Consider the following 54,659-nt stretch of genomic DNA (forward strand, 5'->3'; position numbering starts at 1 on the left):
CGGCTGGCTTGCCCGCGTCGTCGTACAGCATTTCGATAATGCCGAAGCCTTCGTCGATCGATGCGAACAGGCTGCGGAAGCGCGCATCGCGATCGTGCATCTCGGCCTCCGCGCGAACCTGTTCGGTCAGGTTGACGGTGGAGGTGATGATGCCTTCGACTTCGCCGTTCACGCCGAACAGCGGGTACCACGAGATGCTGAAAATACCATCTTCAGCGGTACCGCCGGTGTTCATCGCGAAACGAACCAGCTGGCGGTCGGCGACGTACGGCTCGCCGGTGGCGTAGATGCGGTCGAGGACAGGCAGCAAGGTCGGCGCGGCGTCAGGAAAGGCCTCGCGGTATGGTTTGCCGATGATGTCGCGGTGCTGGCTCATGGCCCGGTGCGCGTCATTCTCCAGCACGAAGCGATGTTCCGGCCCGAGCATCACCGAAATCGGCACCGGCACCGCCATCAGCAGCGACTGGAAGTATTCACGCTCCTTGCGCAGTTCCTCGGTGCGCGCAACCACGCGCACGTCAAGTTCTTCGTTGGCCTCGCGAAGGCGGTGATTGGCCTGTTCTATTTCGCGCGACTGGCGGTCGAGGCGCGACTCCATGCTCTCCTCGCGCGCCAGCCAGTTGCGGAACTGGGTGACGTCCTCGGCACGGTGAAGGATATGGGTCAGCGTCCCGTCCGCATCCAGCACCGGGATGTTGATCACGCTCCAGTGGCGTTCCTCGAACGAGGCGCCTGCGCGCACGTCATACTTTTGCACCGCCATCGTGTCCCGCTCGCGGGTACGCAGCACACGTTCCAGCGATGCGCGCAGCATGGCAGAGCCGGTCGGCTGCGGATCGCCCGGGTTGTCCGGGAACACCTCGAACACGCCGCGTCCGATGATTGCCGCGCGCTCCGTGAGCGATGCCTTGACGAACGCATCGTTGACAGCGGCGATCGTGAAGTCGGGCGCCAGCACCATCAGCGGCGCGGGTATCGCCGCAAACAGCGCGCGGTAGTCGGGTTCGGGAGCAGTGCGTAATGCCGAATCGGATTCCATGCGGCCCTCAGCTATTGCACGCGCGGCAAAGCCCAGCGCCGCCTCCTCGCCGGGTTGGGGTGGTTCGGAAGCGGATCCGGCCACGGTGGCCGCGCTAGTTGCGGAAGCGGTTGATGTCGTCGCGCGTCTGCCGCGCCACGCGCCGCGCGGCGGCGGCGAAATCTTCACCGTCCTGCGGCACCGCGTACAGGATCGCGCGCGAGGAATTGATCATCATGCCGGCGCCGTTGGCGGTCTTGCCCGCGCCGACTGTCGCGGCGACGTCGCCGCCCTGGGCGCCGACACCAGGCACCAGCAGCGGCATGTCGCCGACGATCGCGCGCACCTGGGCCAGTTCTTCCGGGAAGGTGGCGCCGACCACCAGCGCGCACTGGCCGTTGCGGTTCCACTGGTCGGCCACCAGGCGCGCCACGTGCTGGTACAGCGGGATGCCGCCGACGTCGAGGAACTGCAGGTCGGAGCCGCCCGCGTTGGAGGTGCGGCACAGGACGATCACGCCGCGGTCCGGCCAGGCCATGTAGGGTTCGACCGAATCGAAGCCCATGTACGGGTTGACGGTGACGGCGTCGGCGCCATAGCGGTCGAACGCTTCGCGCGCGTACTGGTGCGCGGTGGCGCCGATGTCGCCGCGCTTGGCGTCGAGCACCAGCGGGATATGCGGATAGTGTTCGCGCAGGTAGCGGCAGATTTCTTCCAGCTGGCCTTCGGCGCCGAGCGCGGCGAAATAGGCGATCTGCGGCTTGAAGGCGCAGGCCAGGTCGGCGGTGGCGTCGATGATGGCCTTGCAAAACGTCACGATAGCGTCCGGCTGGTCCTTCAGGTGCGCCGGGAATCGGTCCCGGTCGGGATCGAGCCCGACACACAGCAGCGAGTTATTGGTGGTCCAGGCGGCGGACAGCTTTTCGATGAATTTCACGGGAACCTTCGTATTCAAATGCAAACGCGGCATTGTACCGCGAGCGCGGCGCGCATTTGTACGCACACAATTGATGGTTTAGGGTATATTTTTATATATTCGACAACTACCCGGGATTGATACCATCATGACACTTAACGGATTCGCGCGCACCGCCCAGATGCTGCTGGCGTTCGCCATGGCCGCCCTGCTGTCCGGCTGCGGCTATAACCAGTTCCAGACCAGGGACGAAGCGGTCAAGGCGGCCTGGGGCGAAGTGGTCAACCAGTACCAGCGCCGCGCCGACCTGATTCCGAACCTGGTGAATACCGTCAAGGGCTACGCCTCGCACGAAAAGGAAACCCTGGAATCGGTCACGCGCGCCCGCGCCGCCGCCACCAGTTTCCAGATCACGCCTGAAGTGCTGAACAATCCGGAAGCGTTCCAGAAATTCCAGCAGGTACAAGGCGAGCTGTCCGGCGCACTGTCGCGCCTGATGGTGGTCGTGGAAAAATATCCCGACCTGAAGGCCGATGCCAGCTTCCGCGACCTGCAGTCGCAACTGGAAGGCACTGAAAACCGCATCACCGTTGCGCGCCAGCGCTACATCGTGTCGGTGCAGGAATACAACGTGCATGTGCGCAGTTTCCCGACCAACCTGACCGCGATGTTGTTCGGCTACGACGTCAAGCCATCGTTCACCGTCGAAAACGAGAAGGCTATCTCGACCGCCCCGACCGTCAATTTCGGCAAATAAGCGATGACCCTGCTGCGTTTCCTCTGGGCTGCGGTGCTGGCGCTGGCGATTGCCGGCGGCGCCCGGGCGCAGTTTGTGCCGGTGCCGGCGCTGACCGGTCACGTCACCGACCAGGCCGGCATGCTGACGCCCGACCAGCACGCGCGCCTTGAAGCCGTGCTGACCGACTACGAGGCCAAGACCGGCAGCCAGATCGCCGTACTGCTGGTCAAAACCACCGAGCCGGAAGCCATCGAGCAGTACGGCATCCGCGTGGTCGACCAGTGGAAACTGGGCCGCAAGGGCATCGACGACGGCGTGCTGCTGCTGGTGGCGCGCGATAATCCATCGGCACTGCGGCGCCTGCGCATCGAAGCCGGGCGCGGCGTCCAGGGCGTGCTGACCGACGCCCAGTCCAAGCGCATCCTGCAGGACGTGATCGCACCGCATTTCCGTCAGGAAGCCTATTACGACGGCCTGGTGGCGGGTGTCGGTTCGATCGCCACCTTGCTCAATAAAGAAATGTTCCCCGCCCCGCCGCCGCAAGCCCAGCGCCAGGCGCAGGCCGAGGACGACGGATTCCCTATCCTCCCACTGATCATCGGCGCCTTCGTGCTGATGTCGATCTTCCGGCCGCGCCGCCGTTCGCACCTGTCGCGCGGCGGCTGGGGCAGCGGCGCCACCGGTTTCATCCTCGGCAGCATCCTGAGTAACGCCGGCCGCGGCGGGTTCGGCGGCGGCGGCTTTGGCGGCGGTGGCGGTGGCGGCGGCGGGTTCGGCGGCGGCGGTGGCGGCTTTGACGGCGGCGGCGCCTCGGGAGACTGGTAATGGCTAGTTCAATCAACGCGCGCATCAAACGCGCGCTGCGCCACTGGCGCACCACGGCCGCGGTCGGACGCGAAGCATTCCCGACTGCAAGCCTGTCCGACCTCGGCGCGGCCATCACCGAAGGCGAGCTGCGCCATCGCGGCGAAGTACGCCTGATCGTCGAGAACTCGATGCCCTTCGATGCGGTCTGGAACGATGTCACCAACCGCCAGCGCGCCCTCGCGCTGTTCGCCGAATATGGCGTGTGGGACACCGAGGACAACTGCGGCGTGCTGATCTATGTAAACCTGGCCGAGCACAAGGTCGAGATCGTCTGCGACCGGCACATTGGCCGCCTGATCGACAGCGCGACCTGGGGTGCGATCTGCCAGACCATGACGCAAGGCTTCGCGCGCGGCGAGTTCCACGACAGCACACTGGCGGCGATCCGCCAGGTCAACGACCTGCTGCGCCAGCACTTCCCTGCCGAAGGCGAAGCCGTCAACGAACTGCCGGACCACCCGATCGTGCTATAGCGGCCGGCCGAGTGGTTACAATCGCGGTTTTCTAAGACACCATGGAACCCACAATGAGATTAGCCAACAAAGTAGCCATCATCACCGGAGCGACCCAGGGCATCGGGCTGGCCTGCGCCGAGCGGCTGGTGAAGGAAGGCGCGCGCGTGATGATGGTCGACGTCAAGCCCGAGGGCGCCGATGCTGCCGCCACGCTGGGCAATGCGGCGCGCTTTTTCGCGGCCGACGTCAGCCAGAAAGCCGATGTCGACGCGATGCTCGCCGCCACGCTGAAGGAATTCGGCCAGGTCGACATCCTGATCAACAATGCGGGTGTGACCCATGCGGCGGATTTCCTCGACCTGGCCGAAGAAGATTTCGACCGGGTGCTGCGGATCAACCTCAAATCGATGTTCCTGTGCGGCCAGGCGGTGGCGCGCGAGATGGTCAAGCGCCAGTCCGGCTGCATCATCAACATGTCGAGCGTGAATTCCGAACTGGCGATACCGAACCAGGTGCCGTATGTGGTGTCAAAGGGTGGCGTGAACCAGCTGACCAAGGTGATGGCGCTGAACCTGGCGCCGCACGGTATTCGCGTCAACGGCATCGGTCCCGGCACCATCCTCACTGAACTGGCTAAAAAAGCAGTCATGGCCAGTCCGGAAGCACGCCGCACGATCCTGTCGCGTACGCCGATGGGGCGCTGCGGCGAGCCGGAAGAAGTGGCGTCCGTCGCCGCCTTCCTCGCCAGCGACGACGCCTCCTACATGACCGGCCAGACCATGTACGTCGATGGCGGCCGCCTTGCCCTTAACTACACGGTGCCGGTAAAAGAATGAACAGCCTAATGAAGCAGGACGGCTCGCAGCCCGTCACCAGTTCTGCTTCGCGCTGTATTCGGCATCGCATGCGATGACCAAGACCTACAAGCCGATGCTCGACCGGCTTGGGCTGACCTACCCGCAATACCTGGTCATGCTGGTGCTGTGGGCACAGGACGGCATCCTGGTCAAGGACATCGGCACGCGCCTGTTCCTCGACTCGGGCACCCTGCCCCCGCTGCTCAAGCGGCTGGAGGCGAACGGGCTGGTGGCGCGCAACCGCGACCTGCACGACGAGCGCCAGGTGCGCATTTCGCTCAGCGCCGCGGGCCGCTCGCTGCGCATCACCGCGCAGGCGATTCCGGCGCAGGTGGTCTCGGCCAGCGGCCGTCCCGGCGACGCCCTCGGCAGCCTGCGCGGCCAGCTCGCCACCGTCCGCGACGACCTGTTCCGGTCGATGGATGGCGCCGGATCGGGCTTTTCCGAGCAGTTATAGGAAAAAAGTATGTCTGGTATCTGGAAATACAATTGGACGTATATGTGGCGACGCAACATAATCTCACCTGTCTCCACTATTCTCCTCCAAGAAAATAGTTTTAAGCCCGCTTTCATCAGCGGGCTTTTTTTTGTTTACGCGATTTGCACGCGGATGCCACAGTCCTGGGCGACCACCGCCTCTCGGCGAAGTTCTGCCGCCACCGCCGTTCGTTTGCGTCACGTCATACCACGGTCACATTGCCCCCCTATACTTGCTTCATCTGCTGTACACGCACCCGATATGCGTGACCGCAGGCAGGTGTGCCGACCTTCAAAGGCGGCACACCACTCCGAATTCACGTCTCTTGGCCCGATCTTGGGTTTTGCCCGCTGCGAAGCGGGCATTTTTTTTGACGCGGTGATTCCTGCTAAGTTTGATCTATATCTAGCTCAACGTTGATCCGGCACTTGAAGACAGGTGACTTTCTACTATGATGAATATCCTTTGCCATGTTTGCATGTACCGCCAGCTAACGTCACCGGAGTCGATCTATGAGTGAACACCTGCTTGAACCAGTCGCCGCCAAAATCCAGGCATTCCCGCCAGGCCGCCGCCACCACCACGCCGCCAACGAAGACCAGTTGCACCTGCGCGAACTGAATCCCGACGATGTTGTCGACCACCTTGGCGCTGACGGCCCTGACGCGGCCAGCTTCGGACCGGTGCGTGAAACCTGCCCGAAGTGCGAAAACACCCATCTGCGGCTGGTGTTGCGCCAGCATTCCGTCCGCGTCGCCCACCTGTTGTGCGTTAACTGCGACAGCTGCTTCGACGCCTGCTACCCCGACGGCACGCCGGCGCTGACGATCTGAACCGCCATGCGCCGGTCTCGTCCGGAGCAGCCTGGGCCGGCGTGGTATCGTTGCCGCTTTCCACGCCAACGACGCCGATGCCTGCCCTGCTTTCACGCCTTGTCCTCGACCCCGGATTCCAGCGCTTGCGCTATCGCAGCGCCTTCATCATGTACGCCGCAATCGTGGCGATGGGCGCGATTCCCGGCGTCCGTGCCGAAATCGGCAACTTCGCTTCCGGCATCGTGCTGCACACGCTGGCCTATGGCGCCATCACCTTCCTGCTTTACACCGGCACCAGCGGGACGGGGCGGGCGCGCGCCCTGAAGTCCGTGCTGACCGTGGCCGCGATGGGCGCCGTCGACGAGCTGGTCCAGAGCTTCCTTCCCTACCGGCGCGGCGCGCTAAGCGACTGGCTGGTCGATTGCAATGCCGCCATCGTGGTCGCCGGCCTGCTGTGGGCCTTCCTGCCCGGCCAGCCGCGTCATGCCGGGCCTGGCCGGTAAGGAGTTCTGGCCGGAAAATTCACCGAACTGTTCAACCGTTTGATTTGGGTCACGTAACGACCGTGTAGCCTGGAACGACGGCCGCGCCAGCGCCTCTGACCGGAGTGGCACGCGGGATTGTCACGCACTCACGGAAAACACCCAACCAAAGGAGTCGATCATGAAGCGAAAAGAACAGAGCCTGTTGTTGGCCGGGTTGCTGGCACTCGGGCTGGCCGGATGTACCACGGACAGAATGCGCAGCAGCGATACCGCCAGCACCACCTCGGACCAGTCACCCACCGGCATCAGCTACGGCACCCAATCCCCCCGCGAAACCGTCACCGGCCAGAGCACCAGCGGCACCGCAGGCACCGCCAGCACGGCGGCCGGCACCGCCGCTGCCACCATGGACCAGCAAACCGCGCCGGCGCAGGCCTCGACCGCCACCGGCATGCCGGCGGCGCCGCCAAACAGCGTGGTCACGATGATTGAAGTTGTGCCGCGTTCGGACGACGCCACCGGGGCGGGCACGATGGCCGGCGCAGCCGTGGGCGGCACCGTCGCCGGCACCGCCGAGCGCGTCTACCGCGTCACTTTGCGCATGGACGACGGCAGTACCCGCGTCGTCACGCAGGAATGGGCCCCGACCTTCCGCAGCGGCGACCGGGTCAACCTCAGCGGCGGCGAAATCCAGCGCCGCTAGGCGCGGCCTCAGTACAGGCGCTCGACCTGGTAGCCTCGCTGCGAAAGCAGTTGCGGCAAGCCGTTCGCGCCCAGCACGTGCAGCAGGCCGACGCCCACAAAGCTGACTTTTCCGTCCTTCATGATGTGCTCGATCCGTTGCGCCATTTCGGGGTTGCGCCGGTCAAGCAGGGTGCGGCGGGTGAAGTCGGATGTCACGGTGCCCGCGCCGATGGTGTCGGTCAACAGTGCGTCCAATGCGTCCGCGTCGCCCGAGCGCCAGGCGTCGATGACCGCCCTGGCCTTCTTCAGCGACATGCCGCTGGACAGGTCGTCGAGTGCCTCGCGCAGGTAGCTTTCGGCGCTGGCGTCGCCGAGCGTATCGAACAGCGACAGCTGGTAGTCGGCGCTCTCGAGTTCGACGAGCCTGGCGCCGCGCGCCTGCACCGTGTCGAGCAGGAAGGATTCGTTGCCGTGCGTGCGCTGGAAGCCGCTGCGTTCCAGTTCGATCCCGATCAGCATGTTCGCCAGCAGCCACGGCTTCATGTGGCCGACGCCGGACAGCGGAATGCCGACGGCGTGCAGGGCCGCGGTCAGGCGGCGCAAAGTATCGGGCGACACGTGATTGCGGATGTGATCGCCGGCCGGGTAGCTGGCGTGCTTGCGCACGGCCAGTTCGAAGGCGCCGTTGGCGCGCGTGTCCAGTTCGAGCACGAGCTGGCTCGAATCCGCCAGCGCGCGGCTGACCTGCGGGGCAAGCGGATAGAACGAGCGTGCACCGACGTGGATGGTGCCGAACAGATAGGCCATTTCGCCGTCGCGCGCGATGCGGAACAACGCGCCCTGCGGTCTGGCAGGCGCGGGATCGATGGGTGCGGCAGAGTTTCCAGCGGCTGCGAATCCGCTGTGTGCCACCGACCCTGCAACGGCGACACCGGACCCGGGAGCGAACTCGGCCGCTGTGGCCGGTGCGCTATCTGAAGCGCTCGCGGTTATTGAACAGGAGATGCTGAACGCAAGCCCGGCAAACAATCGGGCAAGGCAAAGCGGCAGCGGTGATTGATTCGACATCCAGGGTTCCGGCAGGCACAGAGAATACTGCCCGGATATCTTAGAACACCTGATGCCTGCCCGGAACCTTCACACAAGGAAAATTTCACTGCGTTATCGCTTTTACAAAGCAGGCCTGATTATGGTTCTCCGCACTGGTGCAGCGTGGCGGCGCGGATCTGTTCCAGCGGAACCTTGGGCCTGCGGTCCGCGTACAGCAAGCCGTTGGTTTCCTGGAAGGTGTCGGCGAACTGGGTGTAGCAGAATCCGCTGAGCATGGCGCTGCCGCCGACCACGTCCAGCAGGCGCCGGTACAGGTCGACGAAACGGGCCTGGCTGGCCACGCATTCCTCTTCCGTTCCGGTGCCGCCGAATGCGATGCCGCCGCAATGGGTCAGCATGATCGGCTGGCCGCGGTGCGGAAAACCATCCAGCGTCAGGATGCGTCCGCCCGGGCGCCGCAGGTCGACCAGCGTGCCTGGCTGGGCGTTGCTCGCATAGCGCGCCCGCAGCCGCTCGGGATCGCAGTCCGAATCGTGGATGCCGAGGATGTCGGTGGCCGAGGCCTCCCAGCCGTCGTTGCCGATGACGGGCCGGGTGGCGTCGAGCGTGCGGGTCAGGTGGTACAGCGCTTCGACCGCGTTGCGGTGGGCCTGGGTCGAGGTCAGGTTTGGCACGCCCCACGATTCGTTGAACGGCACCCATACGATCACGCACGGGTGGCTGTAGTCGCGCTGGATCGCCTCGGTCCACTCGCGCACCATGCGGCTGATCGCCCGTGCGCTGAAGCGGTAGGCCGAGGGCATTTCCTCCCACACCAGCAGGCCGAGCCTGTCGGCCCAGTACAGGTAGCGCGGGTCTTCGATCTTCTGGTGCTTGCGCACCCCGTTGAAGCCCATCGCCCTGGCCAGTTCGACGTCACGTTTCAGGGCGTCGTCGCAAGGCGGCGTCAGCAGGGTCCGCGGCCAGTAGCCCTGGTCGAGCACCATCCGCAGCGGATAGGCGCGGCCGTTCAGCATGAAGCGGTCGCGGCTGATGCTGACCGAACGCAGCGCGGTGTACGAGCTGACCCGGTCCAGCACCTTGCCGCGGTGGCGCAGCGTCACCTCCGCGTTGAGCAGGATCGGGCGCTCCGGACTCCACAGCAATTCATTGCGCGAGTCGTCGATGCCGGGATCCGAGAGCGCGATCTTGCGGCTGGCTTCGTTTTCCAGCAGCTTGTAATTGTCGTCCGCCAGCAGCTGTCCCCTGTGCCAGATGCGCGCCTCGACGAACAGGTCGTCCAGCGCCTCGCCGCACGCCAGCACCTCGCAGCCGATTTCGTAGTTCTCGAAAATCGGCGTCCAGCGCAGGCTCTTGATGTAGGTCCTGGCCACCTGCTCCAGCCAGACGGTCTGCCAGATGCCGGTGGTGCGCGGATACCAGATCGCATGCGGCTCGAGCCGCCAGTCCTGCTTGCCGCGCGGCTTGGCGAGGTCGTGCGGGTCGTCTTCGACCTGCACCGTGACGGTCTGCCTGCCCTCCGGCCGCAGCGCCGCCGTGATGTCGGCGCAGAACGGCGTGTGGCCGCCCTCATGCTCGGCCACCAGTTGCTGATTGATCCATACCCGCGCCTTGTAGTCGACCGCGCCGAAATGCAGGATGGTGCTGCCCTCGCCGCGGCGCCAGTCAAAGTCGCGCTCGTACCAGCAGTGACGGTGGAAGCCGGCGTCGCACACGCCGCTGGCGGCCGATTCCGGCGCGAACGGCACCGTGATCTGGTGCGTCCATGCGAACCCGCCGCCAGGCCAGTGGTAGCGCCGCTGGTCATCGAACAGGAAGCGCCACGGCCCGTTGAGGCTGGTCCACTGCTCGCGGACAAGCTGCGGTCGCGGGTACCCAAATTCGCCCATCGTCATCCTCCACTCGATCCACTCGATGCCTGGCCGGCGGGATTCCATGCGGACGGCCGCGGCACGCGCAAGGCGTCGCGCCAGTATTTATTGTATGCGCCGCATCTCGCCGCGCCGCATTTTTTTGCGCTGCCGTGCGCTGCGCGAGGCACCCGCTAGCCGGCCGGGCCAGCTGCCGTTGCAAAAACTGCTCGATTCCCAGGTGCCGGCCATCGTGCTGGTATCGGACAAGGGCTACAAGCACTTCGTCGTGATCAAGGGCGTGAGCGGCGCGCGCGTGCTGATCGGCGACCCGTCCAGCGGCACGCGCATGCTGACCCAGGCCGCGTTCGAAGCGATCTGGAGCAACCGCCTGCTGTTCGTCATCCACGGCAGCAACGCGGCGCCCGCGGTCAACAGCGCCGCCGACTGGCGCGCGGCGCCAGGCGCTCCGCTGGGCGAGGGCATCAACCGCAGCTCGCTGGCCGCCGTCACGGCTTGCAAGGGATGCTGGGCATTGAACGCGAAGTGTCGATCAATGGCGACGTGGTCGCGCGCACCAGCCTGCAGTTGACCGATATCACCCTGCTCAGCGCCGAGCAGGCGCAACAAGCCAGCCAGGCCCTGTCGGAGGTCCGGCTGGTGCAGAACGGCCCTGCCAATTTACGTTGCAGCCATGTCCGCGCAGACACTCGGAGGAATGGTGATCCAGAACAGCCTGGGCGACGCCCTCGCGCGGGCCGCGGGCCCGCACTGAACCGGAAGGCAGCGGTGCGCATTCCCCCCTGACGGACAAGCGTCAGCCCGCCACGCGCGCGCGCGACCGGATCAGCACATCGTTGTGCTCGCCGTTGTGGTCCTGGTCGAACATCACGATCCGGTCGCTGTCGCGCACGACAAACACGTTGTACCCAACCGGAATCAGTTCCACCCTGCGCTCGCCGTCGACCTGCGCGAAATAGCGCCGGCCGAGATCGGACACCCACATGTATTTGCCATTCGATAGCCGGTAGTTACCCTTGTAGTACTTGAAGTCGCGCGGCGGCAGCTGGTAGCGTTCTACCGGTGCGGGAACGCGGACTGTCGTGCTGGTGTCGAGGGCGGGCGTGTCGGTGCCTGACTGAGCCGATGCATATCCGGGCCCCGCCAGGGCAGCGGCGGCCGCAAGCGCGGCAATGAGTTGGAAGGTACGCATGATCATCTCCTGTCGAAACGGTCGTCAGGCCGTGCGTTGGATACAGCATGCGGTCGCATGGCGACTCTATTCAGTGTAGGCAAGGAAGACGGCCGGCGCCAGCGCGACGCTGGCCGCCCAGGCCGGTGCGGGGAACGTGCCGACCGGCATCGATGGCTGCTCGGCGCCCGCGGGGATCGGCATCGCGGTCAAGATTGCCGACGGCGCCACGCGCGCGCTGCACACGGCCACGATCAGCGTGCTCGAGCAGCTTGGGCTGCTCGAGCACGCAAGCGCGCCACCCTCGAACCGTGTCGCCAGCCCTTGATCAGGAACGTGCGCGATACGGTGGTCGGCGACATCCGCCCGGTGTTCCGCCTTCAGTCGGCGAACGCGTAGCCGGCCTGGCGGCGCGGACGCAGCACCACATCATTCATGCGGCCGTCCGCAGGCTCGTCGAACGCCACGACCGTATCGGTGACCGGTGCGACGAACACTTTGTGTCCGACCGGCACCAGGTTGGAACGGCGCTCGCCATCAATCTCGGCAACAAGGCGATTTCCGCGCGTCGCTACACGCATGTATTTGCCGTTTGACAGCTGGTAAATGCCTTTGACTTCCTCAGCCTCCTCCCTGTCCATGCGATACGGGGCAGGCGACACGCCCGAAATCTGCACGGCGGTGCTGGACTGGGGCGCGGCCTGCGCATCTTGCGCGGCGGCTTGGGAAAAGGTGACGAAAGAAGCGGCTGCCGCGAGGGCAATGGCGAAAGAGGTGCGCATGATAAATTCCAATCCAATGTGTTTGATAACACGCGCGAAACCAGTGGTGGCGCCGCGCAGCGGGGGTTGCATCGGATCGCCATGTTTTTCTTAATATGCACGGCGACTGGAATCCAGTGTAGGCAAGCGGCGCTTGCATCGCCAGCGATTTGGGACTGAAGGCATAAAGCGCGGGGCAGAAGGCGAAAACGCGCGCATGAACGGTAAAAACGGGGGGCAGAAAAAAGGGCTCAGGGCAGCGCGTCGGTCGGCAGCACCAGGGTTTCCTTGATTTCTTCCATCACCACATAGCTTTTCGACTGCGCCGCGCCGGGCAGCTGCAGCAGCATGTCGCCGAGCAGCTTGCGGTACTCGGCCATCTCATGGATGCGCGCCTTGATCAGGTAATCGAAGTCGCCCGACACCAGGTGGCATTCCTGCACCTGCGGGATACGCAGCACTTCGCGGCGGAACTGCTCGAAGGCCGAGGCCGATTTCTGGTTCAGCGTAATTTCCACGAACACCAGCAGCTTCGCGCCCAGCGCGGCGGCGTCGACCTTGGCGTGGTAGCCGCTGATGATGCCGTCGCGCTCCATGCGCTTGACCCGCTCGATGCACGGCGTCACCGACAGGCCGACCCGCTCGCCCAGGTCCTTCATCGAGATGCGGCCCTCCTGCTGCAGTATCTTCAGGATGTGACGGTCGAGCTTGTCGAGCATGCGGTTCGATTGTTTTTGGATTCTCATGAATTTCCGCTGAATTTGCGCCGCAAAACGTGAACAAACACTAGCTACAAGCAAATACTATAGCGGCAATTCTGGAAAATCCATCTAATTCTAAAAGCGGAGTGGCAAATGCGCATCGTGATCCTGGGCAGTGGCGTTATCGGCGTAACCAGCGCCTACTACCTGGCCAAGGCCGGCCATGAGGTCACGGTGATCGATCGCCAGCCCGGCCCTGCGCTCGAGACCAGCTTTGCCAATGCCGGCCAGATCTCGCCCGGCTACGCCTCGCCATGGGCCGCGCCCGGCATTCCCCTCAAGGCCATGAAATGGATGCTGCAGCGCCACGCGCCGCTGTCGATCACCCCGGACGGCACCACCTTCCAGCTCAAATGGATGTGGGAAATGCTGCGCAACTGCACGGCCGACCGCTACAGCGTCAACAAGGAACGCATGGTGCGCCTGGCCGAGTACAGCCGCGACTGCTTCCGCGAACTGCGCGAAGAAGCGGGCATCCGCTACGAAAGCCGCCAGCAGGGCACCATGCAGCTGTTCCGCACCCAGCAGCAGTTCGACAGCGCCGCCCAGGACATCGACGTGCTGAAGGAATCGGGTGTTCCGTTCCAGCTGCTGACCCGCGACCAGCTCGCACAGGGTGAGCCTGCGCTGGCCAATGCCGGCGACAAGCTGGTCGGCGCGCTGCGCCTGCCGAACGACGAAACCGGCGACTGCCAGCTGTTCACCGCGCGCCTGGCCGCGATGGCCGAAGCGCTCGGCGTCAAGTTCCGCTACAACACGCCGATCGACCGCCTGGCGATTTCCGGCAACGCGATTTCCGGCGTGCATTGCGGCGATGAGCTGGTGCAGGCCGACAGCTATGTGGTGGCACTGGGCGCCTATTCGACCGAGCTGCTCAAGCCGATCGTCGACATCCCGGTGTATCCGCTGAAGGGTTACTCGATCACCGTGCCGATCGTGGACGCCGCGCTGGCGCCGGTATCGACCATCCTCGACGAAACCTACAAGATCGCGGTGACCCGTTTCGAAGACCGTATCCGCGTGGGCGGCATGGCGGAAATCGCCGGCTTCGACCTGCGCCTGAACCCGCGCCGCCGCGAGACGCTGGAGATGGTGGTCAATGACCTGTTCCCGGGTGCGGGCGATACTGCCGAGGCCAGCTTCTGGACCGGCCTGCGTCCGATGACGCCCGATGGTACGCCGGTGGTTGGTCGTACCGGCATCAAGAACCTGTTCATCAATACCGGTCACGGCACCCTTGGATGGACCATGTCGTGCGGGTCGGCGCAGTTGCTGGCCGATCTGATGTCGGCCAAGCGCCCGGCGATTCCGTTCGAAGACCTGGGTGTGGGCCGTTACAGCAGCGGCGGACGCACTCCCCGGCTGGATCTCGCGAACGCCTGATTTCATCCGACGATACGCGTTTGCGGTGGCGTCCGAAATTTTCGAAAGGAAATGGACGGCACGTATGCAAAAGTCCATGTAGGATTCCCGATGCCAGTCTGAACCGGATGGCGCAGATGTCGGGAATACGCATGCGCAGCCTTCGAGAACCAGACCACGTACTGGTAAGCCGGGTACAGGACGGGGACCGTTGCGCCTTCGACCAGTTGGCGGCGCGCTACCAGCCACGGTTGCTACGCCTGATCTTGCGGATCGTCCACGACAGCGCCGACGCCGAGGATGTGCTGCAGGACACGCTGGTGCGCGCCTACCGCGCGATCCCTTCCTTCCGTGGCGATTCCGCCGTCTACACCTGGCTGTTCCGCATCGCCGTCAACACCGCCACCGCCTTCATCACCGGCCGCCGCCACCGGATGGACGAGCGCACCGACAGCGCCGATCCAGGCCACACCTGCGCCGAGCGCGAGACCGACGCCATCACGCCGGAAGACATTCTCAACGGCAAGCAGCTGGCCGAGATCGTCGACCGCGCCGTCGCCAGCCTCGCGCCCGAACACAGCGCCGCCATCACCATGCACGAAGTCGACGGCCTGAGCTACCAGGAAATCGCCGACGCCATGCTGTGCCCGATCGGCACCGTGCGCAGCCGCATCGCCAACGCCCGCCTGGTCATCGCCACCCGCCTCGAACCGATTTTCCGCTCGCACTAACGGACCAGTTAAATGACGTTGGATAACTTTGCCTGACGATATCAGCGCGAAGGCCAACTTTCTCAACAAAAACGTTTCAGTGCATAAATGAAAACTTTGAGAAATCGTTCACATGTTACGCTTGTTACATCTGTATTCTGTAACGGTGCTGTGAGCCATGATCGATCCCTTTTACACGCTTGAACTCGATAAACCGGATGGCCGCCGGCTCACGCTGTACAGCCGTACGGCGATCGCTCACATTGCCAGTGCGCCCAGCCCCTTTTCCGAGCCGGCCAACGCCAATCCGCACCTGCGCTGGCACCCGCTGCGCGGCGAATGGATCACCTACGCCGCGTTCCGCCAGAACCGCACCTTCCAGCCGCCACCGCAGTACAACCCGCTTGCAGTGACCACCGACCCGGCCGCACCGACAGAGCTGCCTCCGGGAAACTACGAAATTGCCGTGTTCGACAACCGCTTTCCGTCGCTCGCGCTCGATGCCCACGACCCACCCGAGCTGACCGTCGAAACCGCGCCCGCCACCGGCAAGTGCGAAGTGGTCGTGTTCACCCAGGATCCGGCCTCGGCCCTCGGCGCGCTCAGCCTTGGCCGCATCGCGCTGCTGTTCCAGGTGTGGGGCGACCGCACCGGGCGCCTGGCCAGTACCGGCAAGATCAACTATGTACTGCCGTTTGAAAACCGCGGTGTCGAGGTGGGTGTCACCCTGCATCACCCGCACGGTCAGATCTACGCTTACCCGTTCATCCCCCCGGTTCCTGCGCGCATGCTCTCGCAGGAACGGGCTTATTTTGAAAAACACGCCCGCGCCATGCTGCCGGACATGGTTCAAAGCGAACTCGATGCGGGCGTGCGCATCATCTACCGCGGCCCGCACGCCTGCGCCTTCGTGCCCGCCTGCGCCCGCTATCCGTACGAAGTGTGGGTCACGCCGATCGCGCATGTGCCCGATTTTGCGTCGCTCGACGAGGTGCAGCGCGCCGACCTGGCGCTCGCGCTCAAGACCGTGCTGGCCAAATACGAAGGCCTGTGGCAGCGCCCTTTCCCTTACCTGATGGCGTGGTACCAGGCGCCCACCGACGGCGCGCCGCATCCGTACACCCAGCTGCATGCGCAGTTCTCGCCGCCTTACCGCACCCGCGACCGCCTGAAATACCTGGCCGGCACCGAGCTGGGCGCGGGCATGTTCGCGATGGATGCGCTGCCCGAGGAAAAAGCCGCCGACCTGCAGGCCGTCGAAGTGAAGCTGGAGGACTGACAATGGCAAACCCGATTTCCGGCGTCGAGCCGCCAAACCGCGAACGCGGGATGAACGCCGCCGCGTTCTTCGGCACACAGCAGTTCGTGTCGCAAAGCGCGCCGGGCCGCGTCAACCTGCTCGGCGAGCATACCGACTACAACGACGGTTTCATGCTGCCGGTGGCAACGCCGCAATGCACCACCGTCAGTGCGGCGCGCAACGACAAGCCGGAATTCGAGTTCTATTCGTCCACCCTGGGCAGCGCGGTCACCTTCGGGCATGACCAGCCGTCGCCGGAAGGCTTCGCGCGCTACATCGAGGGCTGCATCCGGCTGCTGCAAAAACGCGGCCTCGCGATTCCGCCGCTGCGCATGCACGTCACCTCCAACCTGCCGCTCGGCACCGGCCTGTCCAGCAGCGCCGCGCTTGAAGTGGCCACCCTGCGCACCTTGCGCGCGCTGCTTGGCTTCGCGCTGGACGACCGCTCGCTGGCGCTGATCGCGCAGCAGTCCGAGATCCAGTACGCCGGCGTCAACTGCGGCATCATGGACCAGATGGCATCCAGCCTCGCCGACAGCGAACACATGCTGTTCCTCGATGCGCGCACGCTTGAAGCCCGGCTGCTGCCGATCCCGGCCGGCAGCGAACTGCTTGTCATCGACTCCGGCATGCCGCGCACCCTCGCCGCCAGCGCCTACAACGTGCGCCGCGCCGAATGCGAAGCCGCCGCCAAAGCGCTCGGCGTGGCGGCGTTGCGCGACGTCGCCGACGTGGCCGACGTCGAGCGGCTCGCGGCGCCGCTGCGCCAGCGCGCGCGCCACGTGGTCAGCGAAAACAACCGCGTGCTGGAAGCGAGCCGGGGCGTGTCGGCCGAACGCTTCGGCGAACTGATGAACGCCTCGCATTTCAGCCTGCGCGACGACTACGAAGTATCGATCCCCGAGCTCGATGAGCTGTGCGAGCTGCTGCGCGCGGCCGCCGGCGTGCATGGCGCGCGCCTGACCGGCGCCGGCTTCGGCGGCGCCGTGGTGGCCTTGTGCCGGACCGGCGGCGGCGCGCAAGCCGGCGCCAGCGTTGTCGAGCGCTTCAATGCCAGCGGGCGCAAAGCTGCGCTGTTGCTGCCAACTACAACACACCCGAGGACCCCATGACCGATTTCATGTATCCGCGACCGCAGCTGGTCCGCGACAACTGGACCTCTTTGAACGGAACCTGGAGTTTCGCCTTCGACGACGAACACCGCTACCACTTGCCGGCCGACCCGATCGAGTGGACCCACCAAATTAAGGTACCGTTCGCCCCTGAAGCGAAAGCCAGCGGCATCGGCGACACCGGCTTCCACAAGGTGTGCTGGTACCGCCGCGAATTCGACCCGGGCGTCGGCGAAGGCCGCGTCATGCTGCACTTCGGCGCGGTCGACTACAGCGCGCGCGTGTGGGTCAACGACATCCTGGTCGCCGAGCACGAGGGCGGCCACACGCCGTTTTCGACCGACATCAGCGCCGCCTTGCGCGGCGACGGCGGCGCCCAGGTGCTGACGGTGCAGGTCATCGACGATCCGGCCGACCTGGCCAAGCCGCGCGGCAAGCAGGACTGGCTGCTCGAACCGCACTCGATCTGGTATCCCCGCACCACCGGCATCTGGCAGACAGTCTGGCTCGAGCACGTGGCCGCCACCTATATCCGCGCGCTGCGCTGGACGCCCTACTTCGACGGCTTCGAGATCGGCTGCGAGATCCTGGCCGCCGGCGACCTCGAGGAAGACCTGATGGTCGAGGTCAAGATCTGGCACGGCGAGGTGCTGCTGGCCGACGACATCTACAAGCTGGTGGGCCAGGAAGCGAACCGCAAGATCGCGCTGTCCGACCCCGGCATCGACGACTCGCGCAACGAAATGCTGTGGAGCCCGGAACGCCCGACCCTGCTCGACGCCGAAGTGACGCTGCGCTACCGCGGGCAGCTGCTCGACACGGTCAAGTCGTACACCGCGCTGCGTTCGGTCAATATCAACCGCGACCGCTTCATGCTGAACGGCCGCCCGTACCCGCTTCGGATGGTGCTCGACCAGGGCTACTGGCCCGACACCCTGATGACCGCGCCAAGCGACGAGGCGCTCCGGCGCGACGTCGAACTGGCCAAGGCGATGGGCTTCAACGGCGTGCGCAAGCACCAGAAAATCGAAGACCCGCGCTACTTGTACTGGGCCGACAAGCTCGGCCTGCTGGTGTGGGAAGAAATGCCGTCGGCCTACCGCTTCAGCTCGCGCGCGATCAGCCGCATCGTGCGCGAATGGACCGAGGCGATCGAACGCGACTACAGCCACCCGTGCGTGATCGTATGGGTGCCGTTCAACGAATCGTGGGGCGTGCCGAACCTGACCTCGACCCAGGCCCACCGCAACGCGGTCGAGGCGCTGTACCACCTGACACGCACCCTCGATGCGACCCGTCCCGTCATCGGCAACGATGGCTGGGAAGCGTCGGCTACCGACATCCTCGGCATCCACGACTACGAATGCGACCCCGAGAAACTGCGCGCCAAGTACGAAGTGGCCGATCCGGTGCGCACGCTGTTCGACCAGCGCCGCCCGGGCGGACGCATCCTGACGCTGGATGGCTTCCCGCACCGCGGCCAGCCGATTGTGCTGACCGAGTTCGGCGGCATCGCGTTCGACAAGTCGAAGGCGAAGGAAACCGGCACCTGGGGTTACTCGCGCGCCCACACCGAGGAAGAATTTTCCCAGTTGTACGGCAGCTTGCTGAAGGTCGTTAACGAGACCTTCATGTTCAGCGGCTTTTGCTATACCCAGTTCGCCGACACGTTCCAGGAAGCCAATGGCCTCCTGTATGCGGACCGCACCCCGAAAATACCGCTCGAAGTGATCAGCGCGGCAACGCGAGGCACCCGTATCGACGTCACCCGAATCTAACCAAATATGCCCACAAGGGGCCCGAAAGGAAGTTGCATGCCTACTATTATCGTTTTCTGCCACCTGCGATGGGACTTCGTATTCCAGCGCCCGCAGCACCTGCTGACGCGCCTGGCGAAGCACTACAAGATCGTCATGGTCGAAGAGCCGATCCACCACGACGGCGTCAACTTCCTCAAAAAGACGGAAGTCGCGCCGAATGTCATCGTGTGCCAGCCTTACACCAACATCCCGGTGTGGGGCTTCCATGACGACCAGATCCCGTCGCTGAAACCCCTGCTGGCCGGCCTGGTGGCCGACGGCGACGACCCGATCGTCTGGTTCTATACGCCGATGGCGCTGCCGCTGCTGCAGGACCTGCACCCCTCGCTGGTCGTGTACGACTGCATGGACGAACTGGCCGCCTTCAAGAATTCGCCGAAGCAGCTGCTGCAGCGCGAAACCGCACTGCTTGGCATCGCCGACATCGTCTTCACCGGCGGGCCAAGCCTGTACGAAGCCAAGCGCGAACGCCACGCCAACGCCCACTGCTTCTCGAGCAGCGTCGACGCGGCCCACTTCCGCAAGTCGCTCGACCGCGCCATCGCGCACGAATCGCACGCGAACATCCCGCACCCACGCCTCGGGTTCTACGGCGTGATCGACGAGCGCTTCGACATCGACCTGCTGGCCGCGCTGGCCGACGCGCGTCCTGACTACCATATCGTGCTGGTCGGTCCGGTCGTCAAGATCGACCCGGCCTCGCTGCCGCAGCGCCACAACATCCATTACCTGGGCCAGCAATCGTACGACGCGCTGCCGGCGTTCCTGGCGGCGTGGGACGTCTGCCTGCTGCCGTTCGCGCTGAACGACTCGACCAAATTCATCAGCCCGACCAAGGTGCTCGAATACATGGCGGCCGAACTGCCGATCGTCTCGACCCCGATTACCGATGTCAAGGTGCCGTATGGCCACGTGGTCGCCATCGCACACACCCATGAAGAATTCATCAACGCCTGCGATGCGGCCGTGGCGATGATGCCGGAGCAAAAAGCCCGGATGGTCGACCGCATGCGCACCGTCGTTGCCGGCACCTCGTGGGATGTGACGGTCGAGCGCATGCGTGCGTTGATCGACGCGGCGCCGCGCGTCGCGAAGGGAACACGTCCACAGGTGCTCCCCCCCACGAGTCCACAGCAAAGCGCCAGGGGCGCAGTTATTGACTCTCTGAACAACCAGCGTGCACTGGAACCGGTCAAGTGCGTCATCGTCGGCGCGGGTCCAACCGGCCTGTCGGCGGCTTACCACCTTGGTTCGGACACCCTGCTGCTTGAACGTAATTCCACCGTCGGCGGCTGGTGCCGCTCGATCAAGGACAACGGCTTTACGTTCGACTACGCCGGCCACATCATGTTCTCCAACGACGCCTACGTGCTGAAACTGTACGACGTGCTGCTCGGCTCGAACGTGCACTGGCAAAACCGCGAAGCCTGGGTCTACAGCAAGAACGTCTTCACCCGCTATCCGTTCCAGGGCGCACTGTACGGCTTGCCGCCGAAGGTCATCACGGAATGCATCGTCGGCGCCATGGAGGCGCGCTTCGGCGACCTGAAGGCCGTTCCTGGCCAGCCCGGCCCTGCGGTGGACGACAAGTGCGATATCAAAGGCGTTGACGACTGCTGCGCCGACGGCACCGTCGACCTCGCCAACAGCAGCGCCAGCGCGCCGGCGGAACCGAAAAACTTCGAAGAGTTCATCTACAAGGTATGGGGCAAGGGCATCGCCAGACACTTCGCGATCCCGTACAACAAGAAGATCTGGACCGTGCCGCTGAGCGAGATGGAAACCTCATGGCTGGGCGGGCGGGTGCCGCTTCCCGATCTCGAAGAAATCATCGAAGGCGCGCTCGAGCCGGTCGGCAAGCCGATGGGTCCGAACGCACGCTTCGGCTATCCGCTCAAGGGCGGCTTCCAGGCGCTGATGAACGGCTTCGTGCCGCACATTCGCGGCAAGATCGAACTCAACGCCAGCGTGGTCGAAATCCTGCCGAAGGAGCACCTGATCGCGCTGGCCGACGGCCGCCGCTTCCGCTACGACGACCTGATCAGCACGATGCCGCTGCCCGAGCTGATCAAGATGATCGGCGACGCAGCGCCGGAAGAAGTGCGCAAGGCGGCGGCTGGCCTCAAGCACATCTCGATCCGCAACGTGAACATCGGCATCGACCGTCCGAACGCGACCGACAAGCACTGGGTGTACTACCCGGAAGACACGATCTTCCACCGCATCTTCGTGCAAGGCAACGCCAGCCCGGAATGCAACGCCCCCGGCGGCTTCGGCTTCACCTGCGAGATTTCGTACTCGCCATGGAAGCCGCTGCCGGTCGACGGCGACGAGCTGATCAAGCGCGCGATCGCCGACTGCATCAAGGTCGGCATGATCAAGCCGGACGACAATATCCTGGCCGCCAACCTGACCGACATGCCTTACGCGTATGTGGTGTACGACCATCAGCGCGCGCGGAATGTCGCGACCGTCAAGAGCTGGCTTGAGCAGTACGACATCACGCTGGCTGGGCGATACAGCGAGTGGGAGTACTACAACTCAGACCACGCCTTCCTGGCTGGCAAGAAGGCCGCGGAAAAAATCCGCGCCGCAGACGATGCGCGGAGCATGATGAAGTCGTAATCACAGGGTAAGAATAAAAACGAATCGCGCTACGGCTTGCTGCCGGTAGCGCGATTTTTTTGCAGGCCAGACACTCCCGCTATCTCATGCGGATCCCCGGCATGTGTACGTTCACGCACATACCAATCAGTATGCCGATGACAAGATACCAACACTTCAACAAAGGGGAACCCTCATGAAATCCGAACCGAACGATGCAATTGCACTGCTGATTGCCGACCACAAGAAGGTGAAAGACCTGTTCGAGAAATTCGACAAGCTGAGCGACCGCTCCAAGGTCAACAAGAAGAAGATCGCCGACCAGATCTGCATGGAACTGACCGTCCACACCCAGGTCGAGGAAGAGATTTTCTATCCGGCCGTACGCGAACCGATCAAGGACGACGACCTGATGGATGAAGCTGTCGTCGAGCACGCCAGCGCCAAGGACCTGATCGCCCAGATCGGCGAGATGGACCCGGGCGACGACCTGTATGACGCCAAGGTCAAAGTGCTGTCCGAGCAGATCGAACATCACGTAAAGGAAGAAGAAGGCGAGATGTTCCCGAAGGTCCGCAAAACCAAAGTCGACCTGGTGGCCCTGGGCGAGCAGATGGCCGCTCGCAAGGAAGAACTGATGGCAGGCGCGGCGTAAGCAAGCGAGCGAGCTTCGACAACGCGGCCTGGCGTCAGCCCGGGCCGCCGAACAAGCGAAAACAATAAGGAGAAAAACCATGGAAGTACCAGTCAATGGCGGCCTGGCCACCACTTACCCGGCGGGATCTGAAGCCGCCAATGCGCCCGGCGTATCGTGGGGCGCGGTCTTCGCGGGCGCCACAGCGGCCGCTGCGCTGTCGTTCATCCTGCTGATCCTCGGCGTCGGCCTCGGCCTGTCATCGGTCTCGCCGTACTCGTACACCGACCAGCCGATCGGTGGCGCGAGCGTCGCGTACATCGCGTTCATGTCGCTGGCCGCGTCCGCCATCGGCGGCTACATCGCCGGCCGCCTGCGCGTTAAATGGACCAACGTCCATACCGACGAAGTGCATTTCCGCGACACCGCGCATGGCTTGCTGGCATGGGCGGTTGCGACGCTGGTCACGGTCGCGCTGCTGACGGGCGGCGTGCGCGCCGTCATGAGCGGTGCGATCGACAGTGCCGCGGCCATCGGCGACGTCGCGGCGCCCGTTGCTGCGGCTGCCGCAGGCGCGGCCGCGAACGACGGCGATACGTCGGGACCGGTCGACTACTTCTCGGACATGATGCTGCGTTCGGCGACGGGCGAAAGCGCAACCGGCGCGCAGCGCGCCGAAGTGAACAAGATCATTGCGTCGGCCATTACGACCGGCAGCCTGTCCGCCGACGACCGCACGTACCTGGCACAGCTGATCGCCAGGCGCACCGGTGTCACACAGGCCGACGCCGAGCGCCGTGTCGATGAAGTCTATGGGCGCGCCGCGAAAGCGGCAGCCGACGCCAAGGCGAAGGCAAAGCAGGTTGCCGACGATGCACGCAAGGCTGGCGCGAAAGCCTCGCTGTGGATGTTCGTCGCACTGCTGCTGGGCGCGTTCACCGCAAGCCTTGCCGCCACCTTCGGCGGCCGCAACCGTGACGACGAGCGTGTCATCGCACGCTCGACCAACTAATCAATCAGGAGACACAATCATGCGTTCGATGCTTTTATGGCTGCTTGGCATTCCTATCCCGATCATCATCCTGATCGCCCTGCTCACCTGAGGTGATGGCTTGACGTAATAAAGCCCGGCTGCATCAGCTGCCGGGCTTGTCGTTACAGATACGCTGCGGCCGGTGAATCCGCCGCGCGCTCGTTGATGCTTGCGCGGATTGGCCTGACATTCATGCGAAATGTCCATTCACATCGATACGGATTTCACACCATGCCGTTCCTGATTCTGACCCGCAGCGGATTTGACGACGCCGTCTCGAACGTTGGTGCGCCGGGCGCGGCGCTCCACATCAACCCCGGCGTCGCTTCCGACGACGAGGTCGCCGCTCTGCGTGCAGCCGGCGCCGTCGTGCACATCTTGCCATCGATGGTCGACCCGAAAAAAACCGACCAGGTCGAACTGGCACTGCAAGCGGCCGCACGCGACGGCGACCCGGTATGGCTCGAGCGCGGCACGGCAGCAACGCCGCCCGCCGCGCCGGCCGTCGCGCACGAGCCCGGCGACAACACCAGCGCGGAGGAACACGAAGCGCTCCATCACCGCCTGGCACGAACCGCAGGCGCCGTTGCCAGGGCCGCATTGCGCGGTCTCAGCCCCGGCGGAAGGCAGCCGATGACGGTCCCCTACCTTGGTTTCGGCAATGCCGGCAAACTGTGGGTCAAGGGACGCGTCCTCGACGAGTCCATTTTCAGGGAACAGGCCGGCGACGACAGCCGCTGGAGCAACCTGATGGCTTTGTACCAGCGGCTGGAGTCGGACGAAGTTGCCGGCGCCCGCGTGCGCGCGCACTTCCAGGGACAAAGCCACGAAACGGTCACCGACCGCGGCGGGTATTTTTCGTTCGAGATCGTGCCGACACAGCCGGTGCCCGGCGGCTGGCAGACAGTCGAGCTTGAATTGCCCGACAGCCGCGGCGAAGACGGGCAACCGGTACGTACCAAAGCGGAAGCGATGGTACCGGCGCCGACCGCGCGCTTCGGCATCATCAGCGATATCGACGACACTGTGTTGTGGACCAATGTCACCAACAAACTGAACATGGCATTGATGCTGGCGCGCTCGAACGCCCATACGCGCAAGCCATTCAAAGGTGTCGGCGCGTTCTACCGTGCACTCAGGCATGGCGCCGGCGGCAACGAAGACAACCCGGTGTTTTATGTGTCGAGCAGTCCGTGGCACCTGTTCGGGCCGCTTGTGGAATTCCTGCGCCTGCAGGGCATTCCGGTGGGCCCGTTGCTGCTGCGCGAACTGGGCGTGCGCGAAGTGTTCAAGCTGACCAGCCATGGCAACCACAAGCTTGAGAAGATCGAGCTGATCCTGAGCTATTACCCGGACATGCAGTTTGTGCTGATCGGCGACAGCGGCGAGCAGGATCCCGAGATCTACACCGAGGTCGTGCGGCGCCATCCGAAACAAGTCAAGGTGATCTATATCCGCGACGTCAATCCCGACCCGGCGCGCATCGAGGCGCTCGACAAGCTGATCGCGGAAGTCAGCGCGACCGGCACCCAGCTGATCCTTGCGCCGGACAGCGTGTTCGCCGCTTCGCACGCGGCGGCCGAAGGCCTGATCCATGTCGATCGGCTGGCCTCGGTCCGCTCCGATAAAAAAGAAGATGACAGCGTGCTGCCGGGCGCGTAAGCGTCAGGGATACCTTACCGGCCTGCCAGGGATGTCGGGCAGCGGGATGAAGTCGGTTTCACCAGGCACCTTGGGAAAGAGCTGCGCCTTCCAGTCTTCCTTGGCCTGCTCGATGCGCTCCGCCGAACTCGACACGAAATTCCAGGACAGGAAACGCGGCCCGTCCATCGGCTCGCCCCCCAGCAGCATGAGCCGGGTGCTGGTGGTGCCGCCGGCGCCAAGCGTGACGGTCGCGCCGGGCTTCAGGACTAGTAACTGGCCTGGTTCGAAGCGGCCATCGCGGCCGAGGTCCAGCGTGCCGTCGAGCACATACACCGCCTGCTCCGCATACTCGGCCGGCATCGTCAGGCGCGCGCCGGGCTGCAGGTGCAGGTCGACGTAGAACATCGGCGACGCCGCAGGCACAGGCGATGCTTGTCCGAAGAAGCTACCCGAAATAATGCGCGCCGTGGCGCCGTCGCCTTCGATGATTGGCAGCTGCGCGGCGCCAAGGTGCAGGAAGGAAGGGTCAGTTTCTTCGTGGCTGCGCGGCAGGGCCACCCAGCACTGCAGGCCGAACAAAGCCGACTCGCGCGCGCGCAGTTCGGCGGCGGTACGTTCGGAGTGGACGATGCCCCTCCCCGCCGTCATCCAGTTGACTTCACCAGGCCGGATCGACTGCACCGTGCCCAGGCTGTCGCGGTGTTCGATCTCGCCCTGCAGCAGGTAAGTGACGGTGGACAGGCCGATGTGGGGATGCGGGCGAACGTCGAGTCCGCGTCCGGCACTGAAGGTATGCGGTCCCATCTGGTCAAAGAACACGAACGGCCCGACCATCCGGCGCTCGCGGCTTGGCAGTGCGCGACGCACGTTGAAGCCGTCACCGAGGTCATGGGTGCGGGGGACAACGAGGACTTCGAGTGCGCTTTCCAGTTCGTCGCTCATGATGCGGCTACCTCAGTAAAGATCTGCATTTGGCCCGTCAGGGTCTTGTGGACGGGGCATTTGTTCGCGATGTCTGTCAGCCGTTCGGCCTGTTCCGGCGCCAGCGCGCCGATGTAGCGAATGGTCCGGTGCAGCACGTAGGCAGCTCCGTCCTGGCCGTGCTTGACGGAGACGGCAATGTCGTCCAGCGGGAAGCCCTTGCGTTTCGCGTACATGGTGACCGTCAGCGACGTACACGCCGCGAGGGCTGCCGCCAGAAAATCATGCGGCGCGGGTCCGCTTGCTTCGCCGCCGGATTCGACCGGCGCGTCGGTCAGCAGGCTGTGTGGGCCGATCTCGATGACCTGCTGCAGCTTGCCTTCGCCACGGTGGGTAGTCACTTCCATTGCGTCTCCTTGTGTGAACGGGGCGCGAACGCCCCTCTAGATGATAACGCCGCTTTCGTTCACGCGGCGCTGCGGCCGAGCGTCCCGACACGCTTGCCCTGCGCCGCGTTGCGCTCGCGCTCTGCGGCGTAGACCATCAGCAAGCCGCCGAAGACCGCGACGTTCTTCAGGAAATGCGTCAGCTGGCCCTGGAAGCCGGCCGCGTCCGCGCTCCAGAAGGCGTGGAAGATGGCGGTGACCGGCACGAGGAACAGTGCGAGTGCCGCGGCGGCGAGTCCGGCCTGGACACCGGTGATCAGCAGCAAGCCGCCGCCTACTTCCAGCAGGATCGTCACTGCCAGCAGCAAGTCTGCCATCGGCAGGCCGGAGCTGGCCATCCATCCGGATACGTAGGAAAAACCGAGGATCTTGTTGATGCCGGAAACGGCAAACAGGACGCCGATCAGGGCCCGGCCAACTGGGTAAAACTTGTTCGAAACGTTGTTCATGATAATTCCTTGGTGTGGTTAACAGGATTAGTAAGGCAGGTCGAATACGAGTACTTCCGAATCTTTTGCTTCCGCCAGGCGGATGCCGGCTTCCTTGTCGACATGTGCGGCATCGCCTCCCGACAGCTCGACTCCGTTGAGCTTGATGCTGCCGCGGATCACATGGACATACAACTGGCGTCCCGGCTCAATCGCGTATGCGGCTTCATCGGCGCCGTCGAGGATGGCGGCGAAGATCGACGCTTCCTGGCGCAGCGAAACCGAGCCTTCGCGACCGTCAGGCGAGGCGATCAGGCGCAGCTTGCCCTGCTTCGACGCCGTATCGAAATGCTTCTCCTCGTAGCCAGGCGCATCGTTAGCGGTGTTCGGCATGATCCAGATCTGCAGGAAGTGCACCTGGTCGGTCTTGGAGGGGTTGAACTCGCTGTGCACCACGCCGGAACCGGCACTCATGCGCTGCACGTCGCCGTAGCGCAGCACGGAACCGTTACCCATGCTGTCCTTGTGCTCCAGCGCGCCGTCCAGCACGTAGGAAATGATTTCCATGTTCTTGTGACCGTGCGACTCGAAGCCGCGGCCGCCGCGCACATGGTCTTCGTTAATCACGCGCAGCGGGCCGATGCCCATGTGGGCTGGATCCTGGTAGTGGCCAAAAGAGAAGGTGTGCTGCGAGCTGAGCCATCCGAAACTTGCACCACCGCGTTCGCTGCTTTTACGTACTTTCAACATTTTCAATCCTTTTCGTAGTCAGGTTCAAACTGTTCGAACATTCAGCCTGCAGGCAATTCAACGCCTTACCGACCTTGTTCTCACTCTATTGAAGGTATTATGCGCGCCTCGAAGCAAATGAAAAAACGAGTAATTTGCGATTCTATGTTCGATTTTTTTGATTATTTGGCGCTCCGCTCTGTGACGGGCTCCGCATAAACTCGATGGCGCCCCTGATCTGTGCTCGCGTCAGTTCGGCGGCGCCACCCTTGGGCGGCATCGCTCCGACACCTCTCATTGCGTTCGCGGTCGGCATCTCGATGCCGCCCGGCGCGCGGCCTGCACGCTTCGCCCACTCCGCCACATCGCCAGCCTTGGGCGCACTGACCATCACGTTCTCTGGCGCATGACATGCGATGCAAACTGCCCGGTACGCCGCCTTGCCGGCCTCGACCCGCTGGGCATCGTCAGCGAATGCCGGCATCGGCATCATCGACATCATGGCAAGCAGCGCCAATGGCTTGGTCAAGTTCATATCAGCACTCCAAAATGGCCGGCGCGCCTGGCGCACCGGCCTATTACAGGAAAACTTACTTGCCTTCTTTCGCGTTGAACATGTCGTTGGCGTAGATGATTCCCAGGCCGTAGCCGCCGCCGTGCTCTTTTGCGATGTTCATGACTGGCGCGTAGGTTTCCGAACGAGTCCAGTCGCGCTGCAATTCAAGCATGTACTGCAGCCAGGTCACTGGCTGGGCTCCGGCCTGGACCATGCGCTGCACCGACATGTTGTGCGCTTCCTTGGTGACGCCGCCGGAAGCGTCGGTCACGATATACACGTCGTAACCTTCATCAATTGCCGACAGGACGGGCTCAACCATGCACACTTCGGTCCACAGGGCCGCCATCACGACTTTCTTGCGGCCCGATTTCTTGACCACGTCGACGACGCGCTGGTCTTCCCAGGTATTCATGGTGGTACGGTCGATCGCCACCTGCTCCGGAAATACCGCCTGCAGTTCAGGGAACAGCGGTCCGCTGAAGGACTTGGCTGCCACCGTGGTCAGGATGGTCGGGACCTTGAAGGCTTTCGCGGCCTTGGCGAGCCCGGTGACGTTGTTGCGCAACTCGGCAACATCGATCGAGCGCGTGGCAAAGGCCATCTGCGGCTGGTGGTCGATCAGGATCAGCGTGTGATTGTTCGGCGTAAGCAGTTTGGCCGATGGCTTGGCGGCCTGCGAAGGCGCTGCGACTGCGAAGGCGCTGCGACTGCGAAGGCCATGGCGATTGGCAGGGCGAATTTGAGGATGTTTTTGATGTTCATGGTGATCCCTTTCAGTTTAATAATGGCGGCGACGGGTTGTCGGGTTAAGGCAATTTTCGATTTTTGTTCGATTTCTTCGAACAACGAACCGCCATCTATTCACGCTTGCTTTGAACCGCTTTCTACTTTAGGCGACTCAATGTGATGTATTATCATCACCAAAGTTCCGTTTGAAAAACGGATAATTTCAATCACTATCATCGAAATAATCGAATGCTAAAAATCAGCCTGGATGCGCTTGTCACTGTCGACACGATCGCCCGGCGCGGCTCGTTTGCCGGGGCGGCAAAGGAGCTGTTCCGGGTTCCCTCGACGATCTCGTACACGGTGTCGAAGCTTGAGGAAGACCTCGGCGTACCCCTGTTCCAACGCTTCGGCCCGAAGGTGACGCTGACGCCGGCCGGTGAAGAGTTATTAAAGGAAGGCAGGCACCTGCTGAAGGCCGCCGGCGACCTGGAACGCCGCGTGCGCCGTGTCGCCTCGGGCTGGGAAACCGAGTTCTCGATTGCCATCGATTCGGTGCTGTCGCCATCGGGCCTCATCGATGACATCGCGGCTTTCTACGAGGTCGCTGACCAGACCCGCGTGCGCCTCATCAAGGAAGAACTGTCCGGCACCTGGGAAGCCCTTCTCGACCGGCGTGCCGACCTGCTTGTCGGTGCGGCGGGTGCAGGCCCATCGGGCGGTGGGTACGCCACGGAGCCAATGGGCACGGTGTCATTCGCATTCGTGGTCGCCCCGACGCATCCGCTGGCTGCGGTCCGGCATGTATTGACCAAGGCTGACCTCGCCGATCACCGCGCCGTCGCGGTGTCGGATTCTGCGCGGCAGTTGCAGGCGCGTACCGTCGGGCTGCTGTTTGGGCAGGACACCTTGTCCGTGCCGGACATGCAAACCAAGTACCAGTACCAGCTGGCCGGCCTGGGATTCGGCTTCCTGCCCGAGCCGTTTGTGCGCGGCGATATCGAAAAAGGCTTGCTGATCGAAAAGCAGGTCGAAGAATCCAGGCCGGAAGAGACCCTGTACCTGGCGTGGCGAACCGGTGAGGAAGGTGCGGCGCTGAAGTGGTGGAAAGAGCGCCTGCGCCAGTCGCCGCCGCTGGGCCGGATGTTGCCCGGCGCCTGATCGACAGCACGATGGCCACCCTGCGGTGGCCATCGCCGTGTCGTTCCCGCGCAGGCGGGAATCCAAAACCCGGGCGGTCAGTGGCAGCGCGAATGACATCACCAGCACTTGCGGGCCATGGATTCCCGCGGTCGCAGGAACGACCCGGCGCTGGTGCAGCGCGCTCCACAGTTTATTGGGACATGGCCATTTTTTTGCACCAACATATCGCCTGTTTGCTTTGTCCAATACCCTGGCGATTCATGAGTTGCATTCATGGGACTATGCGCCGTACCGCACAAGTCATTTTCGGCAACTGACATAGAATGTAATGCAGTCACGGCGGCCACCTGCCGCGCTTCTATCGCCCTGCCGATGAGCTCGAACCCTGAGGGCAGCCGCCGAGCCAGCCACACCATCAGCCAAGAGGATGCGAACGACAATGGACGACTTCAGCGACATCAAATTAACGCGGCGCGACCTGCTCATCGTGGGCGCGCTTTCCGTCTCGGCGGCGGCAGTGCCGTCGGTGGCCAGTGCCGAAGGGGCCGCCCCAGCCGCGCCGAGTCCGGCGCCGGCTTCGTCCAGGGTGTCGATGACCGTCAACGGCAAGGTCCACGAGCTCGAGCTCGATACGCGCACCACGCTGCTCGATGCCTTGCGTGAAAACCTGCAGATGAGCGGCACCAAGAAGGGCTGCGATCACGGCCAGTGCGGCGCCTGCACGGTGATCGTCGATGGCCGCCGGATCAACTCGTGCCTCAGCCTTGCAGTGATGCACAGCGGCGCCAACGTTACGACCATCGAAGGCCTCGGCACCAAAGACAAGCTGCATGCCATGCAAGCCGCGTTCATCAAGCACGACGGCTTCCAATGCGGCTACTGCACACCCGGCCAGATTTGTTCGGCTATATCGGTGCTGAACGAAATCAAGGAGGGCATTCCCAGCCATGTCAGCTCGGACCTGAACGCAGCTCCGCTGCTCAGCGCCGAAGAAATCCGCGAGCGCATGAGCGGCAACATCTGCCGCTGCGGCGCTTACTCGAACATCGTCGATGCGATCACCGAAGTCGCAGGGAGGACAGCATGAGGGTCTTCACCTACCAGCGCGCGGCTTCGCCCGCCGAAGCGGCCACCGCGGCATCGCGCACGCCAGGCGCCAGATTCATCGCCGGCGGCACCAATCTGCTCGACCTGATGAAGCTCGAGATCGAAACGCCGGGCCACCTGATTGACGTCAACGGCCTCGGCCTCGACAAGATCGAGGCAACGCCGGAGGGCGGCCTTCGCGTAGGCGCACTGGTGCGCAATACCGACCTCGCGGCCGACGCGCGTATTCGCCGCGACTATGCCGTGCTGTCGCGCGCCTTGCTGGCCGGCGCGTCGACGCAGTTGCGGAATATGGCGACCACCGCCGGCAACCTGCTCCAGCGCACGCGCTGTCCGTACTTTTACGATACGAACCAGCCGTGCAACAAGCGCAAACCCGGCAGCGGCTGTTCCGCCATCGGCGGGTTCACCCGCAACCATGCGATTGTCGGCGCCAGCGACGCCTGCATCGCGACGCATCCGAGCGACATGGCGGTGGCCATGCGTTTGCTCGACGCCGAAGTCGAAACGATACGGCCGAACGGCACGGCGCGGGTCATTCCGATTGCCGCCTTCCATCGCCTGCCTGGCAGCACGCCGCACATCGAAACCACCTTGGAGCCCGGCGAACTGATCACCAGCGTAAAGCTGCCCAAGCCGCTTGGCGGCGCGCATATTTACCGCAAGGTGCGCGACCGCTCGTCGTATGCGTTCGCACTGGTGTCGGTCGCGGCAGTGATCCAGCCGGATGGTTCGGGCCGGGTCGCGCTGGGCGGCGTGGCGCACCGTCCGTGGCGCGTCGAAGCAGCCGAGCAGAACATGTCGAAAGGCGCGCAAGCCGTGGCGGATCAGCTGCTCGCCGGCGCCAGGCCAACCCACGATAACGCGTTCAAGGTCCCCCTGGTCCAGCGCACCCTCGCCGCAGTGATGGCGCAAGCGAAGAAAGGCTGACGTCATGAAATTCACTACTCCTGCGACTACCAATCCGATCGACCAGATGAAGATCATCGGCCGCCCGGTCGACCGCGTCGATGGTCCCATGAAGGCCAGCGGGTCGGCGCCGTACGCCCATGAACAACATGCGGCCGCACCGAACGCCGCTTACGGCTACATGCTCGGCGCCGCCATTGCCAAAGGCCGCATCGGTTCGATGAACATCGACGAAGCGCAACGCGCGCCCGGCGTCATCTCGATCGTCACCGCCGCGAATGCGGGCAAGCTCGGCAAGGGCAACTTCAATACCGCCAAGTTGTTGGGCGGACCGGCGATCCAGCATTACCACCAGGCCGTTTCCCTGGTGGTGGCCGAGACGTTCGAACAGGCGCGCTCCGCATCCCAGCTGATCCGCGTGAAGTACATCAAGGAGAAAGGCGCGTTCGACCTCGCGAAGGCAAAGCCCTCCGCCACCAAGCCGAAGGACAAGGACGCCGACACCGAGGCAGGCGACTTCGCCGGCGCCTTTGCGGCATCACCGGTGACGCTGGACGCCCACTACACCACGCCGGACCAGTCGCACGCGATGATGGAGCCGCATGCGTCGATCGCGTCGTGGGAAGGCGACAAGCTGACCGTGTGGACCTCGAACCAGATGATCGACTGGAGCAAGGGTGACCTGGCGAAGACGCTCGGCATACCGAAGGAAAACGTCCGCCTGGTCTCGCCGTTTATCGGTGGCGGCTTTGGCGGAAAACTGTTCTTGCGCTCCGAGGCCTTGCTGGCTTCGCTCGGCGCCCGCGTGGCGAAGCGCCCGGTCAAGGTTGCGCTGCCGCGCCCGCTCATGTTCAACAACACCACCCACCGTCCGGCGACCATCCAGCGCATCCGGATCGGCGCCACGCGCGACGGCAAGATCACCGCGATGGGCCACGAATCATGGTCCGGCGACTTGCCCGGCGGCGGGCCGGAGAACGCGGTCCAGCAGACCCGCTTGCTCTACGCCGGCGCCGGCCGCATGACCGCCACCCGGCTGGCCGTGCTCGACCTCCCCGAAGGCAATGCGATGCGTGCACCGGGCGAGGCGCCCGGCCTGATGGCGCTGGAAATCGCGATGGACGAGATGGCCGAAAAGCTGAAGATCGACCCGGTCACCTTCCGCATCCTCAACGACACCAAGGTCGATCCCGAACACCCGGACCGCCGCTTCTCGCAACGCCGCCTGATCGACTGCATGCGCATCGGCGCCGAGCGCTTCGGCTGGAATACGCGCAAGACCGAGCCCGGCACGAACCGCGACGGCCAGTGGCTGGTCGGCATGGGCGTGGCGTCGGCGTTCCGCAATAACCTCGTCATGACATCGGCGGCGCGCGTGCGCCTCGACCGCAATGGCGTCGTGACGGTCGAAACCGACATGACCGACATCGGCACCGGCAGCTACACCATCATCGCCCAGACCGCCGCTGAGATGATGGGCGTGCCGCTTGAGAAGGTCGTGGTGCGCCTTGGCGACTCCAGCTTCCCGGTGTCGGCCGGCTCAGGCGGGCAATGGGGCGCCAACAGTTCCACCGCGGGCGTCTACGCCGCCTGCATCAAACTGCGCGAAGCGGTGGCACAGAAACTTGGCTTCAATGCCACGGACGCGGAATTTGTGGATGGATCGGTACGTTCAGGCGGCAATTCCGCACCGTTGGGCAAGGCCGCTGAAGCGGGCGAACTGGTCGCCGAAGACACAATGGAATATGGCGACCTGGACAAGAAGTTCCAGCAATCGACATTCGGCGCGCACTTTGTCGAGGTCGGTGTCGATATGGCCACGGGCGAAACGCGCATACGCCGCATGCTGGCAGTCTGCGCGGCTGGCCGGATCCTCAATCCGAAGTCGGCGCGCAGCCAGGTCATCGGCGCGATGACGATGGGCGCCGGGGCCGCGTTGATGGAAGAACTGGTGGTCGACAAACGGTCCGGCTTCTTCGTCAACCATGACCTGGCGAGCTATGAAGTGCCGGTCCACTCGGATATTCCACATCAGGATGTCATCTTCCTCGACGAAACCGATCCGATGTCGTCGCCGATGAAGGCCAAAGGCGTGGGCGAACTGGGGATTTGCGGCGTCGGCGCGGCGATTGCCAACGCCATCTACAACGCTACCGGAGTCCGCGTGCGCGAGTACCCGATCACCTTGGACAAGCTGCTGCCAAAAATGCCAGCTTATATTTAAGGCACACCTTTACGCCCTGCGATTCGAACTGGACCGCAGGGCGCGAACAGCGTCGCGGTGTAGCAGGGGTTTCGAATCGCCTGCGATTCGCCTGCGGAACGGTTCCGCACGCAAGCGGATACCCCTCTCATCCGCCGTACTGGCCGCTACACGTCGTTCGTCTCACGCCGCGCCTCCTTCTGGTCTTGACACTCAGACCACATCAACGCTTCCCTTCCCCCGCCATCAGCCGCAGTTCGCCCTCCAAATTCGCAGAACGCGTCGATAATCGTTTCCGCCTGCCCCTCTTTATTGTAGGATATGGCCCTTGCGGCTAGGTATGTTCCTACAGCAAATATCCGTCCGAGCCGAATTCCTTAGCGCGCTCGTTCGGTAACACTGCGCAAGCATAAAGGAAAGCGGAATGACATTCATGTCGCCCTCACCACATCCACACCATACAAACCACGGCGCAATCCGGCGCAGCCGTTTGCTGGCGTTTGCCTGCGTGGCGATCGTGCTGGCGGCGCTCGGTGCCGAAATCATGCGCTGGTCGCGTGACGCCAGCCCCGCCAAATCGCCCGCCCTGCTTGAGCTGATCCAGCTGCCGGGTGTCAAGCTGACCGAGCGCTCCTCCTCCCTCATTCCGATGCCGCCGAACGTGCCATCGGCCCATGCGAGCGCGATGGCGCCGCTGTCCGACGGCCGCATGATCGCGTTCTGGTGGGCAGGCAGCCGCGAGAGCGGCCCCGACGTCAAAGTCTACGCCTCGCGCTGGGCCGAGGGAAAATGGGGCCAGCCATGGGAAGTCGCCAGCCGCGATTCGCTCGGCTCGGCACTTGGCTTCGGCGTGCGCCGCATCGGCAATCCGGTCGCGTGGACCGCGGCCGATGGCAAGATCAATCTGTTCGTTGTGGCAACCGGCCTGGGCGGCTGGGCCGCGGCCCGTGTTGTCCAGCTCGTATCGTCCGACTCCGGCGACAGCTTTACCGTCAAGCGCCTGTTGCCGATGTCGCCACTATTCAATACCAGCGTGCTGGTCCGGACCGCTCCCGTCCGACTGGCAAACGGTGCCTGGGGCCTGCCGTTATACTTTGAACTCGGCATCAAGTACCCCATGATGCTGGCCTTCGACGCGCACGGCGATCCTAACTGGCTTTCGCGCATCGGCACCCGCATGACCGCGCTGCAGCCGACCATCGTTCCCGTCTCCGACTCGGAAGTCCACGCGTGGATGCGCGACTCCAGCGACGAGCAGCGCGTGCAATACGCACTTAGCCGCGATGGCGGCGTCAGCTGGGCGGACATGCCGTCGCTGGACTTGCCGAACCACAGTACGTCGCTCAGCGCCCTGCGACTGAGCAACGGCAGCATCGTCGTCCTGCACAACCACGTGCTGCCGGGCGGATCCGCGCGCAACATGCTGCGCCTGTCGATTGCAAAAGACGCGCGGACCTGGACGCAGGCGATCGACGTAGCGCACGGAAAGGCCGGCGAAGAGTTCTCCTATCCGGACTTGCGACAGATCGGCAACCAGTTGCACATCACGTATACTTCGCGCCGCGAAGCGATCGCGCACCACATCATCGACCTTGAATTCGGGGGTATCCTGTAATGGACCTGCCTGCACTCGATTGGCAATTCTTCTACGGCCGGCTGGCCTGGACAATCGTCCTGGCGACGCTCGTGGCCAGCCTGCTGCCGGCCGCGTTGCGCCGTTCGCGGCCGGTCATCGGTGGCCTGATGCTGGCGATGGCGGCGCTGATGGCACTGCCGGACAGCGCCTCGCCCGCGTACTGGCTGGTGCTGGCATTCCAGTGGCCAAGCGGCGTCTTGCTCGGCTGCTGCCTGCTGAAGCTGTACACGGCAAGAGCTGGTTCGCCGGCCATCGCGTGCATGCCGACCGGCATTGCCGCAGTGATCGCGCTGGTCGGTTCCGTGCTCTATCTGGACGCCATCGGCCTGCTGTCGCTCGGCCTGTATTACTGGGGCTTCGGTCCATACGGCGCGCCGCTGGTGGCGCTGGGCGCGGGCGCAAGCTGCGCGCTCGCAGTCGTCCTCGGCCGTGTCCGGCCGCACGCGCTCATTGCGCTTGGCGCCCTCGCCCTGTTCTCAATTCTGCGCCTGCCTACGGGTAACCTGTGGGACGCGTTGCTCGATCCGCTGTTGTGGGGATGGGCAGTCATCGCGCTGGCCATCCAATGCGGACGATGGCTGGCACGCAAGCGGCGCGGCGCGCAACAATCCGGCCGCGGGGTGGAAGCTTAACCTCACATCGCTTCCGCGCGAGCGGCTGGCGTCGAACGTTTTCAATAAGAAGGAGTAAGGGACGTGGTAACTCGTAAATGGTATTCCCATCCGGTGATCGCGGCAGGTATCGCAGTCAATGTCGTGGTGCTCGCGCTGGCAGTGGCCTGGTCTGGTCCGGATGCAACGCAGCTGTGGCGCCTGCTTGGCGAAGACGGCATCGTCGAATGGATGCAGTTCCTCTGCTTCGCCGTCATCTCCGTCCTGCTGGGTTTCGTCGCCTCCGAGCGCTGGAAGCGTTCCCCTCGCGTGAGCCTGGAGCTGATTGCGCTGGTTGGCCTGGCTGCCTTGACCGCGTTGGCGGCGCTCGAAGAAATCAGCTGGTTCCAGCGTATCTTGAATGTTCAGTCGCCGGAATTCTTCCTCCAGAATAACCGCCAGGCAGAGACCAACCTGCACAACCTCGCGCTGGGCAGCGCCAGCCTGCACAAGACCGTCCTGCTGAAACTGATTTTCATTGCCGGCATCACCCACAACCTGATCCTGCCGCTGCTGGCGCGTTCACGCCCGGCAGTACAGCGCTGGGTCGAGTCGATGGGACTGTACCTGCCGCCACTGTCGGCAGCGGTCGCTTACCTGGTCCTGGTGATCCTGTCGCACCTGCTGATCGAGCATCCACGCAAGGGCGAGCTGGGCGAAATGTTCGGCGCGGTGCATTACCTGGCGACGGTGTTTACCGCTTACTTCATTGGCGTGGCCTACGGCAAGCCGCCGGTGTTCGAGAACGCCGCCGACGGGCGCCGCGTGTCGACGCTGTTCGTGACCGTCGTGGCGTTCTTGCTGTTGCTGGCGTGGCTGCTGAGCGCAGGCGCTGGCGCGACGGGCGCACCGTAAAGTTCAGTATGTTGCAAAGCCAGGCCGCCTTCGGGTGGCCTTTTTTATGTCGAGCTACTGAGGCTTTGGAAGGATGCCTCGCCTTTCAATGCGATCGGTACCGCCCTCGCCCACCGATTGGATGAAAGCGAAAACGTCAGCGCGCGAACCTGGTGATACCAGCCAGCCGGCACGTACAGAAGGTCACCGGGATTGACGATGCACTCGATCATCGTGGCCTGACGTGCAAGGGGAAACTTCTCGAAATCCGGCGCTTCAGGGTCGAACGGCGAGCCGAACAGGATGGCGTTCGCCTCGCGGGGGTACAGGAATGCGTCGTGGTGAGGCGGCGACAGGAAAACCCGTTTGCTGCCCCAAATCTGCGCGAAAATATTGTCGTCGTAGTCGCAATGCAGCGGCGTGACAGTCCCGGCCGGCCCAAGCCAGAAGCGCGGCGGGCCCATTTTGTCGAAGTAAGCAGGCCAGTGACACATTCCGTTCAGTTCGCGTAATTCGAGATTGCCCAGATATGGCGGCAGCTCATGCGTGCCGGTGGCGACAAGTTCGAGATACTCCAGCATCGACATGTCCTGCATCGCGCGGTCAGGCGCGAATGCGGTGTTGATGTAGTCACCCACCCGCGCGCGCACCGGCAGGTGGCTGAAGCGTTCGCGCAGTGTCTGCGGTGTGAGGGCGGACAGCGGCCACCGGTTGACGATCCCGGTGATCAGGAATGGCAGGCCTTCCGCGGCACGCGCGCGGAAGGCTGCGGCGTCGAGCGCGCCCACGCGGGGCACTTCAGAAATCGCCGGCAGATCGCGTGCGGCGCGCTTGATTGCTTCGCGCATTTCATCGATTGATGTAACTCCGCGGACCTCGGCGTCCCGTCGCTCTCGCGCCTGCTTTTTCGCGCGCGCGTCCGCCGGCGTCGTCGGCCTTGATGCCTCCAACGGGGGCAACGAGCGCAGCTTCGGATTCGTTTCGTTCGACATGGTCCCTATTATCTTCTGTTGACTGCCGTAAGTGTCCCGGAGGCACCAGATTTTTGCGCTCCGCGCTGCGCCCATCGGGCGCGCTGCCGCCAAGGCGGCAGCATACGGACGATTCGGAGAGGGCTGGGCGAGTACGCCCAGCCCTTCGAATCCCCGACGCAGGGCGCGCAGGCGCCCTGCTTCTCTCCGCCAGGAAACAATGCAAAAAGGCTACCCTCGGGTAGCCTTTTTGCATTGTTTCCTGGCGGAGAGACGGGGATTCGAACCCCGGATAGGCTATGAACCTATACACGCTTTCCAGGCGTGCGACTTCAACCACTCATCCATCTCTCCTGCTTCTTCGCTTTCACGAAGCCGCAGATTATAGCAAAGATTCTGTTGAGAATGGAGAAATTTGCATGCCGCAGGCTACATGATGCTCTCTATGGATCCCCGCCCCTCGCGGGGAGTCATTTCGGGCAATGCCCGGAATGACGGATCAGCCGCCTCTGACTACGAAGCTTCCTTTAGCTGCTCCAGAATCGCCGGATTCTCCAGGGTCGACACATCCTGCGTAATCGTTTCGCCCCTGGCGAGCACGCGCAGCAGTCGCCGCATGATCTTGCCCGAACGCGTCTTCGGCAGGTTATCGCCAAAGCGGATCTCCTTCGGCTTCGCAATCGGCCCGATTTCCTTGGCGACCCAGTTGCGCAGCTCAAGCGCCAGCTTCTTGGCTTCCTCCCCGGTCGGCCGCGCCTGCTTCAGCACGACAAACGCGCAGATCGATTCGCCCGTCGTATCGTCCGGCTTGCCCACCACCGCCGCCTCAGCGACGATCGGGTTCGCCACCAGCGCCGATTCGATTTCCATCGTGCCCATGCGGTGACCCGACACGTTCAGCACGTCGTCGATGCGCCCGGTAATCGTGAAGTAGCCGGTGTCCTTGTTGCGGATCGCGCCGTCGCCGGCGAGATACATGCGACCGCCCAGTTCATCCGGGAAGTAGCTGGTCTTGAAGCGCTCCGGGTTGCCCCAGATGGTACGGATCATCGATGGCCATGGGCGCTTGACGACCAGGATGCCGCCCTGCCCGTTCGGCACGTCGTGCCCTGCCTCATCGACAATCGCCGTCATGATGCCCGGCAGCGGCAAGGTGCACGAACCCGGCACCATCGGCGTGGCGCCAGGTAGCGGCGTGATCATGTGCCCCCCGGTTTCGGTCTGCCAGAAGGTGTCGACAATCGGGCACTTCTCGTGGCCGATGTTCTTGTAGTACCACATCCACGCTTCCGGATTGATCGGTTCGCCAACCGAACCGAGCAGGCGCAGGCTGGACAGGTCGTAGTTCTTCGGATGCACTTGCGGATCGACGTCAGCCGCCTTGATCAGCGAGCGGATCGCGGTCGGCGCCGTGTAGAAGATGGTGGCCTTGTGCTTGTCGATGGTTTCCCAGAAGCGGCCCGCGTTCGGATAAGTCGGCACGCCTTCAAACACGATTTCGGTTGCGCCAACTGCCAGCGGTCCGTACGCGATGTAGGTGTGGCCGGTCACCCAGCCGATGTCGGCGGTGCACCAGAACACGTCGCTTGGCTTGATGTCGAACGACCACTTCATCGTCAGGGCGGCCCACAGCAGGAAGCCGCCGGTCGAGTGCTGCACGCCCTTCGGAGTGCCGGTCGAACCCGATGTATAGAGGATGAACAGCGGATGCTCGGCGCTGACCCATTCCGGCTCGCATTCGGCCGGCTGCGATTCGACCAGGTCGTGCAGCCAGATGTCGCGGCCTTCCACGATTGGAATGTTGCCGCCGGTGCGCTTGTAGACGATCACATCCTTCATCGTGGTGCAGCCGCCCAGCGCCAGCGCTTCGTCGACGATGGTCTTGAGTGGCAGCTGTTTGCCGCCGCGCAGTTGCTCGTCGGCCGTGATGACGGCGACCGCGCCGGCGTCGATGATGCGTTCCTGCAGCGATTTTGCCGAGAAGCCGCCGAACACCACCGAGTGGGTCGCGCCGATACGGGCGCAGGCTTGCATCGCGGCCACGCCTTCAATCGACATCGACATGTAGATGACAACGCGGTCGCCCTTCTTGATGCCGCGCGACTTCAGGCCGTTGGCGAACTTGCAGACCTTTTCGTACAGTTCCTGGTAGGTCGCGCGCGTCACCTTGCCGTCGTCCGCTTCGAAGATGATCGCGGTCTTGTTGGCATTGCCGTTCTTGAGGTTGCGGTCGAGGCAGTTGTACGAGACGTTCAGCTCGCCATCGGCGAACCATTTGTAGAACGGCGCTTCCGACTCGTCCAGCGTGGTAGTAAACGGCTTGTGCCAGTCGAGGTTCTCGCGCGCCAGGCGCGCCCAGAAGCCTTCGTAGTCGCTGGCCGCCTCGGCGCACAGCTTGTTGTAGGCGTCCATGCCCGAAATTGCCGCGTTTGCCACAAACTCCGCTGGCGGTGCGAATACGCGGTTTTCCTGCAAGCCCTGATTGTCGTTGGCCATGCTTGTCTCCCTTAGGTGTGCTTTAGGTTTGCAACAACAGTAGACGCCGTCGCTTACTGCCCCCTTACAGTGCAAAAACGCTCACAACGTCTGTGTGTTTATGGTGCGATGGGCGCCGATCTGTAGGATTTTACCAATCTTTCAATGTCCCATGGGCAGGTGATCCGCTCAATCAACCTCCTTTCTGCAATGCCCTTGCAAAACGTCATCGGCCAGCACGTGTAAAATGACGCATCGCAAATTTCTGCCTCTCCTGGAGCATTAACCGAATGTCTGAACCGCGTTTTCCGACCACCCCGCCGCGCAAACTGACTCCCCTGAACGCCCTGATTTTCTCCAGCCGCTGGCTCCAGCTGCCGTTGTACCTCGGCCTGATCCTGGCGCAGTGCGTTTACGTGTTCCATTTTTGGGTGGAGTTGAAGGACCTGATTGGCGCGGCGATGGGCAACGTCGCCTCGCTGCAGCATTTGCTGGATGCGGTTGCCGTACCAGGAGCCCCTCGTCCTGAGAAACTAAACGAAGCGACCATCATGCTGGTTGTCCTCGGCCTGATCGACGTGGTGATGATCTCGAACCTGCTGATCATGGTCATCGTCGGCGGTTACGAAACCTTTGTCTCGCGCATGCACCTTGAAAACCACCCGGACCAACCGGAGTGGCTCTCGCATGTCAACGCGTCGGTCTTGAAGACTAAGCTGGCAATGGCAATCGTCGGCATTTCCTCGATCCACCTGCTCAAGACGTTTATCAATGCCGGGGCGTACAGGTCCGAAGTGATCATCGCGCAAACCGTCATTCACACCGTATTCCTGCTGTCCGCATTGGCGATCGCCTACACGGACCGCATCATGACCAATACCCAGGCCGCGGCCAAAGCAAACCATTAACATCAACCGAGAATTACCATGACCGTCATCAAACAGGAAGACCTGATCGAATCCGTTGCCGCCGCGCTTCAGTACATCAGCTATTACCACCCTGCCGATTACATCCAGCATCTGGCGCGCGCGTACGACGCCGAGCAGAGCCCGGCGGCCAAGGATGCGATCGCCCAGATCCTGACCAATTCGCGCATGTGCGCGGAAGGCAAGCGCCCGATCTGCCAGGACACCGGCATCGTCAACGTGTTCCTGAAAATCGGCATGGGCGTGCGCTTTGAAGGCTTCTCCGGCACCGTCACCGACGCCGTCAACGAAGGCGTGCGCCGCGCGTACAACTTCGACGACAACAAGCTGCGCGCATCGATCGTGGCCGACCCGCAGTTCGACCGTAAGAACACCAAGGACAACACCCCGGCCGTCGTTCACATGGAACTGGTCGAGGGCAACACCGTCGACGTGAAAGTCGCGGCCAAGGGCGGCGGTTCGGAGAACAAGACCAAGTTCGTCATGCTGAACCCGTCCGATTCGCTGATCGACTGGGTCATGAAGACCGTGCCGACCATGGGCGCAGGCTGGTGCCCGCCGGGCATGCTCGGCATCGGCATCGGCGGCACCGCCGAGAAGGCGATGCTGATGGCGAAGGAAGTCCTGATGGACGATATCGACATGTACGAACTCAAGCAGCGCGGCCCGCAAAACAAGACTGAAGAACTTCGTATCGAGCTGTGCGACAAGATCAACTCGCTGGGCATCGGCGCGCAGGGCCTGGGCGGCCTGACCACCGTGCTCGACGTAAAGATCAAGATGTACCCGACCCACGCGGCATCGAAGCCGGTTGCGATGATTCCGAACTGCGCCGCCACCCGCCACGCGCACTTCGTGCTGGATGGCTCCGGCCCAACCTACATGGAACCGCCTGCGCTGTCGACCTGGCCTGAAGTGCACTGGACCCCGGACACCGAGAAGTCGCGCCGCGTCAACCTCGACACCCTCACCAAGGAAGAAGTCGCTTCGTGGAAGCCGGGCCAGACCCTGCTGCTGAACGGCAAAATGCTGACCGGCCGCGACGCCGCGCACAAGCGCATCCAGGACATGCTGGCCAAGGGCGAAAAGCTGCCGGTCGACTTCACCAACCGCGTCATCTACTACGTCGGCCCGGTCGATCCGGTGCGTGACGAAGCAGTTGGCCCGGCTGGCCCGACCACCGCGACCCGCATGGACAAGTTCACCGACATGATGCTCGAGAAGACCGGCCTGATCGCGATGATCGGCAAGGCCGAGCGCGGCCCTGCGGCCATCGACTCGATCAAGAAGCACCAGTCGGCTTATCTGATGGCAGTCGGCGGCGCGGCGTACCTGGTCTCGAAGGCGATCAAGCACGCCAGGGTGCTCGGTTTCGAAGACATGGGCATGGAAGCGATCTACGAGTTCGACGTGGTCGACATGCCGGTGACGGTAGCGGTCGACTCCAACGGCACGTCGGTGCACAACACCGGCCCGAAAGAATGGGCGGCCAGGATCGAAGCGCTGAACATCCCGGTCGTCACCAAGTAAGCCGATGGCGTATCACTTAGGGCGGACAAGCGTGGCTGCCGCCGAGGCCGCCTCCGCCGTTTTAGTTTGAACGGCGAAAGGCGCTTGCACTACCATCCCATCATGGAAAACAATTCCCTTCCATCCCCCACCGCCCCCATCGGCGTATTCGACTCCGGCGTCGGCGGCCTCTCGGTGCTGCGCCACATCCGTGCCCAGCTGCCCAGCGAACGCCTGCTCTACTTCGCCGACTCCGGCTTCGCCCCTTACGGCGACAAGCCCGAGCACGTCGTCGCCGAACGCTCGCTGGCCATTGCCGCCTTCCTGGTCGCGCGCGGCGCCAAGGCGCTGGTCGTGGCCTGCAACACCGCCACCATCGCCGCCATCCGCCTGATCCGCGAGCACTACCCCGACATGCCGATCGTCGGCGTCGAACCCGGCCTGAAACCTGCCGCCGCCGCTTCACGCAACGGCAAGGTCGGCGTGCTCGCCACCGAATGCACGCTGGGCGGCGCCAAGTTCCTGCAACTGCGCGAACACGTGGCGCTGGCAAGCCAAGTCGAATTCCTGCTGCAAGGATGCACCGGACTGGCAGACCAGATCGAACTAGGCGAGCTGGACTCGGCCGCCACAACGGCAATGCTGGAACGCTACATCGTGCCGCTGCTGGACCAGGGTGCCGACACACTGGTGCTAGGCTGCACCCACTACCCGTTCGTCACTGCGGCCATCGAGTCGATAGTGCGCGGCGCAACATCGCGCGAGGTCGCCCTGGTCGACACCGGCGACGCGGTGGCGCGCCAGCTGGCACGCCTGTTGACGGCAGCCGGATGCGCCAATCCCGGCGGCCCGCAGCCTGCCAGCATTGAAGGATTCACCAGCGCCAGCGCCGTTGCCCTGTCGGTCGCGTTTTCCAGCCTGCTGGGGATCGAAGCGCCCGTGTCGGAGGTGGAACTCGCGGGAAAATCCCTGGTCCAGGCGAATCGCGACATTTAGATTTGCCATTCCAAAGATATGTTTGTATAATCTCTAGCTGTCCCGGAAGCATCGGAACAAATGTAAGCCAGTGGTGGCTGTAGCTCAGTTGGTAGAGTCCAGGATTGTGATTCCTGTTGTCGTGGGTTCGAGCCCCATCAGCCACCCCAAAGAATACTCGTAGAATCAAAGACTTAGGCCGCCGAAAGCGGCCTTTTTCTTTGGATTTGTGTAAAACTGTAAAACTCTGTGTAAAACCGCCGGGTCGCGGGCCCGCATGGTTCGGCTCCCATGGCGATGCCGGATGGTCGTTGCAAACCGGCAGCTATTCACCGGCCCGCCGGTTACCATCGCTCCACAATGCCCCACTTTAGAGTCGCCGAATGATGCAACGCACGACACCTCACGACATTGAAAGCTGGCTCGTTCAGCTGCAAATACTCCAACGCTCCAAGCGGTGCGAAGGACCGAAGTTCGTGAAGCCCTTCCACCTCGCGACACTGGCGCACACCCTGCGTCGCGATAAGGCGACGCAGCTCAACCTGCCAGAAAAAATCGGGGGCTACGCGGATACCATGAACTTATGGGGCGCGCTTGAGATCGAATCTCCGTTCGGGCCGAAGGATAGGCGCAGCCCGGGCCGTTATCACCCTATCGAGCTTCTCAAGGATGAATCGTCGATCGACACCGCTGCCGAGGCATTGGTGGCCCTGTTTAAGCCAGTGTGCTCGAACGAACAGACGCTCGATGCAATACAGACGATGCTGAGGGAGCTCATTGGGAACTGCTTTGCGCACTCCGATGTAACCGATGGAATGTATGGCGCTATATGCGCTCAGGTTTGGGCTGGAGGCCGTAAGGCCCAGATCACGCTTGCCGACTCAGGCATCGGGATCAGGGCGTCCCTTGAGCAGAATCCGCTGCTGCGTGATAGACTTAATTCGGAGAACGGTTGCGAATTAGCAACAGAATATGGCGTCACCAGTAAGCCTGGTCGAGGGCACTCCGGATATGGACTCGCCGTGGCGCGGCGGCTCTTGGAGCAGAACAAGGGGACGCTATACGTGCGATCGGGCTCAGAAGCCTTTTATTTGTCGTCAAACGTCGTCCGAAATTTTGACACCGAAACCCATTACGATGGTACTTTACTTGTCATCGAGTGGGATCTTGATGAGCAAATGGACATCGGTGCCGTATATGCTAGTTTTCCACTGCCAGAGGGGATGAGTGATGATGATTTCGATTTTTAATGTTGACATCAATGATGTCGCGGCAGAGCTGACTACCCGGCCAGTTGGCGCGCAGGCTCGCTTTCGCCTGCTCAGCTTTTTGCAGGAACACGAGTCCATTGAAATAGACTTCCATAACAAAAGTCTGACGCCGTCGTTTGCAGATGAGTGCATAGGCCAATTAGCTGCGCACATTGGCCTATCGGATTTCAAGAGTCGTGTGCGAATGGTCAACCTGAACGATGCGAGCAGGCCTTTGATCAAGCACGTAATTCTCACGCGCTGCAGCGCTGCAAAACACTGATCTGCACTGCACGCAACCTATAGCGCCCGGCTTGCCGGGCGTTTTCAATCCAGCTATCCCAACGGTTTAACCTTTACAACGCGGGTGCGATCGTACACTCGCTTCGTTGTCGCTGGGTTCTTGTGCGTCTCTGGGTTTTCGCCCAGGTCACCTTTTTCCGTCACGTAATAGGCGCGCAGGTCATGCGTGGTGAACCAGACGCCGCCGCTGTCCTTGTAGTCGTGCATTACCCGGTTCCACATTGTCTTGAATCCGCTGTCGGTATATGGCTGGCCGTCCTGCGTGGCGAAGATATAGCCACTTGCCTTGCTGCGCTTCATCTCCAGCGCCTCTTGCACCAGCTGGCGCAGCAGCGGCGACCAGGACACCAAATAGGTGCGCTCCGCCTGGCCCGCCTTGGTCTTGCAGTCGACGACGTGAATGCCGTCGTCGCGCAGCGCGAAATTGGTTAGCCGCATGACCTCGGCGCGGCGCCGGCCGGTAATTGCCACCATCAACCCGATCAGGATGATCATATAGGCCGATTCGCCCTTGGCCTTAGCCACCTGGGTCAGCGCATTGACCTCGCGGGTCTCAGGGCGCCGGCTACGCGGCGTCTCCTTGTTCCGCTTCACGCCGTGGCACGGATTCGCCGACACCATGCCCTTGCTCATGCCGAAGTTGAACGCGGAGCCAAGCGCGGCCATCTCGCGATTTGCGCGCACCGCCCTGCCCTTCTCGCGCTGGGCAAACAGGTACTGTGCTGAATGCGTCGGCTTGAATCCGGCTGGCGGCATCGCCCCAAACACCGGTAGCACATGCTTGAGCAGGCTGTTCTCGTACTCGTCGATAGTGGTTTCGGCCAGCTCGGGCTTGCCGCCCTTGAGCGCTGCGCGCTGGTAGGCGATGAACTGCTGGCACATGTCCGCGATAGTGCCCGCCACCGGTGCGCCGTTGATCAGCTCGCGCAGCTTGACGTCAGCCGCCTGGCGCTCGTGCCCGAGGTTGATGCGCTTCCCGCCGATAAGGGCGTAATAGGTGGTCGTCCGCTTTCCATGGCGCACATCCATATGTTTTGGCAAGGGTTCGTTCGCCCTGCTTCTTGGCCTTGCCATGATGATTCCTTAAATTGCTGCCCAGTTCGGCTGGACAGTCGCGGCTTCCGCGTTTTGATTTCCCATCTTACTCCGGTAATATTCCCGGTCTACCTTTGGCCGGCCGAGCCGGTTCATCTCGAATATCCAACCGCGCATGCGCAGCCATTCGGCCTGGCCCTTTCCTGATTTGTAGCCCGTGAGCTCGTACAGTTCGTCGTCGGTGATCAGCATGTCCTTGGTCCCCTTATTCTTCGAATGCGCGCTTGATTCCGGCCGGCCCCATTCCGACAGCCTTGCAGCCTTCTTTCGTCGCATGGAAAAATACACTGCCGTTTTCTTGAGAGTGGCCTTCGGTTGCCAGGCCGGCATCGACCCGGCGGCGCATCGACGCTTGCTGCTCGCCCTTGCCCGCACAAAAGTGGTTCCGGAACGTGGGCATCAACGGCGCGCCGCCTCCGCCGCCGACCCCGGAAGAGATGAAAGACCAGCAGGAACAGATCGCCGGCATCACGCAGATGTTCGACCTGACCACCGGAAAGTACGACGTCACCTGCGAGTCCGGCCCGAGCTACACCACCAAGCGCGAGGAATCGGCGAACCAGATGATCGAGTTTATGCGCGCGGTACCGGCGGCGGGCCAAGTCATGGGCGACCTGCTGGCGAAGAGCCTGGACTGGCCTGGCGCCGACGATATCGCCGAACGTCTCAAGTCGATGCTGCCGCCGCAGGCACAGGGCCAGAACCCGCAACTGCAACAAATGCAGCAGCAGATGCAACAGATGCAGCAGGCGCTGCAACAGGCCCAAGGTTCTGGTCGGCGCCACGGAAACAGCGCATGAGCGGCCCGTATATACCGAGATGACGCACACGATTGGCGAGACGTTGCAGTGCGACTGCTTCGTGTCCGGTCGCTACGTTGCGGTGCGCTTCGAAACGGGCACTGCGTTCAGCTGGCGGCTCGATGCGTTTGATGTATTTGTCGAAGACGCGGGGGCCTACTGATGCGGACGCCGAACAATGGATCGATGGCATATGCCCCGGGCGATCCCCCTGCCGACCCGGCGCAACTTCAGCGCTATCTGCGCGAGGAACTGGCCAAGGTGAGCGCCGTGCTCAGCCTGATCGGTGCCGGCCACCTGGATAAGCAGCACGCACCACCGGCCAAACCGCGTGACGGGGATATCCGATACGCGGACGGGGCTCAATGGAATCCCGGCGGCGGTGCCGGCGTCTACTACTACAACGGAGCGATATGGACCAAGCTTTGACCACAACCAGCACCAAACAGGAACCCGCCGAGAGCGGTTTTTTTAATGTCCAGCCATCGCGCGAACAGATCTTCGACTTAGAAGAGCACCTTCGGTCGATGCCACAGGTTGAGATGCCGGTAACGAACCACTTTTCGCACGGCGTGTACGGCCGTGAGTTGTTAATCCCGGCGGGGTCCGTGCTGACTGGCCACATTCACAAGTTCACGAACATGAATGTGCTGCTCGAAGGCGAAATGTCGGTGTCGACCGAAGACGGCGTGCAGCGGGTGGGCGCGGGCTTCGTCGTCGTGTCTCCGCCCGGAACAAAGCGAGTCGCGTACGCGCACACCGACTGCCGCTGGCTAACGGTTCATGGCACGAACGAGACAGATATCGACGCGATCGAGCGCGAATTCGTGGTTCACACCGAACAAGAATATCTCGCATTCCGCGAAACGCAACAGCTCTTGAAGGGAGAATGATATGGCATGGGTAGCAGTAGGAGCCGCGGCAGTCGGCGCAGTTGGGGGAGCGTATTCCGCAAGCCAGAACAAGAAGGCGGCACAGGCGGCCGCCACCACTCAGCAGAAGCTTGACCCACGCAATGAGGCCATCATCTATGGCAACGGCGCGACCGGCCAGCACGGACTTCTGACGCAATACCAGCAGCTCGGGCAGGCGCCGCAGAACAAAGGCCTGATGGACTTCGGCCAGGGCAACCTCAATTACCTATCAACGGCACCGGGCGACATGCTTGGCATCCGTGACAAGGCAAACGGCCTCCTGCAGGGTACTCCGGCTCCTCAGATCGGGGGCGCAGCGTGGGCAACCGGAAACATGGTCGACGCGCCGAAGCAGAACAACATCGACCTGTCGGGCGCCTACAAGGACTTCATCTACGGCAACCGCGGGGAAAACAAGTTCCTGACCAGCGCGCTGCAGGGCGGCATCCTGTGTAAAACCCATCGAGCCTCACTCTAGAGATTTTCCACGAAAACGGAATCGTTTTACACAAAAACAGGCTGGAACCCGCATGGATACTCAGTTGGGCATCGGATTGTGATTCCTGTTGTCGTGGGTTCGAGCCCCATCAGCCACCCCAAGAATTCGTAGGAAAAACAAAGGGTTACACGCTTCGGCTTGTAACCTTTTTTGTTTTGCGGGTCAGAACCGTGCCTCTGCCGCTGCACTTGCAACCTACTTGTAAGCCCCGTTGATCAACACTTGGCGGGCAAGTTCAAGGGTGGAACCTCTAGCCCTTACCGCGCACTCACCGATTCAGCCCGTATCGGCGCCTAGGCACGCAGCAGCTCCTCTCGGGCAGCCTGCGTGTTGGCGCCGACCGAAAATTGACCCACCTATAGGCGTTATGCCGACCCAAAACTGACCCAGGTGTTCTACTACTCCTGCCTAATCATTAGGCGGGAGAATTAATAGGTGATCACCATGGAAATGTTAGGCCAAGTTCGACGGATGCACCTGCGCGACAAGCTGTCGCTGCATGAAATATCGAAGCGCACGGGGCTGTCCCGCAACACGCTGCGCAAATGGATCAGGAAGCCCGCCGAGGTGGTTGCACCGCCACGCTACGTGCGCGGCAGCGCGCCCAACAAGCTAACGCCTTATCACGCCACGCTGGAACAGGCACTCAAGGCCGATGCCCATCGCATAAAGCAGAACCGCCGCACGTCCAAAGCCCTGTTCGAGCAGATCAAGGCCGAGGGCTACGCTGGTAGCTATAGCCGGGTCACTGATTTCACCCGCGAATGGCGCGGCCGGGAAGGCAATGGACCCCGTGCCTTCGTCCCGCTCAGTTTCGAGCAGGGCGAGGCCTTCCAGTTCGATTGGAGCGAAGAAGGCCTGGTCGTCGGCGGGATCTACCGGCGCATGCAGGTGTCGCACCTGAAGCTGTGCGCCAGTCGGGCGTTCTGGCTGGTTGCCTATCCCAGCCAAGGCCATGAGATGCTGTTCGACGCCCATACCCGTTCGTTCGCTGCGCTGGGCGGCGTGCCGCGCCGGGGCATCTACGACAACATGAAGACGGCGGTGGACAAGGTCAACAAGGGCAAGGGCCGGATCGTCAACGCACGCTTCGCCGTGATGTGCGCCCACTACCTGTTCGATGCCGATTTCTGCAACGTGGCATCGGGGTGGGAGAAAGGCGTGGTTGAGAAGAATGTGCAGGACAGTCGCCGGCGCATCTGGATCGAAGCACAGACCCGCAAGTTCGCCTCATTCGTGGAACTGAACGCGTGGCTCGGCCAGCGGTGCCGTGCGTTATGGGCCGAACTGCGTCATCCCGAGTATCCGGCCCTGAGCGTGGCCGACGTATTGGAGCAGGAGCAATCGCAGATGATGCCCATGCCAACGCCATTCGATGGCTACGTCGAAAAACCAGCGCGGGTGTCCAGCACCTGCCTGGTGACGGTGAGCCGAAACCGCTACTCAGTGCCATGCGAGTTTGCCGGCCAGATGGTGAGCGCGCATCTGTATCCGGGCCGGGTGAGAGTGGTGGCTGGCGACGCGGTGGTCGCCAGCCACGAACGTATCGCGGAGCGGGGACAGGTGTGCTACGACTGGGAACACTACATCCCGCTGGTGCAGCGCAAGCCAGGTGCACTGCGCAATGGAGCTCCATTCGCCGACCTGCCCGTGCCGCTACTCAGGCTCAGACAGGGGTTGCTACGCCATGCAGGCGGCGACCGGGTGATGGCGCAGGTGCTCGCTGCTGTGCCCATAGCGGGGCTGGCAGCAGTACTGGTGGCCGTCGAACTGGTCGTCGAGTCCGGCGTACTCAGCGCCGAACATGTCGAGAATGTCCTGGCGCGCCTAAATGCCGGGCCAGTACCAGCATCGGTCGAGACCAGCTTGCAGTTAAAGGAGGCGCCGGTAGCTAACACCGGCCGCTACGACACGCTGCGTGCGAACGCTGGCGTTCATGACGTCATGGAGGCCGGTCATGCATGATATCGCCGTCGAACTCAAAGTACTTCGCCTGCACGGCATGGTCAGCGCCTGGGCCGATCTCAAAGACCAGGACGACAGTGCGCTCGCTGCATCACAGTGGCTGGTCGAGCATCTGCTGCAAGCCGAACACACCGACCGCGCCATGCGCTCGGTCAGCCACCAGATGTTCGCGGCAAAGTTCCCCCTGCACCGCGATCTGGCCGGATTCGATTTCGAGTCGTCCAAGGTCGACCAGGCACTGGTGCGCCAACTCGCCACCATGACGTTCACGGACACGGCACAGAATGCTGTGCTCATAGGTGGCCCCGTCACGGGCAAGACGCATCTGGCGACCGCCATTGCCGTCGCGGGCATCGCCGCCAAGGGCAAGCGGGTTCGCTTCTACTCCACTGTCGACCTGGTCAATGTACTGGAGCGGGAGAAGCGCGATGGCAAGGCCGGCCGACTGGCACTGTCGCTGCTGCGGATGGATTTGGTTGTCCTCGATGAACTCGGGTATCTCCCCTTCAGCCAGGCTGGCGGGGCCTTGCTGTTTCATCTGCTATCGAAGCTGTACGAGCACACCAGCGTCGTCATTACCACCAACCTTAGCTTCGCCGAGTGGTCGAATGTGTTCGGCGATGCGAAGATGACAACGGCGCTGCTTGACCGGTTGACCCACCACTGCCACATCGTGGAGACGGGGAATGAATCCTACCGGTTCCAGCACAGCAGCATGACTGCCAAGGGCCGAATCAAGGCGAGGGAGCAGAAGCGCAAGGGCGGCGTGGCTACGGGAAGTGACGATGAAAACGGATAAAAATCACCTGATGAACTAAGGATATAAACCGTTTATATAATTAAATCGTAAAAGAAAAACCGAAGGGGAATCCGTTCCGGGCTACGCCCTCCACGGATTCCCCTTCTTTATTTGGTACACTTATCCACAGCTGCTACTCAAAAACGCAGCGTCCCGCCCTGGGTCAAATTTGGATCGGCGCGGTGGGGGTCAATATTGGATCGGCGCCAACACCCTGTTCATCGAACTACCCGAACGGCACGGTCCCAAAGCGCGTGCAACTTCGTCGCGGCTGGGCCTAAGCTCGTGATGAGCGTCTGAGCATGGGCACGCGGCGCCGTTCATGCTACCTTTCGAATGTGGCTTCGCTTGATCAAGCTTCGAGCCGGCTTGAAACCTGAGGACGTTTACCGCATCGATCAACGCGGTGGCGGAATTCAGTTGCTGCTCGAGTGGTCTGCACCGTGGAATCCGAGTCCTGGGTCGAAGGCCTGTTGGACCAAGATTCGGGCTGAAGGAGAGGCTTCTCTGGAGAAAATCGCGACGAAGCACTCCGCCAATCTGACCTGATCGAAGATGAAGGAAGGCTGGCAGATGGTAAGCCCTCGCTTGTCTTGCTGTCCGGTGCTATCGATCCGCCGATGCTGCTCACATGCAAAGTGTTTCGCCGTGTTGGGGGCGGCAGGAATGTGCCCAACAGGCGGGGATAGTTCTGGGAGTGGCTCGGTGGAGCTCCTTTAGGCCCATAATTGACGCTGATCGGCCGCGTCAGCGGCCCTGGTAGGTTTTTGTGGGGTCACGGAAGCGGGGGAGTTGGCACAACGATCATCGCCTTCAGCGCTATCAGCTTTTGGGCCACGCGCTGGTTGGACGAAGATTCGAAGATATGGTGCGCCGACATCAGCACAGCAGTGATTTCGCCTTCTGTTCCCTGTCCGACGAATCCATTGCCGCCATACATGACGACGTCTGAGCGCTTTCTCCTTACGACTAGGCCACATCGGCACCCGATCGAACTCCTTGACGTGCAGGTTATCGCTGCTGAGCTGCTTGCTTTGCAGGAAAATGCGCCAGCCGCCCTGTGCGAAGAGCTCGGCAACTACATCCATACGGTACTCAGCGCCAGTACAGAGGCAATAACTGGCCCCAGTTAGCAGCGACTATTGCGCGGTGGTGAAAAAATAGGGACGATTCATTCCATGATGTATCAAGTATTTTGCCCCGCTAAGCATTTATCCACGCAGTGCAAGTCCCTAGAATCATTACGAAGCAAGGCAAGGAGGCAACCGCCACCTAACCTAATAAATAACCAGGAGCCCATCATGTCTATACTAGAGAACCTCGCCGCGCGCGGCCTGACGCTGCCGAATCCACCCCAGCCTTTGGGCAGCTATACCGCCGTCAGCCAGGCTGGCGATCTGTTGTTCATTTCGGGCCAGTTGCCACTGCTGGATGGCAAAGTGAAGTGGCAGGGTGCGGTGGGCAAGGACCTAACGCTGGAAGAAGGCAAGAAAGCGGCGGAGCTAGCCGCGTTGAACGTGCTGGCGCAGATTAACGCGTACCTGGACGGATTCGAGCGCTTGGACCACATCGTCCGCGTTGAAGGCCACGTCACCAGCCCGCTGGGTTGGCTGCAGCAGCCTGCCGTGCTGGACGGCGCGTCCGATCTGTTTGCCGGCGTATTGGGCGAGAAAGCCGGCCATGCCCGAGCCGCATATTCCGCAGTCCAGCAGCCAGGCAATGCGGCCGTCATCCTGGTCGTGATCGCCCAGATCAAGCCAGCCTGATCAAGAGTGCATTCCTGGAATGCGCGGACGATCTTTCACCAGCTGGGCGACGCCTATCGCCGCTATGCGAGCAAGGACTTCGCCCCTGCATCAGCCATGATGCCGGCCAATCAGAGGCCGCAATTCCCTCCTTGAGAAATCGCCGCGACGCTACCTCGACTATGTGGTTGCTAGGGAGTTATCTCGCATTATGGGATTACGATCATATTGCAATAACCCGGTTTGTGTGCGATGATGCTGGTCACGATGAAAGGCAAAGCGCTTTGATCGTAATCTATCTACACCGCCAAATCTAAGGAAATTACCATGAAAAGCATTGAAAAAGTCTTGTATACCGCCGTAGTAGAAACCTCTGCTGGCGGCCGCGACGGCGTCGCCCGCAGCACGGACGGCCGTTTGGATATCGCTCTGTCGTCGCCGGGCACCAGCGGCACCGGCACCAACCCCGAGCAACTGCTTGCAGCCGGCTGGTCCGCGTGTTTCCTGAGCGCCATCCGCCTGGCATCGCAAGCAATGAAGGTGGAGTTGCCCGCTGATATCGGCATGACCACTAACATCGATCTGGGCACGAACGATGATGGATATCAGCTGCAAGCACAGCTGCAGGTTCGTCTGCCCGGCGTACCGCGCGAAGTGGCGCAGCAAATGGTGGATATCGCCCATGCAAGCTGCCCATATTCGAAGCTGAGCCGCGGCAATATCGACGTGACGATTACCATTGTCTAATTGATAGCCAGGATGAGACCCGATGGGTTTCATCCTCGGGCGGGTCGAAGCCAGCAGTACATGATCCTGGCTGTGCAGAGAGCGGGCACCGGCAGCGTGATCGACCCGCCAAAGTGGCTTGACATGAATATCACACATGAACTGTGGGTCCCATGGACACCGTTGACCGCGTCGATCTCTGTAACTACTTCGCCTCCCGCAAGGCGGCGCGCCTGATTACCAAGCTGTACGAGCAGCACCTTGCGCCG

General features: G+C 62.8%; 62 protein-coding genes and 2 tRNA genes (2 of these 64 only partly in view). 42 read left to right on the top strand and 22 right to left on the bottom strand.

Features of this window, described 5'->3' with window-relative positions:
• Nucleotides 1-1,039, bottom strand: partial view of a hybrid sensor histidine kinase/response regulator gene (locus HHL21_RS17730; protein WP_169468329.1) — the start only. 1,856 nt of this gene lie to the left of the window's left edge; the window shows 1,039 of its 2,895 coding nt (coding positions 1-1,039); its start codon is at nucleotides 1,037-1,039; its stop codon lies beyond the left edge, outside the window.
• A 94-nt stretch (nucleotides 1,040-1,133) separates the two neighbouring features.
• A complete protein-coding gene (pyrF, locus tag HHL21_RS17735; RefSeq protein WP_169468332.1) occupies nucleotides 1,134-1,955 on the bottom strand; it encodes an orotidine-5'-phosphate decarboxylase in 822 nt (273 codons plus the stop codon).
• 127 nt (nucleotides 1,956-2,082) lie between these two features.
• On the opposite strand from pyrF, the gene HHL21_RS17740 reads away from it, so the two are divergent.
• From HHL21_RS17740 to HHL21_RS17775, 8 genes are all read left to right on the top strand, one after another.
• Complete coding sequence (locus HHL21_RS17740) at nucleotides 2,083-2,691, top strand: LemA family protein (protein WP_370659756.1); 609 nt, start codon at nucleotides 2,083-2,085, stop codon at nucleotides 2,689-2,691.
• 3 nt (nucleotides 2,692-2,694) lie between these two features.
• Entirely contained in the window at nucleotides 2,695-3,498 is an 804-nt protein-coding gene (locus HHL21_RS17745) for a TPM domain-containing protein (protein ID WP_169468334.1), read from the top strand.
• Nucleotides 3,498-4,013: a TPM domain-containing protein gene (locus HHL21_RS17750; protein WP_169468336.1), complete on the top strand. Its 516-nt coding sequence runs from the start codon at nucleotides 3,498-3,500 to the stop codon at nucleotides 4,011-4,013. Before HHL21_RS17745 ends, HHL21_RS17750 begins: the two co-directional genes overlap by 1 nt.
• Before the next feature lie 53 nt (nucleotides 4,014-4,066).
• Nucleotides 4,067-4,831 carry an SDR family NAD(P)-dependent oxidoreductase gene (locus HHL21_RS17755; protein WP_169468338.1) on the top strand — a complete coding sequence of 255 codons (765 nt, stop codon included), beginning with the start codon at nucleotides 4,067-4,069 and terminating at the stop codon, nucleotides 4,829-4,831.
• 73 nt (nucleotides 4,832-4,904) lie between these two features.
• Complete coding sequence (locus HHL21_RS17760) at nucleotides 4,905-5,309, top strand: MarR family winged helix-turn-helix transcriptional regulator (protein ID WP_169468340.1); 405 nt, start codon at nucleotides 4,905-4,907, stop codon at nucleotides 5,307-5,309.
• 533 nt (nucleotides 5,310-5,842) lie between these two features.
• Nucleotides 5,843-6,163 carry a hypothetical protein gene (locus tag HHL21_RS17765; RefSeq protein WP_169468342.1) on the top strand — a complete coding sequence of 107 codons (321 nt, stop codon included), beginning with the start codon at nucleotides 5,843-5,845 and terminating at the stop codon, nucleotides 6,161-6,163.
• A gap of 77 nt (nucleotides 6,164-6,240) precedes the next feature.
• Nucleotides 6,241-6,648, top strand: a complete 408-nt coding sequence (locus HHL21_RS17770; RefSeq protein WP_169468344.1) for a VanZ family protein — start codon at nucleotides 6,241-6,243, stop codon at nucleotides 6,646-6,648.
• A 160-nt stretch (nucleotides 6,649-6,808) separates the two neighbouring features.
• Nucleotides 6,809-7,333: a hypothetical protein gene (locus HHL21_RS17775; protein ID WP_169468346.1), complete on the top strand. Its 525-nt coding sequence runs from the start codon at nucleotides 6,809-6,811 to the stop codon at nucleotides 7,331-7,333.
• Nucleotides 7,334-7,341: 8 nt separating this feature from the next.
• On the opposite strand, the gene HHL21_RS17780 is transcribed toward HHL21_RS17775, so the two are convergent.
• Nucleotides 7,342-8,148: a TraB/GumN family protein gene (locus tag HHL21_RS17780; RefSeq protein ID WP_229496558.1), complete on the bottom strand. Its 807-nt coding sequence runs from the start codon at nucleotides 8,146-8,148 to the stop codon at nucleotides 7,342-7,344.
• Between the two features lie 353 nt (nucleotides 8,149-8,501).
• A complete protein-coding gene (locus HHL21_RS17785) occupies nucleotides 8,502-10,253 on the bottom strand; it encodes a glycoside hydrolase family 2 protein (protein ID WP_169468471.1) in 1,752 nt (583 codons plus the stop codon).
• Between the two features lie 94 nt (nucleotides 10,254-10,347).
• Here HHL21_RS17785 and HHL21_RS17790 point away from each other — a divergent pair, with 94 nt between their 5' ends.
• The gene (locus HHL21_RS17790) at nucleotides 10,348-10,806 is read left to right on the top strand and encodes a cysteine peptidase family C39 domain-containing protein (protein ID WP_229496560.1); all 459 of its coding nucleotides are present in this window, start codon (nucleotides 10,348-10,350) and stop codon (nucleotides 10,804-10,806) included.
• Between the two features lie 225 nt (nucleotides 10,807-11,031).
• On the opposite strand, the gene HHL21_RS17795 is transcribed toward HHL21_RS17790, so the two are convergent.
• Nucleotides 11,032-11,427: a hypothetical protein gene (locus HHL21_RS17795; RefSeq protein WP_169468352.1), complete on the bottom strand. Its 396-nt coding sequence runs from the start codon at nucleotides 11,425-11,427 to the stop codon at nucleotides 11,032-11,034.
• A 136-nt stretch (nucleotides 11,428-11,563) separates the two neighbouring features.
• On the opposite strand from HHL21_RS17795, the gene HHL21_RS22215 reads away from it, so the two are divergent.
• Nucleotides 11,564-11,734, top strand: coding sequence for an asparaginase (locus HHL21_RS22215; RefSeq protein ID WP_169468354.1), 171 nt, complete (start codon nucleotides 11,564-11,566; stop codon nucleotides 11,732-11,734).
• A 52-nt stretch (nucleotides 11,735-11,786) separates the two neighbouring features.
• Here the strand turns inward: HHL21_RS22215 and HHL21_RS17805 are convergent, their stop codons facing one another.
• Nucleotides 11,787-12,260, bottom strand: a complete 474-nt coding sequence (locus HHL21_RS17805; RefSeq protein ID WP_169468355.1) for a hypothetical protein — start codon at nucleotides 12,258-12,260, stop codon at nucleotides 11,787-11,789.
• A gap of 158 nt (nucleotides 12,261-12,418) precedes the next feature.
• Nucleotides 12,419-12,913, bottom strand: a complete 495-nt coding sequence (locus HHL21_RS17810) for an Lrp/AsnC ligand binding domain-containing protein (protein ID WP_169468357.1) — start codon at nucleotides 12,911-12,913, stop codon at nucleotides 12,419-12,421.
• Between the two features lie 108 nt (nucleotides 12,914-13,021).
• On the opposite strand from HHL21_RS17810, the gene HHL21_RS17815 reads away from it, so the two are divergent.
• From HHL21_RS17815 to HHL21_RS17850, 8 genes are all read left to right on the top strand, one after another.
• On the top strand, nucleotides 13,022-14,311 hold the full coding sequence (locus HHL21_RS17815; RefSeq protein WP_169468359.1) for a D-amino acid dehydrogenase: 1,290 nt from the start codon (nucleotides 13,022-13,024) through the stop codon (nucleotides 14,309-14,311).
• A 131-nt stretch (nucleotides 14,312-14,442) separates the two neighbouring features.
• Nucleotides 14,443-15,021 (top strand): sigma-70 family RNA polymerase sigma factor, encoded by a 579-nt coding sequence (locus HHL21_RS17820; protein ID WP_169468361.1) that lies wholly within the window; start codon nucleotides 14,443-14,445, stop codon nucleotides 15,019-15,021.
• Nucleotides 15,022-15,178: 157 nt separating this feature from the next.
• Nucleotides 15,179-16,279 carry a galactose-1-phosphate uridylyltransferase gene (galT, locus tag HHL21_RS17825; protein WP_169468363.1) on the top strand — a complete coding sequence of 367 codons (1,101 nt, stop codon included), beginning with the start codon at nucleotides 15,179-15,181 and terminating at the stop codon, nucleotides 16,277-16,279.
• A gap of 2 nt (nucleotides 16,280-16,281) precedes the next feature.
• Complete coding sequence (gene galK, locus HHL21_RS17830) at nucleotides 16,282-17,412, top strand: galactokinase (RefSeq protein ID WP_229496562.1); 1,131 nt, start codon at nucleotides 16,282-16,284, stop codon at nucleotides 17,410-17,412.
• Nucleotides 17,409-19,190 (top strand): glycoside hydrolase family 2 protein, encoded by a 1,782-nt coding sequence (locus tag HHL21_RS17835; protein ID WP_169468365.1) that lies wholly within the window; start codon nucleotides 17,409-17,411, stop codon nucleotides 19,188-19,190. Before galK ends, HHL21_RS17835 begins: the two co-directional genes overlap by 4 nt.
• 36 nt (nucleotides 19,191-19,226) lie before the next feature.
• A complete protein-coding gene (locus HHL21_RS17840; protein ID WP_169468367.1) occupies nucleotides 19,227-21,857 on the top strand; it encodes an NAD(P)-binding protein in 2,631 nt (876 codons plus the stop codon).
• Nucleotides 21,858-22,032: 175 nt separating this feature from the next.
• Complete coding sequence (locus HHL21_RS17845; protein WP_169468369.1) at nucleotides 22,033-22,491, top strand: hemerythrin domain-containing protein; 459 nt, start codon at nucleotides 22,033-22,035, stop codon at nucleotides 22,489-22,491.
• 79 nt (nucleotides 22,492-22,570) lie between these two features.
• Nucleotides 22,571-23,482: a hypothetical protein gene (locus HHL21_RS17850; RefSeq protein WP_169468372.1), complete on the top strand. Its 912-nt coding sequence runs from the start codon at nucleotides 22,571-22,573 to the stop codon at nucleotides 23,480-23,482.
• Here the strand turns inward: HHL21_RS17850 and HHL21_RS17855 are convergent, their stop codons facing one another.
• Nucleotides 23,483-23,710 (bottom strand): hypothetical protein, encoded by a 228-nt coding sequence (locus HHL21_RS17855; protein ID WP_169468373.1) that lies wholly within the window; start codon nucleotides 23,708-23,710, stop codon nucleotides 23,483-23,485.
• 24 nt (nucleotides 23,711-23,734) lie between these two features.
• Here HHL21_RS17855 and HHL21_RS17860 point away from each other — a divergent pair, with 24 nt between their 5' ends.
• Nucleotides 23,735-25,165 carry an App1 family protein phosphatidate phosphatase gene (locus tag HHL21_RS17860; RefSeq protein ID WP_169468375.1) on the top strand — a complete coding sequence of 477 codons (1,431 nt, stop codon included), beginning with the start codon at nucleotides 23,735-23,737 and terminating at the stop codon, nucleotides 25,163-25,165.
• 3 nt (nucleotides 25,166-25,168) lie between these two features.
• On the opposite strand, the gene HHL21_RS17865 is transcribed toward HHL21_RS17860, so the two are convergent.
• From HHL21_RS17865 to HHL21_RS17895, 7 genes are all read right to left on the bottom strand, one after another.
• Nucleotides 25,169-26,089, bottom strand: coding sequence for a pirin family protein (locus HHL21_RS17865; protein ID WP_169468377.1), 921 nt, complete (start codon nucleotides 26,087-26,089; stop codon nucleotides 25,169-25,171).
• Complete coding sequence (locus tag HHL21_RS17870) at nucleotides 26,086-26,475, bottom strand: OsmC family protein (protein ID WP_169468379.1); 390 nt, start codon at nucleotides 26,473-26,475, stop codon at nucleotides 26,086-26,088. Before HHL21_RS17870 ends, HHL21_RS17865 begins: the two co-directional genes overlap by 4 nt.
• Before the next feature lie 59 nt (nucleotides 26,476-26,534).
• Nucleotides 26,535-26,963, bottom strand: a complete 429-nt coding sequence (locus HHL21_RS17875; protein ID WP_169468381.1) for a DoxX family membrane protein — start codon at nucleotides 26,961-26,963, stop codon at nucleotides 26,535-26,537.
• Between the two features lie 27 nt (nucleotides 26,964-26,990).
• Complete coding sequence (locus tag HHL21_RS17880; protein ID WP_169468383.1) at nucleotides 26,991-27,692, bottom strand: pirin family protein; 702 nt, start codon at nucleotides 27,690-27,692, stop codon at nucleotides 26,991-26,993.
• A gap of 142 nt (nucleotides 27,693-27,834) precedes the next feature.
• Nucleotides 27,835-28,206, bottom strand: a complete 372-nt coding sequence (locus HHL21_RS17885) for a c-type cytochrome (RefSeq protein WP_169468385.1) — start codon at nucleotides 28,204-28,206, stop codon at nucleotides 27,835-27,837.
• 55 nt (nucleotides 28,207-28,261) lie between these two features.
• Complete coding sequence (locus HHL21_RS17890; protein ID WP_169468387.1) at nucleotides 28,262-28,831, bottom strand: hydrolase; 570 nt, start codon at nucleotides 28,829-28,831, stop codon at nucleotides 28,262-28,264.
• Between the two features lie 23 nt (nucleotides 28,832-28,854).
• Nucleotides 28,855-29,076, bottom strand: coding sequence for a hypothetical protein (locus HHL21_RS17895; protein WP_169468389.1), 222 nt, complete (start codon nucleotides 29,074-29,076; stop codon nucleotides 28,855-28,857).
• A gap of 129 nt (nucleotides 29,077-29,205) precedes the next feature.
• Here HHL21_RS17895 and HHL21_RS17900 point away from each other — a divergent pair, with 129 nt between their 5' ends.
• The 7 genes from HHL21_RS17900 (at nucleotide 29,206) to HHL21_RS17930 (ending at nucleotide 37,459) form a co-directional block, all read left to right on the top strand.
• Nucleotides 29,206-30,117 carry a LysR substrate-binding domain-containing protein gene (locus HHL21_RS17900; protein ID WP_169468391.1) on the top strand — a complete coding sequence of 304 codons (912 nt, stop codon included), beginning with the start codon at nucleotides 29,206-29,208 and terminating at the stop codon, nucleotides 30,115-30,117.
• A gap of 421 nt (nucleotides 30,118-30,538) precedes the next feature.
• Entirely contained in the window at nucleotides 30,539-31,186 is a 648-nt protein-coding gene (gene paoA / locus HHL21_RS17905; RefSeq protein ID WP_169468393.1) for an aldehyde dehydrogenase iron-sulfur subunit PaoA, read from the top strand.
• Nucleotides 31,183-32,136, top strand: a complete 954-nt coding sequence (locus HHL21_RS17910; RefSeq protein WP_169468395.1) for an FAD binding domain-containing protein — start codon at nucleotides 31,183-31,185, stop codon at nucleotides 32,134-32,136. Before paoA ends, HHL21_RS17910 begins: the two co-directional genes overlap by 4 nt.
• A gap of 4 nt (nucleotides 32,137-32,140) precedes the next feature.
• Complete coding sequence (paoC, locus tag HHL21_RS17915; protein ID WP_169468397.1) at nucleotides 32,141-34,339, top strand: aldehyde oxidoreductase molybdenum-binding subunit PaoC; 2,199 nt, start codon at nucleotides 32,141-32,143, stop codon at nucleotides 34,337-34,339.
• 412 nt (nucleotides 34,340-34,751) lie between these two features.
• A complete protein-coding gene (locus HHL21_RS17920) occupies nucleotides 34,752-35,933 on the top strand; it encodes an exo-alpha-sialidase (RefSeq protein WP_169468399.1) in 1,182 nt (393 codons plus the stop codon).
• The gene (locus HHL21_RS17925; protein ID WP_169468401.1) at nucleotides 35,933-36,586 is read left to right on the top strand and encodes a hypothetical protein; all 654 of its coding nucleotides are present in this window, start codon (nucleotides 35,933-35,935) and stop codon (nucleotides 36,584-36,586) included. Before HHL21_RS17920 ends, HHL21_RS17925 begins: the two co-directional genes overlap by 1 nt.
• 63 nt (nucleotides 36,587-36,649) lie before the next feature.
• The gene (locus tag HHL21_RS17930; protein ID WP_169468403.1) at nucleotides 36,650-37,459 is read left to right on the top strand and encodes a hypothetical protein; all 810 of its coding nucleotides are present in this window, start codon (nucleotides 36,650-36,652) and stop codon (nucleotides 37,457-37,459) included.
• 44 nt (nucleotides 37,460-37,503) lie between these two features.
• On the opposite strand, the gene HHL21_RS17935 is transcribed toward HHL21_RS17930, so the two are convergent.
• The 3 genes from HHL21_RS17935 to acs all read right to left on the bottom strand — a co-directional run bounded on the left by HHL21_RS17935 (nucleotide 37,504) and on the right by acs (nucleotide 40,905).
• Nucleotides 37,504-38,430, bottom strand: a complete 927-nt coding sequence (locus HHL21_RS17935) for a cupin-like domain-containing protein (protein ID WP_169468405.1) — start codon at nucleotides 38,428-38,430, stop codon at nucleotides 37,504-37,506.
• A 242-nt stretch (nucleotides 38,431-38,672) separates the two neighbouring features.
• Nucleotides 38,673-38,763: transfer RNA gene (locus HHL21_RS17940), tRNA-Ser, on the bottom strand.
• A 159-nt stretch (nucleotides 38,764-38,922) separates the two neighbouring features.
• Entirely contained in the window at nucleotides 38,923-40,905 is a 1,983-nt protein-coding gene (gene acs, locus HHL21_RS17945; RefSeq protein WP_169468406.1) for an acetate--CoA ligase, read from the bottom strand.
• 269 nt (nucleotides 40,906-41,174) lie between these two features.
• Between acs and HHL21_RS17950 the strand changes: the two genes are divergently transcribed.
• The 6 genes from HHL21_RS17950 (at nucleotide 41,175) to HHL21_RS17975 (ending at nucleotide 45,827) form a co-directional block, all read left to right on the top strand.
• A complete protein-coding gene (locus HHL21_RS17950) occupies nucleotides 41,175-41,792 on the top strand; it encodes a TIGR00645 family protein (protein ID WP_169468408.1) in 618 nt (205 codons plus the stop codon).
• Nucleotides 41,793-41,810: 18 nt separating this feature from the next.
• Nucleotides 41,811-43,340, top strand: a complete 1,530-nt coding sequence (locus tag HHL21_RS17955) for a fumarate hydratase (protein WP_169468410.1) — start codon at nucleotides 41,811-41,813, stop codon at nucleotides 43,338-43,340.
• 102 nt (nucleotides 43,341-43,442) lie between these two features.
• The gene (gene murI / locus HHL21_RS17960) at nucleotides 43,443-44,315 is read left to right on the top strand and encodes a glutamate racemase (RefSeq protein WP_169468412.1); all 873 of its coding nucleotides are present in this window, start codon (nucleotides 43,443-43,445) and stop codon (nucleotides 44,313-44,315) included.
• Between the two features lie 73 nt (nucleotides 44,316-44,388).
• Nucleotides 44,389-44,464: transfer RNA gene (locus HHL21_RS17965), tRNA-His, on the top strand.
• A gap of 213 nt (nucleotides 44,465-44,677) precedes the next feature.
• Complete coding sequence (locus tag HHL21_RS17970; RefSeq protein ID WP_169468414.1) at nucleotides 44,678-45,544, top strand: ATP-binding protein; 867 nt, start codon at nucleotides 44,678-44,680, stop codon at nucleotides 45,542-45,544.
• On the top strand, nucleotides 45,525-45,827 hold the full coding sequence (locus HHL21_RS17975) for an STAS-like domain-containing protein (RefSeq protein ID WP_169468416.1): 303 nt from the start codon (nucleotides 45,525-45,527) through the stop codon (nucleotides 45,825-45,827). The genes HHL21_RS17970 and HHL21_RS17975 overlap by 20 nt, the downstream gene beginning before the upstream one ends.
• Nucleotides 45,828-45,880: 53 nt before the next feature.
• Here the strand turns inward: HHL21_RS17975 and HHL21_RS17980 are convergent, their stop codons facing one another.
• From HHL21_RS17980 to HHL21_RS17990, 3 genes are read right to left on the bottom strand one after another with little or no spacing between them, the layout of a single operon-like run.
• Nucleotides 45,881-46,921: a tyrosine-type recombinase/integrase gene (locus HHL21_RS17980; protein WP_169468418.1), complete on the bottom strand. Its 1,041-nt coding sequence runs from the start codon at nucleotides 46,919-46,921 to the stop codon at nucleotides 45,881-45,883.
• A gap of 9 nt (nucleotides 46,922-46,930) precedes the next feature.
• Nucleotides 46,931-47,134, bottom strand: a complete 204-nt coding sequence (locus tag HHL21_RS17985) for a DUF4224 domain-containing protein (protein ID WP_169468419.1) — start codon at nucleotides 47,132-47,134, stop codon at nucleotides 46,931-46,933.
• 13 nt (nucleotides 47,135-47,147) lie between these two features.
• Complete coding sequence (locus HHL21_RS17990; RefSeq protein ID WP_169468421.1) at nucleotides 47,148-47,345, bottom strand: hypothetical protein; 198 nt, start codon at nucleotides 47,343-47,345, stop codon at nucleotides 47,148-47,150.
• Between HHL21_RS17990 and HHL21_RS17995 the strand changes: the two genes are divergently transcribed.
• The 7 genes from HHL21_RS17995 (at nucleotide 47,335) to istB (ending at nucleotide 51,919) form a co-directional block, all read left to right on the top strand.
• Nucleotides 47,335-47,742, top strand: coding sequence for a portal protein (locus HHL21_RS17995; protein WP_169468423.1), 408 nt, complete (start codon nucleotides 47,335-47,337; stop codon nucleotides 47,740-47,742). The two genes, HHL21_RS17990 and HHL21_RS17995, sit on opposite strands and share 11 nt — an antisense overlap.
• Before the next feature lie 19 nt (nucleotides 47,743-47,761).
• Nucleotides 47,762-47,905, top strand: coding sequence for a hypothetical protein (locus tag HHL21_RS18000; protein ID WP_169468425.1), 144 nt, complete (start codon nucleotides 47,762-47,764; stop codon nucleotides 47,903-47,905).
• Entirely contained in the window at nucleotides 47,905-48,171 is a 267-nt protein-coding gene (locus HHL21_RS18005; RefSeq protein ID WP_169468427.1) for a hypothetical protein, read from the top strand. The genes HHL21_RS18000 and HHL21_RS18005 overlap by 1 nt, the downstream gene beginning before the upstream one ends.
• Nucleotides 48,156-48,635 (top strand): hypothetical protein, encoded by a 480-nt coding sequence (locus HHL21_RS18010; protein ID WP_169468429.1) that lies wholly within the window; start codon nucleotides 48,156-48,158, stop codon nucleotides 48,633-48,635. The genes HHL21_RS18005 and HHL21_RS18010 overlap by 16 nt, the downstream gene beginning before the upstream one ends.
• A 1-nt stretch (nucleotide 48,636) precedes the next feature.
• Nucleotides 48,637-49,134, top strand: a complete 498-nt coding sequence (locus tag HHL21_RS18015) for a hypothetical protein (RefSeq protein WP_169468430.1) — start codon at nucleotides 48,637-48,639, stop codon at nucleotides 49,132-49,134.
• 465 nt (nucleotides 49,135-49,599) lie between these two features.
• On the top strand, nucleotides 49,600-51,120 hold the full coding sequence (gene istA, locus HHL21_RS18020; protein ID WP_169468432.1) for an IS21 family transposase: 1,521 nt from the start codon (nucleotides 49,600-49,602) through the stop codon (nucleotides 51,118-51,120).
• Nucleotides 51,113-51,919: an IS21-like element helper ATPase IstB gene (gene istB, locus HHL21_RS18025; RefSeq protein ID WP_169468434.1), complete on the top strand. Its 807-nt coding sequence runs from the start codon at nucleotides 51,113-51,115 to the stop codon at nucleotides 51,917-51,919. Before istA ends, istB begins: the two co-directional genes overlap by 8 nt.
• Before the next feature lie 775 nt (nucleotides 51,920-52,694).
• Here istB and HHL21_RS18030 read toward each other — a convergent pair.
• On the bottom strand, nucleotides 52,695-52,859 hold the full coding sequence (locus HHL21_RS18030) for a hypothetical protein (RefSeq protein ID WP_169468436.1): 165 nt from the start codon (nucleotides 52,857-52,859) through the stop codon (nucleotides 52,695-52,697).
• A gap of 361 nt (nucleotides 52,860-53,220) precedes the next feature.
• Between HHL21_RS18030 and HHL21_RS18035 the strand changes: the two genes are divergently transcribed.
• The 3 genes from HHL21_RS18035 to HHL21_RS18045 form a co-directional block, all read left to right on the top strand.
• Nucleotides 53,221-53,685, top strand: a complete 465-nt coding sequence (locus HHL21_RS18035) for a RidA family protein (RefSeq protein WP_169468438.1) — start codon at nucleotides 53,221-53,223, stop codon at nucleotides 53,683-53,685.
• Nucleotides 53,686-53,991: 306 nt separating this feature from the next.
• Entirely contained in the window at nucleotides 53,992-54,411 is a 420-nt protein-coding gene (locus HHL21_RS18040; RefSeq protein ID WP_169468440.1) for an organic hydroperoxide resistance protein, read from the top strand.
• A 152-nt stretch (nucleotides 54,412-54,563) separates the two neighbouring features.
• Nucleotides 54,564-54,659: the 5' portion of a MarR family winged helix-turn-helix transcriptional regulator gene (locus tag HHL21_RS18045; RefSeq protein WP_169468442.1), read on the top strand. Its footprint extends 219 nt past the window's final position; 96 of the gene's 315 nt are visible here — the first part of the coding sequence; the start codon lies at nucleotides 54,564-54,566; the stop codon falls past the right edge of the window.

Origin of the sequence: Massilia polaris (assembly GCF_012927275.1) — a bacterium.
Classification (GTDB): Bacteria; Pseudomonadota; Gammaproteobacteria; order Burkholderiales; family Burkholderiaceae_D; genus Telluria_A; species Telluria_A polaris.

Bases quoted from the DNA above. Each gene is read 5' to 3' on its own strand.
- HHL21_RS17740 (WP_370659756.1), top strand. From the start codon at position 2,083: ATGACACTTAACGGATTCGCGCGCACCGCCCAGATGCTGCTGGCGTTC.
- HHL21_RS17745 (WP_169468334.1), top strand. From the start codon at position 2,695: ATGACCCTGCTGCGTTTCCTCTGGGCTGCGGTGCTGGCGCTGGCGATT.
- HHL21_RS17750 (WP_169468336.1), top strand. From the start codon at position 3,498: ATGGCTAGTTCAATCAACGCGCGCATCAAACGCGCGCTGCGCCACTGG.
- HHL21_RS17755 (WP_169468338.1), top strand. From the start codon at position 4,067: ATGAGATTAGCCAACAAAGTAGCCATCATCACCGGAGCGACCCAGGGC.
- HHL21_RS17760 (WP_169468340.1), top strand. From the start codon at position 4,905: ATGACCAAGACCTACAAGCCGATGCTCGACCGGCTTGGGCTGACCTAC.
- HHL21_RS17765 (WP_169468342.1), top strand. From the start codon at position 5,843: ATGAGTGAACACCTGCTTGAACCAGTCGCCGCCAAAATCCAGGCATTC.
- HHL21_RS17770 (WP_169468344.1), top strand. From the start codon at position 6,241: ATGCCTGCCCTGCTTTCACGCCTTGTCCTCGACCCCGGATTCCAGCGC.
- HHL21_RS17775 (WP_169468346.1), top strand. From the start codon at position 6,809: ATGAAGCGAAAAGAACAGAGCCTGTTGTTGGCCGGGTTGCTGGCACTC.
- HHL21_RS17785 (WP_169468471.1), bottom strand. From the start codon at position 10,253: ATGGGCGAATTTGGGTACCCGCGACCGCAGCTTGTCCGCGAGCAGTGG.
- HHL21_RS17790 (WP_229496560.1), top strand. From the start codon at position 10,348: ATGCGCCGCATCTCGCCGCGCCGCATTTTTTTGCGCTGCCGTGCGCTG.
- HHL21_RS17795 (WP_169468352.1), bottom strand. From the start codon at position 11,427: ATGCGTACCTTCCAACTCATTGCCGCGCTTGCGGCCGCCGCTGCCCTG.
- HHL21_RS17805 (WP_169468355.1), bottom strand. From the start codon at position 12,260: ATGCAACCCCCGCTGCGCGGCGCCACCACTGGTTTCGCGCGTGTTATC.
- HHL21_RS17810 (WP_169468357.1), bottom strand. From the start codon at position 12,913: ATGAGAATCCAAAAACAATCGAACCGCATGCTCGACAAGCTCGACCGT.
- HHL21_RS17815 (WP_169468359.1), top strand. From the start codon at position 13,022: ATGCGCATCGTGATCCTGGGCAGTGGCGTTATCGGCGTAACCAGCGCC.
- HHL21_RS17820 (WP_169468361.1), top strand. From the start codon at position 14,443: ATGCGCAGCCTTCGAGAACCAGACCACGTACTGGTAAGCCGGGTACAG.
- galT (WP_169468363.1), top strand. From the start codon at position 15,179: ATGATCGATCCCTTTTACACGCTTGAACTCGATAAACCGGATGGCCGC.
- galK (WP_229496562.1), top strand. From the start codon at position 16,282: ATGGCAAACCCGATTTCCGGCGTCGAGCCGCCAAACCGCGAACGCGGG.
- HHL21_RS17835 (WP_169468365.1), top strand. From the start codon at position 17,409: ATGACCGATTTCATGTATCCGCGACCGCAGCTGGTCCGCGACAACTGG.
- HHL21_RS17840 (WP_169468367.1), top strand. From the start codon at position 19,227: ATGCCTACTATTATCGTTTTCTGCCACCTGCGATGGGACTTCGTATTC.
- HHL21_RS17845 (WP_169468369.1), top strand. From the start codon at position 22,033: ATGAAATCCGAACCGAACGATGCAATTGCACTGCTGATTGCCGACCAC.
- HHL21_RS17850 (WP_169468372.1), top strand. From the start codon at position 22,571: ATGGAAGTACCAGTCAATGGCGGCCTGGCCACCACTTACCCGGCGGGA.
- HHL21_RS17855 (WP_169468373.1), bottom strand. From the start codon at position 23,710: ATGGACATTTCGCATGAATGTCAGGCCAATCCGCGCAAGCATCAACGA.
- HHL21_RS17860 (WP_169468375.1), top strand. From the start codon at position 23,735: ATGCCGTTCCTGATTCTGACCCGCAGCGGATTTGACGACGCCGTCTCG.
- HHL21_RS17865 (WP_169468377.1), bottom strand. From the start codon at position 26,089: ATGAGCGACGAACTGGAAAGCGCACTCGAAGTCCTCGTTGTCCCCCGC.
- HHL21_RS17870 (WP_169468379.1), bottom strand. From the start codon at position 26,475: ATGGAAGTGACTACCCACCGTGGCGAAGGCAAGCTGCAGCAGGTCATC.
- HHL21_RS17875 (WP_169468381.1), bottom strand. From the start codon at position 26,963: ATGAACAACGTTTCGAACAAGTTTTACCCAGTTGGCCGGGCCCTGATC.
- HHL21_RS17880 (WP_169468383.1), bottom strand. From the start codon at position 27,692: ATGTTGAAAGTACGTAAAAGCAGCGAACGCGGTGGTGCAAGTTTCGGA.
- HHL21_RS17885 (WP_169468385.1), bottom strand. From the start codon at position 28,206: ATGAACTTGACCAAGCCATTGGCGCTGCTTGCCATGATGTCGATGATG.
- HHL21_RS17890 (WP_169468387.1), bottom strand. From the start codon at position 28,831: ATGGCCTTTGCCACGCGCTCGATCGATGTTGCCGAGTTGCGCAACAAC.
- HHL21_RS17900 (WP_169468391.1), top strand. From the start codon at position 29,206: ATGCTAAAAATCAGCCTGGATGCGCTTGTCACTGTCGACACGATCGCC.
- paoA (WP_169468393.1), top strand. From the start codon at position 30,539: ATGGACGACTTCAGCGACATCAAATTAACGCGGCGCGACCTGCTCATC.
- HHL21_RS17910 (WP_169468395.1), top strand. From the start codon at position 31,183: ATGAGGGTCTTCACCTACCAGCGCGCGGCTTCGCCCGCCGAAGCGGCC.
- paoC (WP_169468397.1), top strand. From the start codon at position 32,141: ATGAAATTCACTACTCCTGCGACTACCAATCCGATCGACCAGATGAAG.
- HHL21_RS17920 (WP_169468399.1), top strand. From the start codon at position 34,752: ATGTCGCCCTCACCACATCCACACCATACAAACCACGGCGCAATCCGG.
- HHL21_RS17925 (WP_169468401.1), top strand. From the start codon at position 35,933: ATGGACCTGCCTGCACTCGATTGGCAATTCTTCTACGGCCGGCTGGCC.
- HHL21_RS17935 (WP_169468405.1), bottom strand. From the start codon at position 38,430: ATGTCGAACGAAACGAATCCGAAGCTGCGCTCGTTGCCCCCGTTGGAG.
- acs (WP_169468406.1), bottom strand. From the start codon at position 40,905: ATGGCCAACGACAATCAGGGCTTGCAGGAAAACCGCGTATTCGCACCG.
- HHL21_RS17950 (WP_169468408.1), top strand. From the start codon at position 41,175: ATGTCTGAACCGCGTTTTCCGACCACCCCGCCGCGCAAACTGACTCCC.
- HHL21_RS17955 (WP_169468410.1), top strand. From the start codon at position 41,811: ATGACCGTCATCAAACAGGAAGACCTGATCGAATCCGTTGCCGCCGCG.
- murI (WP_169468412.1), top strand. From the start codon at position 43,443: ATGGAAAACAATTCCCTTCCATCCCCCACCGCCCCCATCGGCGTATTC.
- HHL21_RS17970 (WP_169468414.1), top strand. From the start codon at position 44,678: ATGATGCAACGCACGACACCTCACGACATTGAAAGCTGGCTCGTTCAG.
- HHL21_RS17975 (WP_169468416.1), top strand. From the start codon at position 45,525: ATGATGATTTCGATTTTTAATGTTGACATCAATGATGTCGCGGCAGAG.
- HHL21_RS17980 (WP_169468418.1), bottom strand. From the start codon at position 46,921: ATGGCAAGGCCAAGAAGCAGGGCGAACGAACCCTTGCCAAAACATATG.
- HHL21_RS17985 (WP_169468419.1), bottom strand. From the start codon at position 47,134: ATGCTGATCACCGACGACGAACTGTACGAGCTCACGGGCTACAAATCA.
- HHL21_RS18000 (WP_169468425.1), top strand. From the start codon at position 47,762: ATGACGCACACGATTGGCGAGACGTTGCAGTGCGACTGCTTCGTGTCC.
- HHL21_RS18005 (WP_169468427.1), top strand. From the start codon at position 47,905: ATGCGGACGCCGAACAATGGATCGATGGCATATGCCCCGGGCGATCCC.
- HHL21_RS18010 (WP_169468429.1), top strand. From the start codon at position 48,156: ATGGACCAAGCTTTGACCACAACCAGCACCAAACAGGAACCCGCCGAG.
- HHL21_RS18015 (WP_169468430.1), top strand. From the start codon at position 48,637: ATGGCATGGGTAGCAGTAGGAGCCGCGGCAGTCGGCGCAGTTGGGGGA.
- istA (WP_169468432.1), top strand. From the start codon at position 49,600: ATGGAAATGTTAGGCCAAGTTCGACGGATGCACCTGCGCGACAAGCTG.
- istB (WP_169468434.1), top strand. From the start codon at position 51,113: ATGCATGATATCGCCGTCGAACTCAAAGTACTTCGCCTGCACGGCATG.
- HHL21_RS18030 (WP_169468436.1), bottom strand. From the start codon at position 52,859: ATGTATGGCGGCAATGGATTCGTCGGACAGGGAACAGAAGGCGAAATC.
- HHL21_RS18035 (WP_169468438.1), top strand. From the start codon at position 53,221: ATGTCTATACTAGAGAACCTCGCCGCGCGCGGCCTGACGCTGCCGAAT.
- HHL21_RS18040 (WP_169468440.1), top strand. From the start codon at position 53,992: ATGAAAAGCATTGAAAAAGTCTTGTATACCGCCGTAGTAGAAACCTCT.